49 protein-coding genes, 1 pseudogene and 1 riboswitch (1 of these 51 running past the window's edge) are annotated in these 56747 nt (G+C 68.3%); of the genes and pseudogenes, 21 read left to right on the top strand and 29 right to left on the bottom strand.

The genetic code is table 11. The features are described 5' to 3' along the window. Window positions 1–571, bottom strand: the 5' portion of a protein-coding gene (locus tag ACTWLI_RS13050; protein WP_445154227.1) for a thioesterase family protein. It extends 233 nt beyond the left edge of the window; the window shows 571 of its 804 coding nt (coding positions 1–571); the start codon lies at window positions 569–571; the stop codon falls past the left edge of the window. Between the two features lie 171 nt (window positions 572–742). Between ACTWLI_RS13050 and ACTWLI_RS13045 the strand changes: the two genes are divergently transcribed. Together ACTWLI_RS13045 and ACTWLI_RS13040 are read left to right on the top strand one after the other, a co-directional pair. Then, a complete protein-coding gene (locus ACTWLI_RS13045; protein ID WP_445156185.1) occupies window positions 743–1453 on the top strand; it encodes an endonuclease/exonuclease/phosphatase family protein in 711 nt (236 codons plus the stop codon). Between the two features lie 12 nt (window positions 1454–1465). Then, a complete protein-coding gene (locus ACTWLI_RS13040) occupies window positions 1466–3160 on the top strand; it encodes a SulP family inorganic anion transporter (protein WP_445154226.1) in 1695 nt (564 codons plus the stop codon). 36 nt (window positions 3161–3196) lie between these two features. Here the strand turns inward: ACTWLI_RS13040 and ACTWLI_RS13035 are convergent, their stop codons facing one another. From ACTWLI_RS13035 to ACTWLI_RS13020, 4 genes and pseudogenes are all read right to left on the bottom strand, one after another. Next, the gene (locus ACTWLI_RS13035) at window positions 3197–4954 is read right to left on the bottom strand and encodes a DUF5671 domain-containing protein (protein ID WP_445154225.1); all 1758 of its coding nucleotides are present in this window, start codon (window positions 4952–4954) and stop codon (window positions 3197–3199) included. An 11-nt stretch (window positions 4955–4965) separates the two neighbouring features. Continuing rightward, window positions 4966–5568, bottom strand: coding sequence for a hypothetical protein (locus ACTWLI_RS13030; protein WP_445154224.1), 603 nt, complete (start codon window positions 5566–5568; stop codon window positions 4966–4968). A gap of 135 nt (window positions 5569–5703) precedes the next feature. Further along, a pseudogene (locus ACTWLI_RS13025) lies at window positions 5704–5895 on the bottom strand (DUF5671 domain-containing protein); the annotation flags it as partial. Window positions 5896–6127: 232 nt separating this feature from the next. Next, the gene (locus ACTWLI_RS13020) at window positions 6128–7177 is read right to left on the bottom strand and encodes a hypothetical protein (RefSeq protein WP_445154223.1); all 1050 of its coding nucleotides are present in this window, start codon (window positions 7175–7177) and stop codon (window positions 6128–6130) included. A gap of 544 nt (window positions 7178–7721) precedes the next feature. Between ACTWLI_RS13020 and ACTWLI_RS13015 the strand changes: the two genes are divergently transcribed. Continuing rightward, complete coding sequence (locus ACTWLI_RS13015; protein ID WP_445154222.1) at window positions 7722–9215, top strand: DUF5129 domain-containing protein; 1494 nt, start codon at window positions 7722–7724, stop codon at window positions 9213–9215. Window positions 9216–9370: 155 nt separating this feature from the next. After that, complete coding sequence (locus ACTWLI_RS13010; protein ID WP_445154221.1) at window positions 9371–9748, top strand: cupin domain-containing protein; 378 nt, start codon at window positions 9371–9373, stop codon at window positions 9746–9748. A gap of 20 nt (window positions 9749–9768) precedes the next feature. On the opposite strand, the gene ACTWLI_RS13005 is transcribed toward ACTWLI_RS13010, so the two are convergent. Both ACTWLI_RS13005 and ACTWLI_RS13000 read right to left on the bottom strand, forming a co-directional pair. Continuing rightward, a complete protein-coding gene (locus ACTWLI_RS13005; RefSeq protein WP_445154220.1) occupies window positions 9769–10959 on the bottom strand; it encodes a type II toxin-antitoxin system HipA family toxin in 1191 nt (396 codons plus the stop codon). Further along, on the bottom strand, window positions 10959–11156 hold the full coding sequence (locus ACTWLI_RS13000) for a helix-turn-helix transcriptional regulator (RefSeq protein WP_445154219.1): 198 nt from the start codon (window positions 11154–11156) through the stop codon (window positions 10959–10961). The genes ACTWLI_RS13005 and ACTWLI_RS13000 overlap by 1 nt, the downstream gene beginning before the upstream one ends. Window positions 11157–11387: 231 nt before the next feature. Here ACTWLI_RS13000 and ACTWLI_RS12995 point away from each other — a divergent pair, with 231 nt between their 5' ends. Beyond that, window positions 11388–11945: a dihydrofolate reductase family protein gene (locus ACTWLI_RS12995; protein ID WP_445154218.1), complete on the top strand. Its 558-nt coding sequence runs from the start codon at window positions 11388–11390 to the stop codon at window positions 11943–11945. Between the two features lie 140 nt (window positions 11946–12085). Here ACTWLI_RS12995 and ACTWLI_RS12990 read toward each other — a convergent pair whose 3' ends face one another. Further along, entirely contained in the window at window positions 12086–12850 is a 765-nt protein-coding gene (locus ACTWLI_RS12990) for a hypothetical protein (protein ID WP_445154217.1), read from the bottom strand. Between the two features lie 4 nt (window positions 12851–12854). After that, window positions 12855–13047: riboswitch (cyclic di-AMP (ydaO/yuaA leader) on the bottom strand. A gap of 192 nt (window positions 13048–13239) precedes the next feature. On the opposite strand from ACTWLI_RS12990, the gene ACTWLI_RS12985 reads away from it, so the two are divergent. Further along, the gene (locus tag ACTWLI_RS12985; protein ID WP_445154216.1) at window positions 13240–13494 is read left to right on the top strand and encodes a hypothetical protein; all 255 of its coding nucleotides are present in this window, start codon (window positions 13240–13242) and stop codon (window positions 13492–13494) included. A gap of 24 nt (window positions 13495–13518) precedes the next feature. Here ACTWLI_RS12985 and ACTWLI_RS12980 read toward each other — a convergent pair whose 3' ends face one another. Both ACTWLI_RS12980 and ACTWLI_RS12975 read right to left on the bottom strand, forming a co-directional pair. Continuing rightward, window positions 13519–14244, bottom strand: coding sequence for a DNA alkylation repair protein (locus ACTWLI_RS12980; RefSeq protein ID WP_445154215.1), 726 nt, complete (start codon window positions 14242–14244; stop codon window positions 13519–13521). Between the two features lie 32 nt (window positions 14245–14276). Further along, on the bottom strand, window positions 14277–17537 hold the full coding sequence (locus tag ACTWLI_RS12975) for a choice-of-anchor D domain-containing protein (RefSeq protein WP_445154214.1): 3261 nt from the start codon (window positions 17535–17537) through the stop codon (window positions 14277–14279). Window positions 17538–18062: 525 nt separating this feature from the next. Between ACTWLI_RS12975 and ACTWLI_RS12970 the strand changes: the two genes are divergently transcribed. Then, window positions 18063–19097, top strand: a complete 1035-nt coding sequence (locus ACTWLI_RS12970; protein WP_445154213.1) for a Gfo/Idh/MocA family protein — start codon at window positions 18063–18065, stop codon at window positions 19095–19097. Between the two features lie 61 nt (window positions 19098–19158). Beyond that, window positions 19159–20556 (top strand): AAA family ATPase, encoded by a 1398-nt coding sequence (locus ACTWLI_RS12965; protein ID WP_445154212.1) that lies wholly within the window; start codon window positions 19159–19161, stop codon window positions 20554–20556. On the opposite strand, the gene ACTWLI_RS12960 is transcribed toward ACTWLI_RS12965, so the two are convergent. After that, a complete protein-coding gene (locus ACTWLI_RS12960) occupies window positions 20547–21239 on the bottom strand; it encodes a hypothetical protein (RefSeq protein WP_445154211.1) in 693 nt (230 codons plus the stop codon). The two genes, ACTWLI_RS12965 and ACTWLI_RS12960, sit on opposite strands and share 10 nt — an antisense overlap. Window positions 21240–21375: 136 nt before the next feature. Between ACTWLI_RS12960 and ACTWLI_RS12955 the strand changes: the two genes are divergently transcribed. Further along, on the top strand, window positions 21376–21795 hold the full coding sequence (locus tag ACTWLI_RS12955; RefSeq protein WP_445154210.1) for a VOC family protein: 420 nt from the start codon (window positions 21376–21378) through the stop codon (window positions 21793–21795). A gap of 43 nt (window positions 21796–21838) precedes the next feature. Continuing rightward, window positions 21839–22600 carry an SDR family NAD(P)-dependent oxidoreductase gene (locus ACTWLI_RS12950; RefSeq protein WP_445154209.1) on the top strand — a complete coding sequence of 254 codons (762 nt, stop codon included), beginning with the start codon at window positions 21839–21841 and terminating at the stop codon, window positions 22598–22600. Window positions 22601–22640: 40 nt separating this feature from the next. Here ACTWLI_RS12950 and ACTWLI_RS12945 read toward each other — a convergent pair whose 3' ends face one another. The 3 genes from ACTWLI_RS12945 to ACTWLI_RS12935 all read right to left on the bottom strand — a co-directional run bounded on the left by ACTWLI_RS12945 (window position 22641) and on the right by ACTWLI_RS12935 (window position 25155). Next, the gene (locus tag ACTWLI_RS12945; protein WP_445154208.1) at window positions 22641–23666 is read right to left on the bottom strand and encodes an LLM class flavin-dependent oxidoreductase; all 1026 of its coding nucleotides are present in this window, start codon (window positions 23664–23666) and stop codon (window positions 22641–22643) included. A 7-nt stretch (window positions 23667–23673) separates the two neighbouring features. Next, entirely contained in the window at window positions 23674–24600 is a 927-nt protein-coding gene (locus tag ACTWLI_RS12940; protein WP_445156184.1) for a DMT family transporter, read from the bottom strand. A 135-nt stretch (window positions 24601–24735) separates the two neighbouring features. Beyond that, window positions 24736–25155: a hypothetical protein gene (locus ACTWLI_RS12935; RefSeq protein WP_445154207.1), complete on the bottom strand. Its 420-nt coding sequence runs from the start codon at window positions 25153–25155 to the stop codon at window positions 24736–24738. Between the two features lie 153 nt (window positions 25156–25308). Here ACTWLI_RS12935 and ACTWLI_RS12930 point away from each other — a divergent pair, with 153 nt between their 5' ends. From ACTWLI_RS12930 to ACTWLI_RS12910, 5 genes are all read left to right on the top strand, one after another. Beyond that, the gene (locus ACTWLI_RS12930; protein ID WP_445154206.1) at window positions 25309–26025 is read left to right on the top strand and encodes a GAF and ANTAR domain-containing protein; all 717 of its coding nucleotides are present in this window, start codon (window positions 25309–25311) and stop codon (window positions 26023–26025) included. Between the two features lie 72 nt (window positions 26026–26097). After that, window positions 26098–27171, top strand: a complete 1074-nt coding sequence (locus ACTWLI_RS12925; protein ID WP_445154205.1) for a DNA polymerase IV — start codon at window positions 26098–26100, stop codon at window positions 27169–27171. A 121-nt stretch (window positions 27172–27292) separates the two neighbouring features. Continuing rightward, window positions 27293–28267 (top strand): aldo/keto reductase, encoded by a 975-nt coding sequence (locus tag ACTWLI_RS12920; protein WP_445154204.1) that lies wholly within the window; start codon window positions 27293–27295, stop codon window positions 28265–28267. 118 nt (window positions 28268–28385) lie between these two features. After that, complete coding sequence (gene rlmN / locus ACTWLI_RS12915; protein WP_445154203.1) at window positions 28386–29630, top strand: 23S rRNA (adenine(2503)-C(2))-methyltransferase RlmN; 1245 nt, start codon at window positions 28386–28388, stop codon at window positions 29628–29630. Window positions 29631–29666: 36 nt separating this feature from the next. Then, a complete protein-coding gene (locus ACTWLI_RS12910; protein WP_445154202.1) occupies window positions 29667–30731 on the top strand; it encodes a spore photoproduct lyase family protein in 1065 nt (354 codons plus the stop codon). A gap of 36 nt (window positions 30732–30767) precedes the next feature. Here ACTWLI_RS12910 and ACTWLI_RS12905 read toward each other — a convergent pair whose 3' ends face one another. After that, window positions 30768–31244: a hypothetical protein gene (locus tag ACTWLI_RS12905; RefSeq protein WP_445154201.1), complete on the bottom strand. Its 477-nt coding sequence runs from the start codon at window positions 31242–31244 to the stop codon at window positions 30768–30770. A 562-nt stretch (window positions 31245–31806) separates the two neighbouring features. On the opposite strand from ACTWLI_RS12905, the gene ACTWLI_RS12900 reads away from it, so the two are divergent. Both ACTWLI_RS12900 and ACTWLI_RS12895 read left to right on the top strand, forming a co-directional pair. Continuing rightward, complete coding sequence (locus tag ACTWLI_RS12900) at window positions 31807–33294, top strand: DUF222 domain-containing protein (protein ID WP_445154200.1); 1488 nt, start codon at window positions 31807–31809, stop codon at window positions 33292–33294. 89 nt (window positions 33295–33383) lie between these two features. Further along, window positions 33384–33896, top strand: coding sequence for a hypothetical protein (locus ACTWLI_RS12895; protein ID WP_445154199.1), 513 nt, complete (start codon window positions 33384–33386; stop codon window positions 33894–33896). Window positions 33897–34008: 112 nt separating this feature from the next. On the opposite strand, the gene nrdF is transcribed toward ACTWLI_RS12895, so the two are convergent. The 7 genes from nrdF to ACTWLI_RS12860 form a co-directional block, all read right to left on the bottom strand. After that, the gene (nrdF, locus tag ACTWLI_RS12890; protein WP_018761532.1) at window positions 34009–34983 is read right to left on the bottom strand and encodes a class 1b ribonucleoside-diphosphate reductase subunit beta; all 975 of its coding nucleotides are present in this window, start codon (window positions 34981–34983) and stop codon (window positions 34009–34011) included. Between the two features lie 91 nt (window positions 34984–35074). Beyond that, entirely contained in the window at window positions 35075–37195 is a 2121-nt protein-coding gene (gene nrdE, locus ACTWLI_RS12885; RefSeq protein WP_445156183.1) for a class 1b ribonucleoside-diphosphate reductase subunit alpha, read from the bottom strand. Window positions 37196–37263: 68 nt separating this feature from the next. Next, window positions 37264–37767: a class Ib ribonucleoside-diphosphate reductase assembly flavoprotein NrdI gene (gene nrdI / locus ACTWLI_RS12880; protein ID WP_445154198.1), complete on the bottom strand. Its 504-nt coding sequence runs from the start codon at window positions 37765–37767 to the stop codon at window positions 37264–37266. A gap of 39 nt (window positions 37768–37806) precedes the next feature. Continuing rightward, on the bottom strand, window positions 37807–38052 hold the full coding sequence (gene nrdH, locus ACTWLI_RS12875; RefSeq protein ID WP_018773329.1) for a glutaredoxin-like protein NrdH: 246 nt from the start codon (window positions 38050–38052) through the stop codon (window positions 37807–37809). Between the two features lie 457 nt (window positions 38053–38509). Next, entirely contained in the window at window positions 38510–39211 is a 702-nt protein-coding gene (locus ACTWLI_RS12870; RefSeq protein WP_445154197.1) for a hypothetical protein, read from the bottom strand. Between the two features lie 220 nt (window positions 39212–39431). Further along, complete coding sequence (locus ACTWLI_RS12865; protein ID WP_445154196.1) at window positions 39432–40367, bottom strand: hypothetical protein; 936 nt, start codon at window positions 40365–40367, stop codon at window positions 39432–39434. A 315-nt stretch (window positions 40368–40682) separates the two neighbouring features. After that, window positions 40683–41312 carry a hypothetical protein gene (locus ACTWLI_RS12860; protein WP_445154195.1) on the bottom strand — a complete coding sequence of 210 codons (630 nt, stop codon included), beginning with the start codon at window positions 41310–41312 and terminating at the stop codon, window positions 40683–40685. A 462-nt stretch (window positions 41313–41774) separates the two neighbouring features. Between ACTWLI_RS12860 and ACTWLI_RS12855 the strand changes: the two genes are divergently transcribed. Continuing rightward, window positions 41775–44111 carry a bifunctional polysaccharide deacetylase/glycosyltransferase family 2 protein gene (locus tag ACTWLI_RS12855; RefSeq protein WP_445154194.1) on the top strand — a complete coding sequence of 779 codons (2337 nt, stop codon included), beginning with the start codon at window positions 41775–41777 and terminating at the stop codon, window positions 44109–44111. A gap of 21 nt (window positions 44112–44132) precedes the next feature. Beyond that, window positions 44133–45254, top strand: coding sequence for a chitinase (locus ACTWLI_RS12850; RefSeq protein ID WP_445154193.1), 1122 nt, complete (start codon window positions 44133–44135; stop codon window positions 45252–45254). Between the two features lie 73 nt (window positions 45255–45327). Here the strand turns inward: ACTWLI_RS12850 and ACTWLI_RS12845 are convergent, their stop codons facing one another. The 4 genes from ACTWLI_RS12845 to ACTWLI_RS12830 are packed head-to-tail and all read right to left on the bottom strand — an operon-like array spanning window position 45328 to window position 50121. Next, window positions 45328–46557 carry a class I SAM-dependent methyltransferase gene (locus ACTWLI_RS12845; protein WP_445154192.1) on the bottom strand — a complete coding sequence of 410 codons (1230 nt, stop codon included), beginning with the start codon at window positions 46555–46557 and terminating at the stop codon, window positions 45328–45330. Then, window positions 46554–47990 (bottom strand): class I SAM-dependent methyltransferase, encoded by a 1437-nt coding sequence (locus ACTWLI_RS12840; RefSeq protein WP_445156182.1) that lies wholly within the window; start codon window positions 47988–47990, stop codon window positions 46554–46556. Before ACTWLI_RS12840 ends, ACTWLI_RS12845 begins: the two co-directional genes overlap by 4 nt. 2 nt (window positions 47991–47992) lie before the next feature. Further along, the gene (locus ACTWLI_RS12835) at window positions 47993–48724 is read right to left on the bottom strand and encodes a DUF1365 domain-containing protein (protein WP_445154191.1); all 732 of its coding nucleotides are present in this window, start codon (window positions 48722–48724) and stop codon (window positions 47993–47995) included. Next, on the bottom strand, window positions 48721–50121 hold the full coding sequence (locus tag ACTWLI_RS12830; protein ID WP_445154190.1) for an NAD(P)/FAD-dependent oxidoreductase: 1401 nt from the start codon (window positions 50119–50121) through the stop codon (window positions 48721–48723). The genes ACTWLI_RS12835 and ACTWLI_RS12830 overlap by 4 nt, the downstream gene beginning before the upstream one ends. A 183-nt stretch (window positions 50122–50304) precedes the next feature. Between ACTWLI_RS12830 and ACTWLI_RS12825 the strand changes: the two genes are divergently transcribed. Then, complete coding sequence (locus ACTWLI_RS12825) at window positions 50305–51225, top strand: LysR family transcriptional regulator (protein WP_445154189.1); 921 nt, start codon at window positions 50305–50307, stop codon at window positions 51223–51225. Between the two features lie 40 nt (window positions 51226–51265). Here ACTWLI_RS12825 and ACTWLI_RS12820 read toward each other — a convergent pair whose 3' ends face one another. Then, complete coding sequence (locus tag ACTWLI_RS12820) at window positions 51266–52663, bottom strand: aldehyde dehydrogenase family protein (protein ID WP_445154188.1); 1398 nt, start codon at window positions 52661–52663, stop codon at window positions 51266–51268. 99 nt (window positions 52664–52762) lie between these two features. On the opposite strand from ACTWLI_RS12820, the gene ACTWLI_RS12815 reads away from it, so the two are divergent. Beyond that, window positions 52763–53269 (top strand): DUF2004 domain-containing protein, encoded by a 507-nt coding sequence (locus tag ACTWLI_RS12815; RefSeq protein WP_056738714.1) that lies wholly within the window; start codon window positions 52763–52765, stop codon window positions 53267–53269. Between the two features lie 91 nt (window positions 53270–53360). On the opposite strand, the gene metE is transcribed toward ACTWLI_RS12815, so the two are convergent. Continuing rightward, window positions 53361–55694, bottom strand: coding sequence for a 5-methyltetrahydropteroyltriglutamate--homocysteine S-methyltransferase (gene metE / locus ACTWLI_RS12810; protein ID WP_445154187.1), 2334 nt, complete (start codon window positions 55692–55694; stop codon window positions 53361–53363). Between the two features lie 28 nt (window positions 55695–55722). Then, window positions 55723–56703 carry a methylenetetrahydrofolate reductase gene (locus tag ACTWLI_RS12805; RefSeq protein WP_445154186.1) on the bottom strand — a complete coding sequence of 327 codons (981 nt, stop codon included), beginning with the start codon at window positions 56701–56703 and terminating at the stop codon, window positions 55723–55725. Between the last annotated feature and the right edge of the window lie 44 nt (window positions 56704–56747).

The following is a 56747-nucleotide window of genomic DNA, read 5'->3' as shown; positions in this document are numbered from 1 at the left end:
CCAGGCCAACCAGCCGGGCCAGGTCGCTGCTGTCGGCCCGGTCCGTCAGCGGATGCTCGGTGTGCAGCCAGACGGTGCCGGAACCGGCCCGGTGCCCTTCCGCGAGGCGCATCTGCAGCGAGGCGATGTACCCGCCGGGCCAGACCTGCGAGGCGTCGTACGGCTCGCAGTCCTCAGGCGCCGGGATCCGCGGATCCTCGATGGCGGCGACGGCGGACGTGTCGGAGGTGATCATCCGCCAGGCCGTGGCCCGGATCGCCACCCGGCCGCCGGCAACGAGCTCCGCCTGCAGCAGTTCGATGGTCCGGCCGGGGCGCAGCGTGGTGGTGGTGACCTCGAATTCCCCGCCCGGGATCAGGCCCAGGATTTCATAGCTGATCCGGGCCATCCGCATGTCGTCGCGCGGTTCGTGCCGGGCCAGGCAGTCTGCCATGATGCCCGACGCCGGTGCCATGTGCTGTTCGTGCGCATTCCAGGCGCCCTGGGCGTGGATGGTGGAGCGGAAGCGCCCGTCCCCCAGCACCTCATAGTAGAAGTCGCCCTCGGCGAGCACCGGTAGTTCAGCAGTCAACGTCGACCCTTTCGCCGCATCAATCAGAGAATCTTCACCACCCTACCGCCCCCCGGGACGGCGCCCCGGAACCGCGGCGCAGCAAGGCACCGTTCCCTCCGGGCGGGCGGGACTGGGTAGACTCGGAGGCAGGTTTACCCCCGACTATGCTGCGAAGAGGTGCTCCCCCTGATCCGAGTCATCAGCTACAACCTCCGCAAACACAAGGCCAGCGGCGAACTTGAGGCGCTGGCCAGCGATTACGACATCGATGCCCTGTGTCTGCAGGAGTGCGACACCGAAGACCTGCCCGAGAGCATCGCCGGCCTGCACCTTGCCGACGCCACGCGCGGCAACCGGCTGGGCCTGGCCATCTACTACCGCAAGGAACGTTTCACCGCCGGTGAGACCAAGACGTTCGCGCTGAAGAAGTCGCTCCACGACCGTGTGCTGGCACCGGCCCACGAGCGGCTCATCGGCACCCGGGTGGTGGACAACGAGACGGACCACGACCTGGTCATCGCCTCCTTCCACGCGGCACCGCTCACGGCGTCGAACTCGTTGCGCCGCAACCAGATCCACGCCGCACACGCGGAGCTGCTGAGCATGGGCGGCGGGCTCATGACGCTCATGGTGGGCGACTTCAACTACCCGTTTTTCACCAAATACCTCACGGAGCAGATGAAGGACGCCGGCTACGAGCTCTCGCTCAGCGACCGCCGGACCTACACCCGCTACAAGGTGTTCAAGGGCCACTTCGACTTCGCGACGTCCCAGGGCCTCATGATTGAAAGTGTCGAGACGCTGCCGCGCGGCGCGTCCGACCACCTCCCCATCCTCATTTCGGCGGAGTACGGCCAGGACGCGCCCGGCACGGTCAGCGGGCCGGAAACCGGCACCTAACCCGGTGCCGCCGTGCCGCGCCGCTGGACCCTGAAGGCACCGCCCGGGCTCAGGATTGTCCTGGACTACCGGAGGGCATGGCTGCCGGCCGACCTCGCCGCGGGGGCCGCCCTGAGCGCCGCGCTGATTCCCGCAGGCATGGCCTACGCCGAAGCGGCCGGGCTGCCGGCCGTGTCGGGCCTCTACGCGTCGGTGGTTCCGTTGCTGGTGTACGCGGTCTTCGGCCCCTCCCGGGTCCTGATCGTGGGGCCCGATTCATCCCTGGTACCGATGATCGCGGCGGCGGTCCTGCCCCTGGCCGCGGGCAGTCCGGGCCATGCCGTGGCGCTGGCCGGGGTGCTCTCGATGCTGATCGGCCTGATCCTCGTCGCCGGCCGGTTCCTCAGGCTGGGGTTTGTCACCGGCCTGCTGTCCAAGCCCATCCGTGTGGGCTACCTGAACGGCATCGCGCTGGTGGTCATCGCCAGCCAGGTGCCGCGGCTCTTCGGGCTCCCGGCCGACGGCGGCAGCCCCGCCGACGCCGTCGCGGCCACCGCCCGGGGACTGGCCCAGGGCGCGGCCCACCCGGTCGCGCTGCTGTTCGGCGCCGGCAGCATCGCCGTCATCCTGGCCTGCCGGGCCCTGCCCTGGAAGGTCCCCGGCATGCTGCTCGCCGTGCTGGCGGCCCTGGCGGCTACCGCAGCGGTCGGCCCCGACGCCGTCGGGCCCGTGGTGGGCGCGCTGCCGCCGGGTCCTCCGGCGCCGGAGCTGGGCAGCGTCCGGGCCTCCGACGTGCTGGCGCTCCTCGGCCCGGCCGCCGGGATCGCGCTGATCGCCTTCGCTGACACGTCCGTGCTCTCCAAGTCGCTGGCGCGGCGGGACGGCATCCACGTGGACGGCAACCAGGAAATGGGTGCCCTTGGCCTGGCCAATGCCGCCTGCGGGCTGGTGGGCGGCTTCCCCGTTTCCGGCAGCGCGTCCCGCACCCCGGTGGCCCTGCAGGCGGGAGCGAGGACCCCGGTAAGCGGGCTGACCGCTGCGGCGCTCGTGGTGCTGTTCATGGTGGCCGCGCCCGGAGTCACTGCTTACCTGCCCTCCAGCACGCTCGCCGCCGTCGTGATCGTTGCGGCCGCATCGATCATCGATGTCCGGACCCTGGTGCGGCTGGTCAGGATGAGCCGCACCGAGACGGCGCTGCTGCTGGCGACGTTCCTGGGCGTCGCGTTCGTCGGCGTCCTGGAGGGCGTGGTGGTGGCGATCGCCTTGTCGCTGATGGTTTTCGTCCTGCGCGCCTGGGATCCGTACCGCACCGAACTGGGCAGCGTCCGCGGCAGGCCCGGCTACCACGACCTGAGCCGGCACCCGGAGGGCAGCCGCGTGCCCGGCCTGGTGATCGCGCGTTTCGATGCCCCGCTGTTCTTCGCCAACGGCGCCGTCTTTGCCGAGCACATCCGGAACCTCGTGGCGCAGGCCCCCGGCCCGGTCCGGTGGGTGCTGGTGGCCTCGGAGGCCATTACCGACCTGGACACCACCGCCCTCGATGACCTCGTGGAACTCGACGACGAACTCGCCCGGCAGGGCATCAGCCTGGTCTTCGCGGAGATGAAGGGGCCGATCAAGGACCGGCTGCTCCGGTTCGGCGTCAGCGGCCGGTTCGGTCCGGACCATTTCTACCCCACCGTGCACAGCGCGGTACGGGCCTACCGGCGCCGGTTCGGCCTTCCGTGACAGGTACTTCGGTGGCCGGTACTTCGGTGACCGGTGTCAGCTCCGGAGCGGAATGACTTCCACCCGGTCGCCCGGGCCGGCGACGACAAGCACCCGCTTGGCGCTCACGCCGGCCAGCGCGTCCGCCACGCGGCCGGCGTCGACACCCGGCCCTGCGGCACCCGGCCCTGCGGCACCCGGCCCGGCCTCAGCTGGCACGGGGACGGCAGGGCCGGCACCGGGCACTCCGGGAGTTCCGCCGTCGGCCCGGTTCCAGACCGTCACCGCCGCCCCGGTGCGTTCCTCGATGCTGCGGCGCAACGGTCCGGCGTCCCCGCCCGCCACCAGGATCACGTGGCCGATCGTGCGCCTGCGCCCGGCCGCGGCGGATGTCAGCCGGGACCTGTCGTGGCGCCAGACGGCGAAGTGGTAACCGGCGGCCAGACCGGTGGCCACCAGCAGCCCCAGCGGCGCGCGGATCCGGTCCACCAGGCTGCCGCCCGTCACATCGCCGAGGAAGAACTCGAAGATCCGGTAGCCGATCACCAGCAGGGCCACCAGGGCCACCATGGCGCTGAGGCCAAAGACCGCGACCAGGTAGACACGCCGGCCCGCCGGCACCGCGGTGTCCGTCCGGTGCTGCCTCGCGGGCCGCCACGCCAGCCACCAGACGCAGCCGCCCACCGCGAGGGAGCTCAGGCCGCCCAGCAGCAGCGTCCGGGCGTTCCCGCCGGCCAGCGGCGAGACCGCGATGGACAGGGCGGCGTTCACCACCACCCCGATGCCGGTCGCGGCCACCGCCAGTGCGACGCCGGAGGTCACCAGTGCCCCGGCCTGCCGGGTGCGTTCGGAACGGCCGGCCGCCTGGGTGCGGTAGTAGCGCCAGACCAGGGCTCCGACGGCGGCGCCGGCAATGGCGAGGCCCAGGGGTTCCAGCAGGACCATGAGGGAATCCCGCCGGTCGAACGCGAGCCGCAGGAGCACGAAGAGAATGGTCCCGGCGCCGGCCAGCGCCAGCACACCCGTCGCCATCACCCCCACGACCACCAGCCCGACGTCGGCGAACCCGCCCCTAAGGCGCCTCGCCCCGCCGCGGAACCAGTGCCACCACCAGACCAGGGCACCGCCGGCCGACCAGATCAGGTCGCGGAGGGTGCTGTGCCACCAGGGGTCGACGGTTGAGGTCAGCTCCATCGAGCCGCGGACCGCCACATCCAGCAGGCCGCCCAGGGCGGTGACCGCGGCCCCCATGCCGAGGGCCAGGCCGAAGTACGTGCCGACCACGGCAGGGACGGTCGTGAGTTCGAGTGGGCCGCGGGCCGGATGGCGCCACATCCAGCGGTGCCACCACCAGACCAGGGCCCAGACCACCCCGACGGACAAGGAGGAACGCCATTCCGGGGTCCGGTCGCCGACAAACGAGGCAGCCGTCGCCAGCAGGGCCGTGACGGTCATGATCAGGGAGTACGAGTAGACCGCCGCGACGTAGAGGCCCCACGACGGCGCCGCCCGCTCCCCCTCCTCGTCCAGCCGGCGCCAGATGAACCACCAGAGCAGTGCCGCCAGCGGACCGCCGATCAGGGTGAACGCCAGGGACAGGGCCAGCCCCTCGATGCCTTCCCCGGCGAGGACCTGCCCCGCGCGCAGGATCCGCTCCAGGAGGCCGCTGAGGCCGTTGGCGGCAATCATCACCAGGGCAAAGAGCAGGACAAAGACAACCAGGCGCCGGACCTTCGCCTGGGCGGAGCCCGGCACCGGGACGGGGTGCATTTTGACGGTACCTGCCTTTTCGGCGCTCACTTTTTCGGCACTCACTTTTTCGGCACTCATTTTTTCGGGACCAGGGACGTGCAGGTTTGCAGGCTGTAGGGCAGGTCGTTGATCAGCCAGGTGCCTCCGCTTTTGACCAGGCCGATGGCGGCCTCCTCGGCGTATTCGTCCGGGCCGAACGGTCCTCCGCCCGTGCCGCGGACAATGGAAACCTTGACGGTCGCTGTTTCCCTGCGGTCCGTCGTCGAGATCAGGACCACGCTGCTGACCTGGGCCACACCGTAATAGTTATCGCACCGGGAGCGGGCGTCGGCGCTCAGGTAGGCACCGGCGGCGGCAGTGTCGCCCTCGATCACCGCCTTGCTGTAGCGCTGCACCACCCCGGCCGGCGACCCCGGATCCAGCTCAGGCGCCTCCCCCCGGAGGAACACGACCGCAAGGGCGACGAGGACCAGGACAGCGATGGCCGCGACGATGCCGAGCAGGACCTTGTCCGGCCGGCGGCGGGACTCTCCCGGTTCTGCGGATCCCGGCGCGTCCGGTTCCGGCGCTCCCGGCTGGGAGGTGCCCGTCTCAGCCTCTCCGTGTCCCCGAGGCACCGGCCCCTGGCCGGACGCTGCCCCGGCGGCGGGTGCGGGGTCCGGAGGAGGGTGACTCATGCCGTCAGTATGAAGGGCCGCTGGCGCCCCGTCACGGTGTCTTTCGGCCCGTCTCAGCACCCCCGGGGCATCGACGGCATGGGTCGCCGACGGCGGGGGCGGCAGCCACTCCGGGGTCCGGTCGCCGACGAACGAGGCAGCCGTCGCCAGCAGGGCCGTGACGGTCATGATCAGGGAGTACGAGTAGAACGCCGCGACGTAGAGGCCCCACGACGGCGCCGCCCGCTCCCCCTCCTCGTCCAGCCGGCGCCAGATGAACCACCAGAGCAGTGCTGCCAGCGGACCGCCGATCAGGGTGAACGTTAGGGACAGGGCCAGCCCCTCGATGCCTTCCCGGCGAGGACCTGCCCCGCGCGCAGGATCCGCTCCAGGAGGCCGCTGAGGCCGCTGGCGGCAATAATCCCCAGTACAAGAAATAAAGTCGAGCTAAAAAAAGATATAACAACGGCAAGTAACGCGACAGGCGCCGATAAACCCATAGATACTTGTTGTGTTACATGAGACATCTTGCTTATAGTTATACCATAACCAAGATGTCTTTATTATGGCTACGTCAGGGTTAGTAGTCGTAGCCGTCAGCCGGAGATCGTACACCGTCAATAACATAGCCAAGTGCGTAGTAAATAAATTCCCCACCATCAAGAAGCGTTACATCTGTACGAATTGCTTGACCGGTTTTTACGTCTGTCACCGAGTCAATAGTGCTCGAGAAACCTTGTTTATAAGTGATATTCATGAAGTCAATTGGTTTGCTGTCGCGGTCAATACCATGCTGTACTTTACCGTTAGATACGTATTCAAACACAAAGTCACCAGATACACCTTCGCGACCATTACGAACGACAGTGTCAGCCGCGGCCTGGTATGACGAACTAATTTGTCCATCCTGCTTGTCAGTTGTGTAATAAGAGTAAGTTCCTGCTAGTTTTGCACGCGTATCAGGATCTTCATGATTAAATGCAAGGTTGGCAAGTGACTGCCATGATGATGATGGAATTGTCCATGCGTTCCCATCGAAGTCATCATTACCAACTGGTAGGTATGGCGAGGTTAACTCTTGACCTGGCTTAAAGAAGGTAAGCACAGCAAAGGCGATTCGGTCACCGTATGGTAGCTGTGCAAATTCTTCAACACTCATCTTGTTCATTTCTTCAAGTGTTTTCGTTTGCTCAAGGTGTTCACCAATAAACTCGCCTGAATCAATAAACTCAGAAGTAGTGTTTTCAGGGATTTGAACTTCAACGCCATCCTTTACACTTGCGATACCTGGTGTGTAGTCAGGGTTAGTAGCTGGTGTTTCGCTTGATGAAGGGGTTGAGCTTACCGATGGCCCAGGAGATGGTTCGGCGCTAATTGTAGCGGTAGGCGCAGGTCCTTCGGCGCGTGCGTTTGAGCCACAGCCCGCAAGTGTAATAGTAAGTGCACCGGCAGCAAGCACTGCCATTACTTTGTTCCTATTGTCCCCTAAGAAATTTCCGGTTCCGTCCAAGATACGGCGCGCTGCACTAACTTCCGAATTATTGTTGTTAGAATTCGTTGTACCTGTTGGTTCGTCTCGATCCATAGTGGTGTTGTTTCCTTCTATTGTGGTGGTGATAAATTCAGTCAAAATTGATATTCCGGGCTGCTTGTACCATAAATACCACAAAAGTTATAAAAAGTAAAGAGCTTATGATGTGTTTAAGCGTAACGTCGTATGGAGCTGTTCTCGACACCTTTACTGGTGGCAACCCCGAACAGGTAAAAGAGCTCGTACAATTATTAGTAACGTGATTATAGGCGCAATTGCATTTGGACTAATGTTTACGCTTCCGAACTTTATTGTCCCTGGAGGGGAATTTAATGCGTAATATGAAAACGCGATGCCGGGCAGGACCTAGTCCGGCCGGCGGGGGACTTTCCCGGTTCTGCGGATCCCGGCGCTGCCGGTTCGGACATGCCCGGCCCGGGCTCCCCGGCTCCGGGCTGCACCCGACCCGGGCCACGCGCCGCCCCGGGATCGGATCCGGGGGCAGGGGCGGGTGACTTATGCCGTCAGTATGAAGGGCCGCTGGCGCCCCGTCACGGTGTCTTTCGGCCCGTCTCAGCACCCCCGGGGCATCGACGGCATGGGTCGTCGACGGCGGGGGCGGCAGCCACTACTCTGGGGACCCATGGGGACGCACCGGCATCTGGGAAACACGCAGCACCACATTGGCACCACAGCGGCGCGGCTGCTGCTGTCCCTGGCCGGCCTGGCGGCACTGCTGCTCGGCCCGGCGCACGCGGCGCTCGCGGTTCCGCCCACCGACGTCGTCGTCGAAGACCGGGCCGGGGTCCTGGACCGCAACAGCCTGCTGCCGGCAGTGCGGAGCATCGAGTTCTACGAACCCACGAAGGTGGCCGTGTACACCTATAACGGCACGGCGGCGGACAACCTCAACGAAGAAGTCCTGCGGTTTGCCCGGGCCCAGCACCCGGAGTGGATCAGCGCCGACGGGCAGAAGTGGGCGGACGGGCTCTTCATCTTCGCCCTCGATCCGGTGGGCCGGCATGTCGGCACCTACATGGGCGAGGACCGGAAGGTGTCGCTGGAGCAGCGCAGCGACATCCAGGACGCCTCGAAGGAGTTGCTCCGGGACGCCCAATGGACCGACGGGACGATTGCCGGCATCCGGCGGGGGGCGGAACTGATCAACCAGCCGTGGTACCGCTCGACCGCGTTCCTGGCCACGGCCGGGACCGGGGCCGGAGTCACGGCGGCGGGTGCCGGCACGTGGCTGCTGGTGCGCTGGCGGACACGGGTGGGCGCACGCCGGGAGATCGCCCGCGGGGACGAGGACTACGCCGACGTCAGCATGGACCTGCAGGTCACCGAGCTGAACGCCGGCACCATCCCGGACTCCTCCCGCTACGGCAGCACCGTCCTGGAGAAGCACCGCACCTTCCTCAGCCGCTACAACGCTGCCACGGGGCTCTCCAACCAGGTCCACGCGCTGACGAAGCGCCAGCTCGGCCGGCAGTCCAGCCTGGCGCTGGCCCGCCGGTTCGCCGACGCGGCGGCCGAACTTGATGCCCTCGACGATGTCATCGCCGACACCAACGCCCTGCTGAACCGGGCCTCCGGCTGGGCTGCGGCCTGGGACCGGCAGCTCGCGCCGTTCCGCAACGACCTGGCCGGCATCGAGGGCATGCTCGCCAAGAGCCACGGCGAGGGCAGCTCCGCCACGGCCGCTGCCCTGCGGTCGTTCCGCGACCGCAGCCAGCGCGAGATGGAACGCTGGACCGCGGACTTGTCCGAGGGGGCCATCAGCCCCGAAACGGCCCTCGACCGGCTGCGTGACGCCAGGACCGAACTCTCGGAACTGCTCAAGAGCCATGCGGACACGGTGATCGCCGGCTACGCCAAGAACGGGCGGGAGGCCGAGCTCATGCGCAAGAAGATGGAGGAGGCGCAGGCCGGCACCGCCAGGCGGCAACGGCGCAGCTACGAGCCCAGCATCCTGGGCACCGTCTACCCCTCCTACTACTTCTTCTCGGTCCCCAACTTCACGACCGGGGTCAGCTCCGGGGTTTCCAGTGTCAGCTCGGCCCGCGGCGGCAGCACCACCGGTTACGGCGGCAGCGGCGGCAGCTTCTCGGGCTCCGGGAGCTCGTCAAGCTTCTGAGAAAATCCGCCTCGACAAGGAGCCTGCGGGCGAGGATCGTTGGCTCCGTAGGCAGTCCTGTTCCGGGTCCACGATGTGCCGGACGCCGTCCGCCGTCGTGCGCCAGGGTCTCAATATCCCAATCCGCAATGCATGGTTCGAAAAGAGGGAGTGCAATGTCCGCAAACGTTGTCACCCAGCTGCAGGTTAAGTCCCACAACTCCCCCGACGAGAAGCGCCGGCCCGACAAGACCGAGGTGGACATCGTGTCGGTCGGCGACTACACGATCGGACGGCTGAGCTTCGAGCCGGGCTGGCGCTGGTCCGACTGCATCAAACCCGTGGTGAACACGGATGCGTGCCAGAACAGCCACGTGGGGTTCTGCGTGTCCGGACAACTGACGGTGGAAACCACCGACGGCGGCCGCATCAGCATTGCCGCCGGCGATTCGTACACCATTCCGCCGGGCCACGATGCCTGGGTGGAGGGCTCGGAGGGCTTCGTGGGGATCGAGTTCCTCAGTGCCGCCGACTTCGCGAAATCCGCGGAGTGACGAGGGCGCATCCGGAACAATCAGCCAAGTTCCCGGCGCCTGAACCGCAGTTCGCGTTGCGCCCCCCGCAGGGGCGAGCCGGCGAACGGCAACTGGTCCAACCGGACACCCTCCGCTGCCGCCAGCGCCGTCCGGTTGGCGGCCGCGGCAGCCCGCTCCGGCAGGCCCAGGCTGTCCGCGAACTCCGCCCAGTGCCGTGCCTTCAGATTCCTGGTCTTTCCTGCCACCGGCAGGGCCAGGGTCTCGTCGCCGTAGAGCAGGGTGCACGGGACGTCGTAGACCGGGGCCATGACGAACCCGGCGGGGCTGCCGAGGACGGCCAGGTTCTTGGCGTGCAGGTCACCGTTGCCGGTCAACCAGGCAAAGACGAACTGCAGGTACAGGTTCCGGCTGGCCACGACCGGCGCCCGGCACACCCGGGCCAGGGCCGCGGCAACCGCTTCCGCGTCCACCCCGTACTTGGCCGCGGGCGGCAGGCCGAGCACTTGGCTGCCGTCCTCGAGCGGCAGCCGGCGCCAGGTCCCGTCGGCACCTTTGACCCGGTCGAACCGTTCGACGAGGAGTCCGGCCAAGCCGTTCCGGTCCGCGATCACGGAGCTCTTTGCCACCGGGATCTTCAACGCCCTGGCGCCGGCCAGGTGGGCGGCCTCGTTCTCCACCAGGTGCGGATGTTCCGGCGGGTCAAGCTTGAGCAGGTAGCGGTGCCCCCGCAGGGCCAGCGGGGTGGTCAGCATGGAGGCGCTGGTCTTGCGCTGCACCCCGGGGATGCCGTGCAGGTCCACAGTGTTGGCCAGGAAGGAAAAATCCAGCTCTTCGGGGCGGGACGTGTCGGCCAGCGCTGCCGGTTCCGACGGCGGCTCGCCGGCCGGGACGACCTGGACGTCGCCGGGAACGTCGGCGCCGACGGCGAGGAGCAGGGTGAGCTCGTCGTCGAAGCTGGTCTTGGTCGCATTTTTCAGGACGGTGAGCCGGTGCCCCTCGGGGAGCAGGCCGGCGAAGAACGCCGGCAGGGCGCCGGCGGGGGCTTCGACCGCGGCGTCGGTAAGCGGCAGGGAAAACGCGACGGCGGGGTCTCCGCCGGAGCCGTAGTCCTCGCGGTAGGAGAACCGCACTCCCCCGGTGCCGGTCCGAGCCAGGTGGCCGGCCAGCACGCCGTTCTTGTAGACGTCCGCCGCACGGACGAACCTGAGGTCGCGAAGCTCTGCGGCCATCAGGACACCGTCAGGGCCAGGCCCAGGACGTTAGCAACGGCCACGACGGCGTGCAGTGACGGGTTGCCGGTGCCGGTTTCGATGGCGCGCACGGTGCGTTCGGACGTGCCGGCCAGGTGGGCCAGGTCTTCCTGCGTCAGGCCCGCCTCCCTGCGGGTCCGGCGAATCGCCCCGGCGATTCCGGCAATGTCGTCCACGCTCATTTCCTTTCGTTCCCGCTCCCGCCAGCTGTCTCCGGCATGATTCTGCCGGTTTCGGCCGGTAGTTCCTCCATCATGGCCCGAAACAGCCAATTCGGCAAGATTCTGCCGAAAACACGAACAAGTCCTGCCGCCGGATCCCCAAGGAGCTCAAACGGCATGATCCTGCCGGTTCGTTTTCACCGCGTTCCCCTACCGGGAGGCCCCGTCCGGGCGTACGCTCGGCCCATGCGGAAGATCATTGTGGCCGTGCAGGTCTCCCTTGATGGGTTCTTCGAGGGCCCCGGCCGCGATATTGGCTGGCACCGGGTCGATGAGGAGCTGCACAACCACTTCAACGAGCAGTTGCGGACGATGGGGGCCTTCCTGGACGGTCGGGTCACCTATGAACTGATGGCCGGCTACTGGCCGACGGCCGACCTGGATCCGGCGAGCACGCCGGCGGAGGCGGAGTTCGCCCGGATCTGGCGGGACATGCCCAAGTACGTGTACTCCCGGACCCTGCAGGCGGCCGGGTGGAACACCACGGTGGTGCGCGACGTCGTCGCCGGCGATGTCCTGGAGTTGAAGCGGAGCCCCGGCGGGGACCTGGCGCTCGGCGGGGCGGAGCTGGCCGACAGCTTCCGCCGCCTCGGGCTGATCGATGAATACTGGATTTACGTCCATCCGGTCCTGCTGGGGCGCGGCCGGCCGCTGTTTAGGACTGCCGCGGACAGGACGGAGCTGGCGCTGGCGGACACCAGGGCGTTCGGCAACGGGGTGGTTTTACTCCGCTACACCAGCTGAGCGGCACCCCGACGGCGGCCATGCGGCTGAACCCGCACGCAGGCAAGCGAAAGCCGGTGGCCGGCTGCCCAGGGCAGCCGGCCACCGGCTTTGAAAGAGGCGCGTGCGCCGCCGCTCTGCGCGGTGCTTAAGCGCGGTGGTTAGGCGCCGGCGCGGACGAAGGTCACGCCGCCGGTGGCGGTCAACCAGGACAGCGGGTGCTTGATCGTCTGGTTCGAGCCGTTCATGCCGCCGCTGATGACCTGGCCGTCGCCGGCGTAGATGGCAACGTGGCCGGACTGGACGATCATGTCGCCGGGCTGCGGGGTGCCCACAACCTTGCCGTAGTTCATGAACTGCTGCGGACCGAGGTCACCCACCGGGATACCGGCAGCGCCGAGGGCTTTCTCCACCATGGCGGTGCAGTCCTGGGTGATGCCGATCTGGCTGTAGGCGGCCGCCAGCATGGCGGCGTTCACGCCGCCGGCCTTCGGTGCAGGCGCTGCGGTTGCCTTCGCCTGGACGGTGATCGCCGGCGCCGCCGGAGCGGCAACGGGGGCAGCAGCCGGAACGGCCGGCGCGGGAGCAGCTGCGGGGGCCGCGGCCACCGGCTTCGGCTGCTCGATCACGGGTGCCGGCGTGGTGGCCACTGCCGGGCGGTCGAAGCTGATCTGCACCGCGGAATCAGCGGTGACGGGCGTCGAGACCTTGCTGTCGACGTCGACCTTGGAAGCCGGGGCGGAGTCGCGCTCGGCCGGGGCCGCGGTGGCCGCGTGGGCCGCCATGCCGCTGGTCAGGACGAGGCCGGACGCGGCGAAGAGTACGGCGGCCTGGCGGCCGATGGTGCCTGGTTTGACCGAAAACGCTGCGGTCCGTCCGGCGGTGGCGTCGGTACGATGGCGCGCAGAAGTAGTGCTTGAAGACATGAATGTAGCCTCTCCCAATGCCTGCGAGGTGAGCTGTCGGATTCGGATGGGAGGCACCCGGCCGCTGGCCCGTCAGAACGAGCACTGCGCGGCTTCACCCCAAGGCCGGCATAACGCCAGGCCAAAAGTGGTTTCCCCGTCTCTGCCAGATGGTTGCATTCGGATCCCGGGCCGCGGCAGAGTTAGGCAATCGGCTCAGGAGCGCCCGTATCGGATACAAACAGGCACTCATCCACGGTAACGTGATCAGGCCGTAATGTCACATTCAGATAACGAGGCCCGTGTCCTGCGCATTTTCCGGCCGGGGGCTGGGCCGAAAACCCCTGGGGGCGCCGGCGCTCCTGCGCCTAGGATGGCAGCACCCAGCATTTCCGGAGCGGAGGCCCGAGATGTCCAGCCCGTGCGTTGCGATCTGCCAGTTGAGCGACCCGGCCCAGCCGGACCTAGACGTCAACACCGAACTGCTTGTCCTAGAGGACAATGAGACCCACGTCTTGACGTGGGATGCCGAGCCGCGCGATGGCGGCTTCGACGTCCATGTCCTCAATGACCGTGTGGACGCGCTCGGGTTCATGGTCGTCACCGACTGGCAGTTCCTCGACGGAAAGGCCTACGCCGTGGTGGAGCGCCGGCCGGACCGGTAGCGGTTCAGCCGCCCGCCGGCCGGCTCAGGCGCGGCCGCGCCCGGGCTCCGCGCCGCCGTGCCGGCTGAATGCGCTGCGGATGGCGGACACCGCCTCCGCCACAGGGTCGTCGGGCGCCGGCACTGACGTTGCGGGCGCTCCGGACTCTGCGGAGCGGTGCCCCGGTTCCGCCGCAGCAGGACGGCGCGCGGCCGCCGTCGCCGTCCCCGTCTGCGCAAGGTGCGCCTGCCGGCGGAAGCGTTCCCAGTCGCCGCGGCCGGCCCGCACCTCGCGCAGCGGAGCGAGCAGGGCGGCGCGCCGGAGCCAGGCGTCCGGGTCCTGCAGCCAGCGCCCGAGGACGGCCTCGGCCCGGGCCCGGGGCGGGCCCTGCAGCCCCGCGACCAGCGGCCCGACGACGTCGACGGCGAGCGCGTCGGCCAGTTCGCGCAGGTGGGCGCCGCGGACGAAACCCTCGATCCGGGTCAGGTCCGTGTTGTCCAGCACAGCGAGGCGGGACTGCAGCAGCACGACGGCGGCGAGCCGGCGCTCGAAAACGGGCACTGCCCACAGTTCGGAGCTGAGCGCGGTGACGCCGTCGTGGTCCAGGTCCCGGTAGCGGCGGAGCGCGTCGCGGACCGTGCCGCGGACGGCACCCACGGAGGCGCCGTAAACCCGCAGCTCGGGGGCGTAGCGGGCCTGGCCTTCCTCCGCCCGCTGCCAGGAGCTTTCCCGTTGCAGCGCCGCGTCAATGAACTCCCCGGGCTCGCTCATGGCTCCATTCTGCCCGGTGGAGCGCGCCGGGCTTAGCCGGTGACGGCGCCGGTGGCCGAGTACCAGGTCAATTTGCCGCGCTGGAAGTTCGAGGCCCGGCCGACGGGGACCCAGTACTCGTCCGAGACCGGATAGCCCAGCCGTCCCCGTTCCCAGCCCAGGGCAGCCCAGCGGGACCTGATAGCGCCCATCACCGAATGCGCGCCGCTGGCCGGTGACCAGTAGATCGAGCTGCCACTGCCTCCGCCGCCGGCGAAGTGGTTGTACCGGCCCACCTTGTCCGGAGTTACCATCTCATCCGTGACGGGGTATCCAAGCTTGCCCTGCTCCCAGCCCTGCGCGGCCCACGCCGTCCTGATCCCGCCCATTACGGCGTGCGCCCCCGTCTTCGGTGACCAGTAGATCGAACTGCCGCTGCCCCCGCCGCCGGCGAAGTGGTTGTACCGGCCCACCCTGTCCGGGGTGGCCAACTCGTCCGTGACGGGGTAGCCGAGCCGGCTCTGTTCCCAGCCCAGGGCGGCCCAGCGGGACCGGATGGCCCCCATGACCGCGTGCGCCCCTGTCGCCGGCGACCAGTAAATCGAGCTGCCGCTGGCGCCGCCGCCGGAGAAGTGGTTGTACCGGCCCACCTTGTCCGGGGTCGCTTTCTCGTCCGTTGTCGGGAAGCGCAGGACGCCGGCGGCCCCGCCCATCGCCTTGTAGCGGGCGTAGATCGCTCCGGTCAGCACGTGTGCGCCGGTCGCCGGCGACCAACAGATCACGCCCCGGGCATAGTCCTGGCACTTGCCGCCCGCGACCGGGTATTCGAGGGTCAGGGACCGCCCGAGGATCGACCGGGGGTCACCGGCGTTGAGCTGGTAGGCCTTGAGCCCGATCGGATCGTCGACGCCCGTTCCTGTAAGCATCACCTTCAGGGCGCCCTGCCCGTCGTTGCCGGTCAAGAGGTAGAACGTGTCCACGGTTCCTGCCTGGCCCGGCGCCGTCGGTTTGAAGGTGACGCTCTGGTAGGCGGATTCACCCGGCGGGATGACCAGGCCTTCGGCGATCGGGGTGGTGGTCGAGAAGACGCCCTGCGGCGCCTTGGCCTTGGTGATGGTCAGCGGGATGTTTCCGGTGTTGACGACCGTGAAGTCCCGGGTGGCGGCTGCACCGACGGCCACGTCGCCGAAGTCCAGCGACGGCGGGAGCTGCAAGTGCGCCGCGCCGGAGACCGCCGTCGCCGACAGCGGGACGGTGAGTGATCCGCGGTCGCTGGCGACCACCAGTTTGTCAGCCACGGCGCCCGCCGCCGTCGGGCTAAAGGTGATGGACACCGGCACGGAGGTAAGCGGCTGGATCTTTTGCCCAAGGACCGGCGCCGTGCCCGGGTCCACCTTGAGGGCTGCGTTGGCCGGAGGGGTCATCCCGGTGACCGTGGCGACGGTGGTGCCGGTATTGACGACATTGACGGTCTGCCGGCTGCTCGTCTGGGTCGGCACATCGGTGTAGGCCAGCGCTGCCGGGGTGGCACCCAGCCCCTCCTTCGTGCCCACGGCGTGGATGCCGAGGAGGTCTGTTTCGCCGTCGGCGGTCTTGACCGTCAGCGCTCCATCGACCTGGCCGACGGCGGTCGGCGCGAACGTCACGGGAACCGCCAGGCTGGCGCCTTTGGCCAGCGCGCGGGGCAGCGGCAGGGCGCCGATCGCGAACGGCGCGGCGGTGGACACGGCGTTGATGGTGACGGCCCTGGTGGCGGTGACGGTCACGGTGCCGGTCTTCGCCGAACCCACCGCGGCCAGGCCGAGGTCGGTGTTCGTTGCCCCGACGGCGGAGGTCGTGGGGGCGCCGAACGCCAGCAGCCGCCCGTCCCTGGTGCCGACGTAGACCCGGCCGTTGTCGGTGGCCACCGACGAGAACTTGGAGGCCGTGCCGAGCGGTCCGGCAAACACCTGCTGAAGCTTTCCGTTGCTGTCCGGCAGCGCGCGGTAGGCCCGCAGTTCGGCACCGGCCCCGGTGGGTCCGGTCGAGTACACCACCCACACGAGCGCCGAGGCGGGATCCGTGCCGTTCGAGGTGACCGACGGCGCGCCGGAGGTGTATCCGAACGTGCCCACCGACGTGCCCACCGAGGCCAGCTGCACGCCGCCGGTGCTGGTCGGCACAAGCTTGTGGGCCCGGAGATAGCCCTTGTTTTCGACGGTGTAGACGTACCCGCCGTCGGGGGTGCCCAGGAACGCGGGCCTGCCCCAGACCCCGCTGTACGGACCGGCCTCGTCCAGGACCGCGTCTCCGCCGCCGGGGCCTTGGCCCATGCCGCCGAGGTTCGTCCGGTCCATCAGGTACACACGCCCGTCCTTGCCCGCGTGGACCAGCAGCCGCGGGTGCGCCGCAGTCCCATAGCCGTCGGGGATGGCGATCGGCGCCCCGGAGCCGAGGTCGGCGTCGTCCTGGTCGAGCTTGGCGTTGTTGGCGGGGCTGAAGAAGTCGGTGGGCTTGAGGGTGCCGTCCGCGCCCACGGCCAGCCGGACCACGGATTCGGCGAGGGTGGCCGGCGGGGTTTTGCCGGGTCCGGGCTTAGGCGAGATGCCGTTACCGGTGGCGAAGAGGATCTGGCCCGGCCCGTCGGAGACCAGGCCGCCGCCGGACTGCCAGATGCCGCCCTCGGCGTTGCTGTTGCCGGATTCGGTGGCCCACATGGTGGTCTGGCGCCCGGCGGTGGAGACGCTGACGACGTAGCCGACGAACGGGGCGTAGTCGCAGTGGCTGGCGAACCCCGCGTACACCACACCGTTCATCAGCAGGAGCCCGGGCCGCTGCATGGCCGTCATCGGGTTGAACGGCCGGGACGGGTCGTTGGTCGGGGCGCCGCTGATGAGGACCGGGAAGCCGGGCCGTTCCGCGCCGGTGGTGCGGTCGAGGGAGTGCATGTACCAGTGCGGCAACAGTGCGCTTGTTCCGTCGTTGGTTTTCGCCAGCAGGAAAACGCTGTTCGTCGCGGAGTCGTAGACGGGGGTGGAGGTGACGCCGATGTTGGGCGTGAGGTCTCCGCAGCTGACCGTGGATGCCGGCCAGGCCGGGCCGAGGTTGCGCTGCCAGGTCACTGCGCCGGTGGCGCCGTTCACCCCGTAAACGTTGTTGTTCTCAGTGGCGGTAATGACGGTGCCGCCCACCACGAGCGGCTGGGCGTAGACCTGGCCGTCCACGGGGGTGGAGAAGAGTTTGCCGAAGTTTGAGGAGGCCACCGACGACGGCGTCAGGATCGTCTCGTTGCTGTCCCACCCCGTCCGGAAGACGTCGTGGGCGATGGTCCCCACATCGGCGGCGGCGAGGCTTCCCGCGGACAGCCCGGCGGCGGCGAGTGCGGTCGAGAGGAGAAGTGCCCATGCGCTCCGGAGCCGTCGTCGTGGACGGCCCGCGGGGTTTGCCGCGCCGCTGCTCCGCCTGCGCCGCCCTCGCGGAGCCCCCGGTGCTTGGCCGTACCCCGTGGCCCTGAAGCTGTCTGTTAAATTGCCGGATGAGACCGATCCTGCTGTTCCTTCGCGCATGGTTTGAGACCCATTTCTAACCGCAAAAAGCGTTTCCCTGCCCAGTAGTCAGGAGCCTAGGAGCGGCGCCGATCCAGGAGACGAGTGGGCCTTACCCGTCTTCTGGCCGGCATTTCGTGCTTTTCGCCGGGTCCTACTTGCTTTTGCCAAACGCCTACCTGTCCGGCTACCTGGCTGCCGGTGGTCCCCTGCCGTCGGCGCCGCCCGGCAAGTGTGGGCTAGCATGCTGACACGGCCAGCCCGATGCCGCGGCTGCCGCCTGCACCCGCCGACCTGCCTTAGGGGACCCCGACCATGACAGCCACCTCGCCCGCGCCCGAGTCTTCAACCGTGTCCTCCCCCGCTGCCGGCCTCCGCTGGGGCATCCTCGGAACCGGCTTTATCGCGGGCCTGCAGACCTCCGATCTGGTCAACCACGGCTTCACGGTGCCGGCTGTGGGATCGCGGAGCCTGGCGACGGCCCGTGATTTTGCCGGCACTTACCAGGTGCCGAACGCGCACGGCAGCTACGAGGCGCTGGCCAACGACCCCGGGGTCGACGTCGTCTATATCTCCACGCCGCACCCGTTCCACTACGAGAACGCCCTGCTCGCGCTCAACGCCGGCAAGCACGTCCTGGTGGAGAAGCCGTTCGCCATGAACGCACGGCAGGCCCAGGACATCGTTGACCTCGCGGCCGCGAAGGGGCTGGTGGCCCTTGAAGCCATGTGGACACGCTTCCTGCCGCACATGGTCCGAATCCGGGAGCTGGTCCGCTCGGGCGCGCTCGGCGAGGTCCGGACGGTTATCGCGGACCACAACCAGAACCTGCCCAAGGACCCCGGGCACCGGCTTAGCGATCCCGCCCTGGGTGGCGGAGCACTGCTGGATCTGGGGATCTACCCTGCGTCCTTCGCCTTCGATGTCTTCGGCGCGCCCGCCCGCATTCAGGCGGCGGCCAGCATGACCGCCACCGGCGTCGACCGCCAGACGGCGATGATCTTCGAATATGCGGACGGCCAGCAGGCGGTGCTGCATTGTGCCCTGGATACCGCCGGTCCCAACCGGGCGGCTGTCATTGGAACCGCAGGGAGCATCGAGATCGATCCTGTCTGGTACACCCCGACCGGTTTCACCCGGTACGACGACGGCGGGAACGTCGTCGAGCGCTTCGACGAACCGGTGACCGGCCGCGGCATGCAGTACCAGGCGTGGGAGCTCGAACGGCTCGTTGCCGCCGGCGCAACCGCCGGCGATGTGCTCGCCCCCGCGGAGACTGTCCAGGTCATGGCGGGGCTGGACGCGGTCCGCGGCCAGATCGGGCTCAGCTACGCCAGCGACGAACGGTAACGGGGCCCCAGGCCTTCCCGGCGGCGGCCGGGACCCCCGCAGCCGCTGGTAGGGTCTGCGCATGGATGAAAATTTGGGGAAGTTCATCGATGACTTCGCGCAGCTCGTGCAGCTGGCCCAGGCGGGCCAGCGCCGGGTACCGGCCGGGGAGCAGCTGCTGGCGACGCTGGCCGGGCATTTGGGCGTCGCGGTCGACACCTTGTCCGTGGTCGCGGAGGACATTCCGCCGCACCGTTTCGCCGACGCCGACATCCAGCTGGCCGAACTGGCGGGCAGGGATCCGGAATTCCGGCTGGTGGGCATCGGCGGCGGCGACCAGCGCCACCACCATTCGCTCAGCGACATGCTGCAGCAGGCCCAGCTCTTTCCCCAGTTTCCGCTCGCCCAGCCGGACTACACCAACCTTGCGGTGGGGCCGGAGGAGCAGCGGCAGGCCGTGGCGCTGGGTCTCTGGCTGTTCCGGTTCGACGGCCAGCCGATCGCCGTGCTGCAACGGGACGCCAACCCCCGGTACGGCCGCCAGGCGGCCTCCCTTGAGGTCCTGGCCGGCCGTCCGGACACGGCCGCGGCTTTCCTGGCCGAATTCCGCCGGCGGATGCAGCACCACAGCATCCTGAAGGGGCAGGTCATTTCCCTCGTCCTGGGCGAATACGGCGCCAGCTCGGGGGGTGTGACGTTCCACGAACGGCCGGCCCTCGCCGCGGACGAGGTCATCCTGCCGGACGGGCTGCTGCGGAAGGTGGCGGACCATACCCTGGGCATCGCCGAGCACCGGGACGCGCTTCACGGTTACGGCCAACACCTCAAACGCGGCGTCCTGCTCTACGGCCCACCCGGCACCGGGAAGACCCACACGGTCCGGCACCTGCTCAGCGGCAGCGGCGGATCCACCGCAATCCTGCTCTCCGGCGGTTCGCTGGCCCGGATCTCCGAGGCAGCGGCCATGGCGCGCGCGTTGCAGCCGTCCCTGATTGTGCTCGAGGACTGCGACCTGATCGCGGAGGACCGAAGCTTCGGGCATGGGCCACAGCCGCTGCTGTTCGAGGTGCTCGATGCCATGGACGGGCTTGCCAGCGATGCGGACGTTGCCTTCGTGCTGACCACCAACCGGGTGGACATGCTCGAACGCGCCCTGGCCCAGCGCCCCGGCCGGGTGGACCTCGCCGTGGAGATACCGCTGCCTGCCCGGCCGCAGCGGATGGCCCTGCTCGAGCTGTACTCACGGGACATTCCGTTCAGCGCGGCCGCCCTGGGCGAGGCCGCGGACCGGACGGCCGGAACCACTGCCTCCTTCGCCCGCGAACTGGTCCGGCGCGCCGTCGTGGCAGCGGCCCTGGCCGGCGTTCCCGCCGCAGATGCCCATCTCCGTGCCGCCACCGAGGAGCTGATGGCCGACGGCGAGGCGCTCACCCGCAGCCTGCTGGGCAGCGCGGGTGACCGCCCCAGTCCCTACGCGTAGGCCAGGCTCACCAGGAGTGCCTTGAGCTGGGCGTACCGTTCCGTGGCCATCCATGCCCTGGCTTCACCCCGGTTGGCAAAGGCGGGCTCGCCGAAGTGGACCCGCGTAAACAGCCCGCCGTTTTCCGTCGGCACGAGGTTGCACCAGGACGTGACGCCGTCACCTTGCTCCAGGGACCGGGGGTCAGCCAGTCCCATGTTGTAGTAATCTTTCCCGGCGATGGATTCCACGGCGAACCCGAACGCGGGGACCGTGCCGTCCGGGCCGGTCATGGCCGGAACCGCGGCCCGGTCGAGGACATGCCGCGAGGCGGGACCGCCCGCGCACCCGGATCCCACGCCGTTGGCCAGCGACACCACCTCCCGGCCCGCCTCATCTGCGACCACCGCTTCGACGCCCGGCAGGCCGGCCGGCGGATACTGCGTGCGGACCGTCCACGTTTCGGGGTAGCTGAAGGAGATATGGCCGTCAGGGAAGGTGAACGTTTTCAGGTCGCGGGGTGAATCCGACGGCTGAGTACGTTGCCCGGCGACCGTCGTCACCCCGGACACCGTAACTGCCGAGGCTGCGGCCTCCGACGCCGCCGGACCCCCGGGCTGCCCTCCGCAGCCGGACAGGACTAGGCCGGCAGCCAGGCCCGCCGCCGACAGGGTCAGGAAACGTCCCGTGTGCGTGGTCTTCATGGTGTACCCCCAAGATGCTGTAACGGCGGGCGAGGTACCCGCCTACCATCAAAGTTTCCTGAACACCGCCAAGGGTTACATTCGGGCCCGAAGATTCTCTTGCCGGCACAGGGTACGCGGCGGTTATCGTGGTGCCATGCCCAGCCAATTAGCCTCCGTTGCCATTGACGCTGTCGACCCGAAGGTGGTGGCCGATTTCTGGTGTGCCGTCCTCAGCTGGACCATCATCGAGGAGGCCGCCGACGAAGATGGGGAACTCATCAGCATTGGCCCCCGCGACAACTCCGCCCCGTCCATCGACGTCATCGCGGTGCCCGGGGCGAAAACAGTCAAAAACCGGCTGCACTTTGACCTCCGCGCCGACGGCGTCTCCACGGCCGAGGAGCTGGAGCGGCTCCTGGCCCTCGGGGCCCGGCGGACCGACGTCGGGCAGGGGCCGGATGTCAGCTGGGTGGTGCTGGCCGATCCGGAGGGCAATGAATTCTGCCTGCTGTCCCGCTCCGTCCAGGATGTTGAAGCGGAGGAAGCCCGCCCGGCGGGGCCCGGCCAGGCTTAGGATCAACGGCGGCTGCGGAGCAGGCTGACGAAAGGGGTCTCCGGTGGCACGTATCTTCATCACCGGCTCAGCTGCCGGCTTGGGCCTCGACGCCGCCCGGACCCTGCTCGGTGAGGGCCACGACGTCGTCCTGCACGCCCGCAACCCGGCGCGCGCCGGAACGCTCCGGGCGTTGTCCGGCGCAGCGGTAGTCGTCGGCGATCTCAGCAGCGCAGCGGAAACCCGGTCCGTCGCCGAGCAGGTGAACAGCCTGGGCCGGATGGATGCCGTCATCCACAACGCCGGCACCTATCTTGAGCCGGACCGCGGCACCACCCCCGAAGGGCACGCCCGCACACTGGCCATCAACACCCTGGCGCCGTACCTGCTGACGGCCCTGCTTGACCGTCCGGACCGGCTGGTTTTCCTCAGCAGCGGCCTCCACCGCGGCGGCGGCACCTCGCTGGCGGACATCGACTGGACCGGGCGGCGCTGGAACGCCGGGCAGGCCTATGCCGAGAGCAAGCTGTACCTCACGGCGCTGGCGCTCGCGGCCGCCCGCCGCTGGCCGTCGGTGCTGAGCAACGCCGTCGACCCCGGCTGGGTCCCCACCCGGATGGGCGGCCCCGGGGCACCTGACGATTTGGAACTGGGGCACCAGACCCAGACCTGGCTGGCGGCCAGCAACGACCCCGCAGCCCTCACCAGCGGCGGCTACTGGCTCCACCGGACACTGCGAGCCCCCGCCCCCGAGGCCGCCGATCCCGGTTTCCAGGACCGGCTGCTCGCCCGGCTCGCCGAGCTGACCGGCGTACGGCTGCCTTGACGGTGCCCTGCGCCTGCCCGTGTTCCCGCTCAGCCCCGGCTTAGTCCCAGCCCAGGGCCGGGCGCAGGCCGGTGGAAATCGCCTCGAGCAGCCGGAGGTTGAAGTCCACGCCCAGCTGGTTCGGGACGGTCACCAGGACGGTATCCGCCGCGGCAACGGCGGCGTCGCGGGACAGTTCGTCCGCCAGTTGCTCGGGTTCGCCGATGTAGCTGCGACCGAACCGGGCCAGGCCGCCGTCGAGGTAGCCCACCTGGTCCCGTGCGTCCGCCTGGGCGCGGACGCCGAAGTACCGCCGCGATTCGTCGTCAATCAGCGGGATGATGCTCCGCGAGACGGACACCCGCGGCGCGCGCTGGTGCCCGGCCGCGGCCCACGCCTCCCGGTAGCCGGCAATCTGCTCAGCCTGCAACTGGTCGAACGGAACGCCGGTGTCCTCGGTCAGCAGGGTCGAGGACATCAGGTTGAGGCCCTGCTCCGCCGCCCACCGCGCCGTGGCCCGGCTCCCGGCACCCCACCAGATCCGCTGGGGCAGTGTGGCGGACCGCGGCTGGATGGGAACGCTGGCGCCACCCGCGCCGAACCGCGGGTTGGGCCGGGCCAGGCCGGCTCCGGAGATGGCGCTGCGAAAGCGGTCCGTGTGCCGTCGGGCCAGGTCCGCGTCGGTCTCCCCCGGGGCGGGCACGTGCCCGAAGGCCTCGTAGCCGGCCAGCACGGATTCCGGTGAGCCCCGGCTGATGCCCAGCTGCAGCCGCCCGCCACTAATCAGGTCGACGGCGGCGGCCTCCTCGGCGAGGTGCAGCGGGTTTTCGTAGCGCATGTCGATGACGCCGGTGCCGATTTCGATCCGGGACGTGCGGGCGGCGATTGCGGCCAGCAGCGGCAGTGGCGCCGCCTGCTGCTCGGCGAAGTGGTGGACGCGGAAGTAGGCGCCGTCAACGCCGACTTCCTCCGCGGCCACGGACAGCTCGATTGCCTGCAGCAGCGCGTCCCGGGCCGAGCGCACGCGTGAGCCCGGGACATCACCCCAGTGGCCGAAGGACAGGAAGCCGATCCGTTTCATCGTCATCACCCTCTCACAGGCGTTCGGGCTGCCGGAACCAGGCATGGGGCCCCGGGGGCGGGGGCCCCTCCGCGTTGGCCGGCGCGACGGCCAGGACGAGCAGGGCCAGCGCGATGATGCCCAGCCCCGTCCAGCCGGCCGCGCTGAGGCGCTCGCCCACGACGGCGACGGCCAGGACGGCGGCGACCGCCGGCTCGGTCAGGGTGATCGTGGTCGCCGTGCTGGCAGGAACGCGGGCCAGTCCGTAGCCGAAGAGCACGTACCCGGCGAACATCGGGACCAGGGCCATGTAGGCGGCGACGGTGAACGCCCGGCTACTCGAGAGCAGCGGCGCACCGGTCAACAGAAGGACGGGCACCAGCAGCAGGCCGCCGGCACCGAAGACCGCGCCCATCGACGCGGCGCGGCCGACGCCGTCGTTAATAAGCCGCCGGGCGCACCAGGAGTAGCTGGCGTAGGTGGCGCCTGCGACCAGTCCCAGCCCGAGGCCGGCGAGCGCGGAACCTCCCCCTGCTGGGTCGCCGGACATCTTGGCCAAGCACAAAAGGACGCTGCCGGTGACTCCGAGCCCCGCCGCCATCAACCACCACCGGCTCAGTGGGGCGCGGCGGGTCACCCGTTCCAGTACCCCCGAGGCCAGCGGCGCCGAGGCGAGGGAGACGACGGTGCCGAGCGCGACACCGGCCAGGTGCATCGAGCTGTAAAAGGCCAGCGGATAGATCGCCACCGCGGCGGCCCCGATGGCCACCAGAGGCAGCCTGGCACGAAGCTGCCCGGCGGCGGCACGGAGCGCGGGAAGGGCGATGAGGGCCTGCAGGATGCCGCCTACGGCCAGGGCAGCCGATCCGATCGCCAGCGGACCCGCCCCCGGGGCGAAGGTGGCGGCGGTGCCGGTGGTCCCCCACAGGATGGATGTCAGGGTGATGGCGCCTAGGGCGATCAGGTGCTGCCGCCGTGCACTCCCGCCCGGGCCGGCGGCCGGCAGCACCTCAGCGTCATTCTTGAGTTCCCGCACCGGCGCCGCCCTTTTCCAGAAGTAGGTAGCCCAGTCTAGCTACTTCGTCGTGGACAGCGACTAGCTGTCGAGCGGCCTCCGGGGCCCGGTCCCGGGCAGTTCGCTTTTCGATTCCCGGTTCTGCGTCGAGGCGGCCTGCAGGAAGAGTTCCCGAGAAGCGATGTTGATACCCAGGGCGGTCGCGGCGATATCCTCCAGCGCATGCTGTATCCACAGCACAGCGGTCTCGCTGGCGGGATCCTCCACAAGGGCGGAGGGTTGGGCCGCCCGTAACGATGCGTACCGGGCGACCTTTTTCCTCAGCGTTTCAGCGAGGTCCTCGACCTCGGCCAGCAGTGCATCCCGCCAGGCCTCCGGATCGTGGGTGTCGGCCGAATAAAGGTGGTCGAGTCCGGGCTCTTGCCGCTTCCAGAGGAAGTCCGCCAAGGCGTTCGCTTGCGAAGGGGTCGACGCAGCCTGGGGTTTTGGGTTGCCTGACATGAAAGGTCCTCTGGGTAGTTCGCCGAAAGATGGGGCGCTACCAGGGTCCGGGGCAACAATGCCACTCTACGTGGGTTTGCCCGAAGAGGCTAGAGCACGGAGCGGGCCCTAGGGCACAGGCGGACGGGCCGGTCGCTGGAGTAAAATTCCGGCATGGCTGAACGTAGCCGTGCCGAACGCATCGGCTCCGCTTTCGTGAAGATGGCGGACACCCTCGTTGTCGACTATGACGTGTTCGACCTCCTCCACACCCTCGTGGACGAAGCTGCCGCCGTTCTCGACGCCGCTGCTGCGGGGCTGCTGCTCGTAGATCCCGACGGCAGCCTGCAGGTGATGGCGACGACAAGCGCGGAGTGCCAGGTGGTGGAAGAACTCCAGGTCGAATCCGGGGCGGGTCCGTGCGTGGACAGCTACCGGACGGGGACGCCCGTGGCCGTCGATGACATTGCCGCGACGACCAGCCGCTGGCCCGCATTCGCGGCCTGCGCCCTCTCCCAGGGTTTCGGGTCCCTGCTTGCCGTTCCCATGCGGCTGCGCAGTCGAACCGTCGGTTCCCTGGCATTGTTCAGCCATGGGACGGGGCCCTTCCCCGCGGAGGACGCCGCTATCACCCAGGCCTTTGCCGACATGGCAACTATCGCCCTCCTGCAGGAACGCGCTGCGAAGGAGAGCGTCCTGATTAACGAACAGCTCCAGCGCGCCCTGAACGGCCGAATCCTGATCGAACAGGCCAAGGGCATGATCGCGCACACGTCCAATGTCGACATGGGCGCGGCTTTCGCGCTGCTGCGCGACTACGCCCGTTCCCACAACCAGACGGTCTACGAGACGGCGGACAGGATCATCAACAACCGCAAGTTCTCGGTCTAGTCCGGATGATGGGACGTCGGCTTGCTGTCTGCTCCCCTGCCCGGGTGGAGGGGTTTAGTGCACACTGGTGCCGTGAGCGGATTCCCGTGGGTGCTGCATGTTGACTTGGACCAGTTCATAGCGGCCGTGGAAGTGCTGCGGCGGCCTGAACTGGCGGGCCGGCCCGTCATTGTCGGCGGCCGCGGCGATCCTGCGGAACGTGCCGTGGTCTCCACCGCGTCCTACGAGGCCAGGGCTTTCGGCGTCGGATCCGGAATGCCCCTGCGCGTTGCCGCCCGGAAAGTGCCCGACGCCGTCATCCTGCCGGTCGATCAGGAGGCCTACCTCGCCGCCTCCGAAACGGTGATGGCCACCCTCCGCGCGCAACCCGGCGCCACCGTGCAGGTGCTCGGCTGGGATGAGGCCTTTGTCGGGGTCGAGACGGAGGACCCGGAGGCCTACGCGCGTCAGCTCCAGGCCGCCGTCCGGGAGCGGACCCGGCTGCACTGCAGCGTCGGCATCGGCGACACCCTGGTCCGGGCCAAGGTCGCGACCGGTTTCGGCAAGCCCGCCGGCGTCTTCCGCCTTACCGCCGCCAACTGGCTTGAGGTCATGGGCGGCAGGCCTACCAAGGAGCTCTGGGGCGTCGGAACGAAAGTCTCGGCGAGGCTGGCGAAGCTCGGCATCACCACGGTTGCCCAGCTCGCCGCGGCTGATCCCCAGGCCCTGGCCCCGGAGTTCGGCCCCCGGATGGGGCCCTGGTACGCGGAACTGGGGCGCGGGGACGGCGCCGGCGTGGTGGATGACACCCCCTGGGTTGCCCGCGGGCACAGCCGGGAGACCACGTTCCAGCAGGACCTGATCGATCCCGCCCAGGTGGATGAGGCTTTGCGGGAGCTGACGTCGCAGGTGCTCAAGGACGTTGCGGCCGAAGGCCGGCCCGTCGTCGGCCTTTCCCTGAAGGTCCGCTACGCACCGTTTGTGACCAAGACGCACGCACGGAAGATTCCCGAGACGTTCGACCGCGCCGATGTCTTTGCCCGGGCTTTGGAGCTCGGGGCCGGCATCGAACCGGGCCGCCCCATCAGGCTCCTGGGCCTGCGCGCGGAGATGGCCATGCCGGACGACGCCCGGAAGGGGCACACGCCCACGCGCGGCGGCTGGTGACGCCGTCGTCGTCGGCCGCCGACCACGCCGGAGCGCCGCTAAGGCGGAAACGCACGCCCTTCATCACCTAACGTTGGCAGGGGCCGCGGCCGCGGCTACCGGTTTTCGACGGAGGACAATCGTGGACTACATCAAACTCGGCAACACCGGCCTGGACATCTCACCGCTGGCCCTGGGGTGCATGACCTACGGGGACCCGGACCGGGGACCGCACCCGTGGACGCTGCCCGAAGACCAGAGCCGGCCGCTGATCCGCCAGGCCGTGGAGGCGGGGATCAACTTCTTCGACACCGCCAACGTGTATTCCAACGGCTCAAGCGAGGAAATCGTGGGCCGCGCGCTCGCCGAGTTCACCCGCCGGGACGAAACCGTCATCGCCACCAAGGTGCACGGCGTGATGCGCCCAGGCCCCAACGGGCGCGGGCTCTCGCGCAAGGCCATCTTCGCCGAACTCGACGCCAGCCTCACCCGGCTGGGGACCGACTACGTGGATCTGTACCAGATTCACCGGTGGGACCCGGCGACGCCCATCGAGGAGACGCTCGAGGCCCTGCACGACGTCGTCAAGGCCGGCAAGGTGCGCTATATCGGTGCGTCGTCGATGGCGGCCTGGCAGTTCAGCAAGGCGCTCTACCTGCAGCAGCTCAACGGCTGGACCCGGTTCGTCACGATGCAGGACCACTACAACCTGGTCTACCGCGAGGAGGAGCGCGAGATGTTCCCGCTCTGCGCCGACCAGAAGATCGGTGTCCTGCCATGGAGCCCGCTGGCCCGCGGCAAGCTCACCCGCGGGTGGGACGAGAAGACCAACCGGTCCGAAAAGGATGAGTTCGGCAAGACGCTGTACAGCGCCGAGGACAGCGACCGGGCCGTGGCGGATGCCGTGCGGGTCATCGCCGAGCGCCGAGGCGTGCCCCGCGCCCAGGTGGCCCTGGCATGGGTCCGCTCCAACAGCGTGGTCAGTGCACCGATCGTCGGCGCGAGCAAGCCCGCCCATCTGGAGGACGCCCTCGCTTCGCTGGAACTGACGCTGACGCCGGAGGAAGAGGCGGAGCTGGAGAGCCCGTACGTCCCGCACGAGGTCGCCGGGTACTGAGACGACGAAGGGGCGGGCGCGGGCGGGGCCCGGGGCGCCTGCGGGCGACCCTACGGCGTCGGGTGCGGGGGCGCGGCGACCGGCCCGCGCTTAGTGCCCGCTACCCGGGCGTGGGACAATGGGAAGGATGACTTCCTCAACTTCCTCCTCCGACGCCCCCGACCGTACCCGCGCAAAGGACGCCGGCGCCGCCGCACGCCCGCAGGTCCGCCCGACGGCGGAAGGCTGGGAGCAGGCGCGCACCGTCGAGGGCCGGCCGGTCCTCCAGTTCGCCTCGCCGCGGGTCAAGCAGCCGCCGGCGCACCTTGCCGACATGACCCTGGCCGAGCGTGCCGCGAAGCTCAAGGAGCTCGGCGTCCCCGCTTTCCGGGCGAAGCAGCTCTCCACGCACTATTTCCAGCACTGGACCACGGATCCGGAAGCGATGAGCGACCTGCCGAAGGCCGGCCGCGAAGAGCTCGTCGCGGAGATGTTCCCCCCGCTGCTGACCGAGGTCCGCCGCCTCCGTACGGACAACGGGGACACCATCAAGTTCCTGTGGCGGCTGTTCGACGGCGCCCTGGTCGAGTCGGTCCTGATGCGCTACCCCGGCCGGATCACGCTGTGCGTGTCCTCGCAGGCCGGCTGCGGGATGAACTGCCCGTTCTGCGCAACCGGCCAGGCCGGGCTGACCCGCAACATGTCGACCGCGGAGATCGTGGACCAGGTGGTCGCCGCGAACCGTGCGATCGCCGCGGGCGAGCTGGGCCCGAAGGAGCACGACGACGAGCGCGTCACCAACATCGTTTTCATGGGCATGGGCGAGCCGCTGGCCAACTACAAGCGCGTGATGGCGGCCCTGCACCGTTTCGTGGACCCGGCGCCCGAGGGCCTGGGCATGTCGGCCCGGAACATCACGGTCTCCACCGTCGGCCTGGTACCGGCCATCCGCAAACTGGCCGACGAGGACCTGCCGGTCACCTTCGCGCTGTCCCTGCACGCGCCCGACGACGAACTCCGCGACGAGTTGATCCCGGTCAATAACCGGTGGAAGGTCGACGAAGCGATCGACGCCGCCTACGAGTACTACCGCAAGACCGGCCGGCGCGTCAGCATCGAGTACGCACTGATCAAGGACATGAACGACCACGCCTGGCGTGCGGACCTGCTGGCGAAGAAGCTGAACCAGCGCGGCCGAGGCTGGGTGCACGTGAACCCGATCCCGCTGAACCCCACCCCCGGTTCCATCTGGACGTCTTCGGAGAAGCCGGTGGCCCAGGAGTTCATCGCACGGCTCCGCGCCGCCGGGGTGCCCTGCACCCTGCGCGATACCCGCGGCAAGGAGATCGACGGCGCCTGCGGCCAGCTGGCCGCCGCGGACTAGGAGCACCGTCTCCGGCCAGTTGCGGGGAACGGAAACATGGAGTTCAACCGCCTGCTACAGATCCGGCGCATCTATGCCCAGCCTGCGGCACTGGAGCTTCCCCGGGGCAAAGAAATTGCCGCACGCTGGCCGGACGCCGACGTCGTCCTTGTCGATAGCCACTGGAACATCCCAGAAGTCCACGGAGATGAAACGAATGTGCCGCGCTGGTCCCGGATCAAGACGGAGGCGCTGGTGCTCGGCGTCAAGAAGGCACTGACCGTCAAGCCCAACGGCCGGTCGGCGGACTTCATTGCGCCCTCGACCGCTAATGGCTGCGCCATGGCGTGCGCGTATTGCTACGTACCCCGGCACAAGGGGTACAGCAACCCGGTGACGGTGTTCGCGAACATCGACCAGATTGCCCGGTCGATCGAACGGCATGCCACGCGCCAGGGCATCAAGCTGGAGCCCAACCAGTGCGACCCGGAGCTCTGGGTGTACGACATCGGCGAGAACAGCGACTGCTCCGTCGATGCCCTGATCAGCGACAACGTGGAGGATCTGGTCACGCTCTTCCGCGACCTGCCCACCGCGAAGCTGTCCTTTGCCACCAAGTACGTGAATCCGGCAATGCTGGCCTGGGACCACGGCGGGCACACCAGGATCCGTTTCTCCCTGATGCCCGCGGCCCTGGCGAAGTCGATTGACGTCCGGACCTCACCGGTGGCTGAACGGATGGCTGCCATGAACGACTTCGTCGACGCCGGGTATGAGGTCCACGTCAACTTCTCCCCCGTCATCATCACCGACACCTGGCTCAGCGACTGGGAACAGCTGCTCCGCCAGCTCGATGACACCCTGACCGCCGCGGCGAAGGACCAGCTCGCGGCTGAGGTCATCTTCCTCACCCACAATGAACGGCTCCACGAAGTCAACCTGGGGTGGCACCCGCAGGCCGAGAATGTGCTGTGGCGTCCGGACCTGCAGGAGCCGAAGGTCTCGTCGAACGGCTTCACGAACGTCCGCTACCGGTCGGGAAGAAAGGCTGGCTATGTGCGGCAACTGACGCAGCTCATTGCCGAAATCGCGCCTTATTGCCGGGTCCGCTACGCGTTTTGAGGGAGGCTTGCGGGGCTGGCTGACAGCCCCGCAACCTTACGACCAAGAGTGCTCCAGCCGGATGTCCTCGGTGATCTGTTCGATGCTGTCCGGACGCCCGGCTTCCCTCGTGAAAAGGGACACGGTCGCCGTCGCGCAGCCCGGCATGAAGCGGCCGCTCCCTGCCGGGACAGTGAGGACCACTTCATCCGGCTCGCCTGTGCAAGTCAGTGGCCCGGACCCGGCGCCACCAAAGGGAGCGCGTCCATGGTGTTCGGCCTGGGTGAGGAAGATTCCCACTCCCGCCGTCTGCCCGACCGGGCATTCATAGGTTACGTACACCTGGACCCGGGAGCCGTGTCTGGACAACTCCCCGTCGTCAACGCCCAGCGCTGCTCCGGCGTCGGCTCCGGCGGGTGCCACCGCAGCCAGCAGGACGAAGGCGACAGCTGCAACGCTGCCAGCCAAGGTGGAGGCCCAGCGCCGCGAGGGCCTGCCATGGCGCCGGCGGCGGAGTTGTTGATCCATGCTCACGATTCCCGCCTCCCTGGGCCTATCCATCTCCGCGGGACAAGCGGACTGCAATCAGGGAAGAAGGTCCCGGCAGGGGTTTCAGCGTCGGCGTGCATCAGGTGCCGTTCCAGGCTGTCCAGGACCTGCCCCAGCGACCGCCGCTGCTGCTCGCTGGTCAGGGCGGCACCGTCCTGCAATTGCTCGAGCAGCCAGGCGCCGGCCGTCTCTACTTCCTCAAAGGTGCGCAGTGCCGGCTGCAATAAAGGACCGACCCACGTCCGTTCATGATTCATTTTCGACCCGTCCCCTCGGCCGAGCCTCTCCCCCGCCTTCGAGCCTAGCCGTCCGCCGCCGCAAGAAAAAGCTACCCGCCGGTACCGCGCGAGTCCGATAATTCCGCTGAGAACCCCGGGCCACTCTCGCGGGTAGAGAACCTCATGCGGGACGCGCTCCGCATGAGGAATATCACCGACTAGAGGGAACCATCCAAACTTTTCCACGTAACCAACGGCCTCAACGTCCCGGACGTGGAGGAGGCCTGCGTCCGGGTATAAATGTCGGTGGTCCGCCGTAGTGTGAAGACATGGAGAGCAGAGATGCTTTCACAGCGGAGATCAGGGCGGCAGCGGCGGCCCTGAGGCAGTCCGCCGCCGCTTTGGAGGCTCTCCTTGATGGTCCCGACCGCGCAACCCACTCCAACGACGACGCCGATCCGGTGCGGCTGCTTGCCGACGCCTGCCTGGACGGCTTGTCCGAGGCGGCACGGGTGGAGTCACGGGTCGCGGCGCTCAATGTCCGCCTGGCTGCCGGGTACGTCCATCTGGCTGAGGTTCTCGCGGGGCCGGCTGCCACGCCTCGGGACTGTACGGCCCGGGAGATGAGCGCTGTGGCGGAGGTCGCGGGTGTGCTGACCGTCAGTGAGCGCTCCGCCTCTGCGCTGATTTCCGATGCGCTGGCCCTGACAACCTGGCTGCCGCTGACACTCGAGGCGTTGGGTTCCGGGAGGGTGTCCTGGCAGCACGCCCGCATCATGGTCAATGAGGCCGCGGGCCTCCCGCCTGCCGCGGCGGGATGTCTGGAGGCCCATTTCCTTGACCCGAACGCTTCTTCGCCGGCCCGTGCCTGTTTCGCGGGAGAGCTGGCACCGGGACGCTTCCGGGCCAAGGCCCGGACCTGGCGTGAGCGCCACCACCCGGACAGTATTGAGGCCCGGCACACCCGCAGCGCCGCCGACCGGCGGGTCGAGTTCGTCCCGGACCGGGACGGGATGGCGTGGTTGAACACGTACCTGCCGGCGGCGACGGCCGCGGGGATTTTCGACAGGCTGACAGCCGCGTCGCGGGCGTTGCAGGGCCCGGCCGAGGCGCGGACCCTGGCCCAGCTACGGGCGGACGTGGCGGCGACCGTACTCCTTAGGGGCGGCTCCGGCCGCTCTGCTGGCATTGCGGCCGGCGGCGCGGACGCCCACGCATCGCAGACCGTGGCCGGCAATACAGCGGCCGGGGTCCCGGTGCCGCGGGCGCAGGTTTTGGTCACCGTCCCGGTCCTGTCACTGCTGGGGATAACGGAGGAACCGGCCATGCTGGACGGCTACGGCCCGATCCCGCCGTCGATGGCCCGGGCGTTGGTGGCGGGCGGGGCGGATTCGTTCTATCGTGTGCTGATCGATCCGCGGGACGGGGCTCCGTTGGAAATCGGCCGCACCAGCTACCGGATCCCGAAAGCGATGCGGTACTGGCTCCGGCTGCGGGACGCCAAATGCACCTTCCCCGCCTGCAACAACCCCTCGCTGGACACCGATGCCGACCACCTGCTCGCGTGGGCCGACGGCGGGACCACCGGGATCAACAACCTGGGCCAGCCCTGCCGCAAACACCACCGCCTCAAACACACCACTGCCTGGCAACCGACGCCGGCCACGCCACAGAAACCGCCGGACTGGATCTCCCCCACCGGCCGCCACTACCGGAGCGAGCAGCAGGATTGGGAACCGCCGGCTTGGCCTGAGTCCCTCCCGCCACTGGCCGCCGCCTCCGGCCCGCCGCTCCTCGAGCACGCTGCCGGCGTCTGAACATTTTGGCTATTCCCTTCCCTCCGCTACGGGAGCAAACTTCCACTGCGCGGACCTGCGCCTCAAACAGCAATCAGGAGGGCACTCCAATGTCCAGCATCGAATCCTTCAGCGGAATCGGCGTCTACGAGATGCAAAGCGCGGCGGCCAGGGAGGTGAAGCGCATCATGGCCGAGGCCAAAGGCGATCGGCTGAAAGCGGACAAGATCGTGCTCAGCAAACTCCAGGAGCTGGACTTCATCAACGAGTCAGAGTTGCCAGTGCTGAACCATATCTGCGAGCTCGGCCACGCGGCCACTGGAGGGAAGCATGACGCCGCCAAGGCGTACCACGAGGTGAAGAAGGCGTATGAGGAACTCATGATGAAAGGCAACGCCAGCCCGGTCGCTCTGGCCTACGCCTCCGGCGCCGTCGGATCCTACGTGGCCACCGAGGAAGGCGGCGGATCGACCACGGTGGTCTACAAGAAGTCGGGAGGCAATTGGCAGGGCACCCTGGCCGGCGCGGGTGGAGTCATCGGCGGCTACTTCGGTGGCGCCGGAGGCGCTGCCCTGGGCGCCGCAATCGGCAGCGTGGTCGGCAAGATCATCGACGAATGCTGATCCGACGCGGATATCCATCAATAATTCGCCACCAACAGAAACGGCCCCGCACGCACGTGCGGGGCCGTTCTCATGTTCGGTACTTCCCGAGGGAAGGCAGGAATAAGAAGAACTAGAAGTCCCAGTCCTCATCCTCGGTGTTAACAGCCTTGCCAATCACATACGACGAACCCGACCCCGAGAAGAAGTCGTGGTTCTCGTCCGCGTTCGGCGACAGGGCAGACAGGATCGCCGGGTTCACGTCGGTGACGGAGGCCGGGAACATGGCCTCGTAGCCGAGGTTCATCAGGGCCTTGTTGGCGTTGTAGTGCAGGAACTTCTTGACGTCCTCGGCCAGGCCGACGCCGTCGTACAGGTCGTGCGTGTACTGGACTTCGTTCTCGTACAGCTCGAAGAGCAGTTCGAAGGTGTAGTCCTTGATTTCCTGGCGCTTCTCCTCGGAGACCTTCTCCAGGCCCTTCTGGAACTTGTAGCCGATGTAGTAGCCGTGCACGGCCTCATCGCGGATGATCAGGCGGATCAGGTCGGCCGTGTTCGTCAGCTTGGCCCGCGATGACCAGTACATCGGCAGGTAGAAGCCCGAGTAGAACAGGAAGCTCTCCAGCAGCGTGGAGGCCACCTTCCGCTTCAGCGGGTCGTCGCCCTGGTAGTAGTCCATGACGATCTGGGCCTTCTTCTGAAGGTTCTCGTTCTCGGTGGACCAGCGGAACGCCTCGTCGATCTCCTTGGTGGAGGCCAGCGTGGAGAAGATCGAGGAGTAGCTCTTGGCGTGCACCGACTCCATGAACGCGATGTTCGTGTAGACGGCCTCCTCGTGCGGGGTGAGGGCGTCCGGGATGAGCGAGACGGCGCCGACGGTACCCTGGATGGTGTCCAGCAGGGTCAGGCCGGTGAACACGCGCATGGTGAGCTGCTGCTCGGCCGGCGTCAGGGTGTTCCACGACTGGACGTCGTTGGACAGCGGCACCTTCTCCGGCAGCCAGAAGTTGTTGACCAGGCGGTTCCAGACGTCCACGTCCTTGTCGTCCTGGATGCGGTTCCAGTTGATCGCCTCGACGTGGCTCAACAGCTTGACCTTCTCGGTCATGTCATCCCCTCAATGTTGGGTTGGTTCTCTAAGTTAAAGCGTACGACGGCGGGCGGGCGCCCGCCGTCGTGCTCAAGCCTTCAGCGGCTGATTACAGCATGCAGCTGACGCAGCCCTCTACCTCGGTCCCTTCCAGCGCGAGCTGGCGGAGACGGATGTAGTAGATGGTCTTGATGCCCTTCTTCCAGGCGTAGATCTGGGCCTTGTTGATGTCACGCGTGGTCGCGGTGTCCTTGAAGAACAGCGTCAGCGACAAGCCCTGGTCCACGTGCTGCGTGGCCGCGGCGTACGTGTCGATGACCTTCTCGTAGCCGATCTCGTACGCGTCCTGGTAGTACTCCAGGTTGTCGTTCGTCAGGTACGGCGCCGGGTAGTACACGCGGCCCAGCTTGCCTTCCTTGCGGATCTCGATCTTGGACGCCACCGGGTGGATCGAGGAGGTGGAGTTGTTGATGTAGGAGATCGAGCCGGTCGGCGGGACAGCCTGCAGGTTCTGGTTGTAGATGCCGTGCTCCATGACGGAAGCCTTCAGCTCGCGCCAGTCATCCTGGGTGGGGATGTGGATGTTCTGGAACAGCTCGGCAACCTTCGCAGTCTGCGGGACCCATTCACGGTTGATGTACTTGTCGAAGAACTCCCCGGAGGCGTACTTAGACTTCTCGAAGCCGCCGAACGTCTGGCCGGTCTGGATGGCCAGCTTGTTGGAGGCACGGACCGCGTGGAACAGCACCGAGTAGAAGTAGATGTTCGTGAAGTCCAGGCCCTCTTCGGAGCCGTAGTGGACCCGCTCGCGGGCCAGGTAGCCGTGCAGGTTCATCTGGCCGAGGCCGATTGCGTGGCTCTGGTCGTTGCCGCGGGCGATCGAGGGCACCGAGGTGATGTTGGACATGTCCGAGACCGCGGAGAGGGACCGGATGGCCGTCTCGATGGTCAGCCCGAAGTCCGGCGAGTCCATGGTCTTCGCGATGTTCAGCGAACCCAGGTTGCAGGAGATGTCCTTGCCGGTCTGGTCGTAGGACAGGTCATCGTGGTACGTCGTGGGCTGCGAGACCTGGAGGATCTCCGAGCACAGGTTCGACATGATGATCTTGCCGTCGATCGGGTTTTCCCGGTTCACGGTGTCCTCGAACATGATGTACGGGTAGCCGGATTCGAACTGGATCTCGGCGAGGGTCTGGAAGAACTCGCGGGCCTTGATCTTGGTCTTCTTGATCCGGGAATCGTCGACCATCTCGTAGTACTTCTCGGTGACCGAGACGTCGGAGAACGGCATGCCGTAGACCTTTTCGACGTCGTACGGGGAGAACAGGTACATGTCCTCGTCCCGCTTGGCCAGCTCGAAGGTGATGTCCGGGATCACGACGCCGAGCGAGAGGGTCTTGATGCGGATCTTCTCGTCTGCGTTCTCCCGCTTGGTGTCGAGGAAGCGGTAGATGTCCGGGTGGTGCGCGTGCAGGTACACGGCACCGGCGCCCTGGCGGGCACCGAGCTGGTTGGCGTAGGAGAAGCTGTCTTCGAGGAGCTTCATCACGGGGATGACGCCGGAGGACTGGTTCTCGATCTGCTTGATCGGCGCGCCGACTTCACGGATGTTGGTCAGCGCGAACGCCACGCCGCCGCCGCGCTTGGACAGCTGCAGCGCGGAGTTGATGGACCGGCCGATCGACTCCATGTTGTCTTCGATGCGGAGCAGGAAGCAGGAGACCAGCTCGCCGCGCTGCTTCTTGCCGGCGTTCAGGAACGTCGGGGTGGCCGGCTGGAAGCGGCCTTCGATGATTTCGTCGACCATTGCGGTCGCGAGCTTCTCGTCGCCGCGGGCCAGGTGCAGGGCCACCATGCAGACGCGGTCCTCGTAGCGCTCCAGGAAGCGCTTACCGTCGAAGGTCTTCAGCGTGTACGAGGTGTAGAACTTGAACGCGCCGAGGAAGGTCTCGAAGCGGAACTTCTTCTTGTACGCGCGGTTGAAGAGCTCGCGGATGAAGTTCATCGTGTACTGGTCGAGGGTTTCGCGCTCGTAGTACTCGTTCTTGACCAGGTAGTCGAGCTTTTCCTCGAGGTCGTGGAAGAACACGGTGTTGTTGTTCACGTGCTGCAGGAAATACTGGTGCGCGGCCTCGCGGTCGGCTTCGAACTGGATCTCGCCGTTCGGGCCGTAGAGGTTCAGCATGGCGTTGAGCTCGTGGTAGCCCAGGCCCTGGTAGGCGGCCGGCAGGGCCGGCTTCTCCCCGGGGACGGTGTGCTTCTCGACGGCGGTGTCCGCGGCGGAGCCGGAGCCGGTGGCTACTTCTGTGTCTGCGACAGTCGTGTCCAAAATTCTTCCAATCCTTGTTGTACTCGGCTGACGTCTTCCGGCGTCCCCATGAGTTCGAAACGATATAGGTGCGGGACCTTGCACTTGGCGGCGACGATGTCCCCGGCCATGCAGTAGTTGTCCCCAAAGTTCGTGTTGCCCGCCCCGATCACTCCACGGAGCTGCTGCCGGTTCCTCGGATCGTTCAGGAAGCGGATGACCTGCTTCGGAACGGATCCCTCTCCCCCGGTTCCTCCGTAGGTGGGAAGCACCAGGACGTAGGGCTTGGTGGCCAGCAGTGCCGGTTCCCTCGGATGGAGGGGGATGCGGGCCGCCTCGATACCCAGCTTCTCGACGAAGCGCTTGGTGTTCTCGGAGGTGGAGGAGAAGTAGATGAGGTGGCTGCCGGTGGTGCGGACCGCATCGGAGCCTACCGTGGCTGAGTCCACGGTGTCCGCTGCCAGCGGCGGGCCGGCGGGTGCCGGTGCAGCCATGCGAGTCACCTCATCCGTCGTGGTGCTGTGTGCCGGCTTTCAGGCAACCGCGACGGCGGCAGCCTGTGCCAGTTCTTCGATCTTGTCCGGGCGGAAGCCGGACCAGTGGTCCTGGTCGGTGACGACGACCGGAGCCTGCATGTAGCCCAGGGACTTGAGGCGCTCCAGGGCTTCGGCATCCTGGGAGATGTCAACGCTCTGGTAGGCGATGCCCTTCTTGTCCAGAGCACGGTAGGTGGCGTTGCACTGTACGCAAGCCGGCTTGGTGTAAACCGTAACGGTCATGTCCTGGTCCCCTTTGTTGAAGTCTGTGGTTCGTGTCCGGTGGGGCCCGACGGGAACAGGAATCCTTATCCGTTACTGGCCTCGCCCTGCGGTCTGCAACCGCTCCGCTCGAACTGTATGTCGATACTACATGTAGTGCAAGAGCCCGATGTGGACCCCAAGATGATGTATTACAAGTATGTCATTTAACCCACTTTTAATCCACAGCCGGGGACCGTCAAAATGTCCGGATTCCAGCCGTTTTCGAGGACGAAATCCACATCCTGTGGAGTAGTTAGGCACAATTAACAGCCCGGCGTGTCGCTATCCGACGGCGTGTCGCAGCTAGTGGCGCACAGCGCCTGCGGCAGGGCACTACGCAGCCCCGGTTGTGCCCGCCGCGCTGGTCTCCGGGCACCTGGAGCTCCGGGCCCGCCGGGTTGCCCGGTTGGCGCTCTGGGCCCGCCGGGCTGCCCGGTCAGTCGGCCGGGCGCAGGGACGTGATGGTTTGGCGCACCTCGTCGTACTCCTCCGTGGCCGTGTAGGCCTCGGGGGTGTCGACGTCGGGGGTGTCGCCCGGCGCCGCGACCACCGGGTTGTAAACGCCGCTGAAGGCAGCGAGCCCCGAGCCCCAGTCGAAGAACTGGAAGATGGGGCACGCGCTGGGCCCGACGGGCGGCGCGGCCGAGGTGATTCCGTACGCCAGCGAGGCCGGCCGGGTGGGATACGACCCATGGTCGTCCCTGCCCTCGAAGATGAACCGGGGAGCCGCGCCGTCCTGCTTCAGGGCCGGCAGGACCTGGGAGTCCATCAGGGCATAGGGGTATTTCGCCGGACAGTCCGGCTTGGTTTGGATGTTCGTGCGCAGCGTGGCCATCGACTTCCCGGCCCCGCTGAGGACCTCCACGAACACTCCCCCGGGTGCTGCCTCGCGGGCACGGTCCTTGACGCTCCAGTCCGGCGGATAGTCGAACGCCAACTGGCCGTCCGGCGTCGTGTAGGTCTTCCATTCCGCCTGGGCTGACGGGCGGGGAGTCGCCCGGACTGCCGGCGTCAGGGCCGCCTTGGACAGCGAGGGTGTCGCCGACGCCGAAACGACGGGCGGCCCGGTCGGAGCAGAGCAGGCGGTCATCAGCACCGCAGCGCAGGAAAGCGCGAGGACTGCTTTTCGGGTTGGCATGGACCGCCGCATGGCGCCCTCCCCTTGTGGGTGCAAAAGTACTGCCAACAATTCTGCCCGCTTCCGCGGCGGATAACAGGGCCTTACGGCCCCGCGGCCGCAGCCCGGCAGGATGCTTCAACGGCTCCGGCAGCACAGAGGGGTGCCGGCGGACCTCGCCGGCACCCCTCTGTCCAACCCGGATTCCCCCGGCTGCCGCCGGCGGGAGTCCTGTTGCGCCTTAGCGCTTCAGCAGCGTGTTGCCGTAGCCGGCGTCGCACTTGCCGTCGTGGATCACGCCGGCACCGGGTGCCACAGCGTAGTCACTGGCCGGGTTGAAGACCGCGGTGCGGACATTGGTGACCTTGCTCGCGCAGGCGTCGGCGCCGTCGGAACTCATGCTCTGGCCGCCGATCCACATGTCGATCCAGATCGTGGAGTTGGTGCCGTTGACGTTAGTCCCCTGGTGGCACGGGCCGCCCTGGGGCTCGTCGCCGTCGCCGCAGCTGTCCTCAACGATGAAGTAGCGGCGCACGTCCGGCAGGTAGATCCGGGTGCCGGCCGGAACGTCCAGGACGTCCTTACCGGTAGCGGTGGAGTGGCCCACGGCGATCGTGATCGGGTCCTGGTAGGTGCCGGTGCCGCCCGCGGTCTTGTGCAGGATGGGGTGGCTGATCGTGGCCGACCCGGCGGGGGTGTTGTCGTACCAGGTGTACGCCGTCGTGTACGTGGTGTGGACGACCCGCTCGGAGGACGCCGGAACGACCGGAGCCGGCTTCGGCGCGGCGGGAGCGGCGGGAACGGCGGCGGGGGTCGACGGGACAACTGCGGGCACCTTGGCCGCGGCCTGCGCCTGGGCAGCTGCCTTCTGTGCCGCTGCGGTTGCCGCTGCCTTAGCGGCCTTCGCCTTCGCAGCCGCGGCCGCCTTGGCGTCCGCCTTGGCCTTGGCAGCAGCCTTGGCCTTCGCCTCGGACTGCGCCTTGGCGGTGGCCTTGACCTTCTCGGCCGCGGCCCGCTGCGAGGTACCGATCTCGGCGGAGCTGTCGGTTGCGGAGTCGAAGCCGGCACTGGCCGAGCCCGTGGACTGTGCGGATGGGTTCTGGGCACCGGCCCCGCACGCCGAGGTGGCGAGCAGGACGGAGAGCATGCCGGCGGCAAGCAGACTATTTCTGCGCATGGAAAATAAAGCCTCTTCGTGGAAATGCGGAAACAGGCAGGCGCCAGGGGGTAGCCCTGCCCGGGAATGGTCACGGTTTGCGGAGCGCGAGACGACGCCGCCACGGGACTTACCACACGCAACGGCGTTCGGAACGCCGTGTCGGGGCGTGTGCGCCAACCGGTGACCTAAACGTTACCGGAGCGTCAACTAAAAGGCCCAATCCTCGGCGCGCCGCGAATAAAGCCGCAGGCCAGAGGCTTTCGGCCCGGATTCATCCGGAGCCCGGGCGCCCCTGGCGGGGTCCCAGCGGGCCCTGCCTGACCTCGCCAGCCCTCAGCGCGGCGGGGTTGATCCCGGCGAGACCGTCACGAGCTGGTTGCCGTAGCCGCTGTCGCAGATGCCGTCGTGGATCACGCCGTCCCCGGGGGCGACGACGAAATTGTCGGCCGGATGGAAGACCGCCGCGCGCACTCCCGTGACCTGCTCCGCGCAGCGCTGGGCAAACGATTCACCCTCCCCCTCGCCGCCGATCCAGGCGTCGAGCCAGGTGCTGGCCCCGCCGTGCCTGGCCGCGTCCGCGTGGCATGGGCCCTCCTCCGGCGCCGGCCCGTCCCCGCAGGTGTCCTCCACGATGAAGTAGCGCCGCACGTCGGGTAGGTAGATCCGGGTGCCCGCCGGAAAATCCAGGACGTCCTGTCCGGTCTCCAGGGAATGCCCGACGGCGATCGTCACCGGGTCCGCGTAGGTCCCCCGGCCGCCGGCCCTCTTGTGCAGCACAGGGTGGCTGATGTCCGGGGAGCCCTCGGGGGTGTTGTCGTACCACGTGTACGCCGTGATGTAGGTGTCTGCGGGCGCCGTCACCGCAGTCACCGGAGGGGGCCGCGGGGGCGGTTCCGCGTCGCACGCGGCGGCGGCAAGCAGTACCGCCAGCACGCCGGCTGCCGCTCCGACTCCCCTGCGCATGCCGCACCTGCCTCCACTGACTCCCGGCCCGTATCCCGTACGCTACCCGGCCCCCGCCCAGCGCGGTAGCCACCGCCGACGCCGTGTTGCGCCGCCCGGCGCGGCCCTCCCCGGGGCCGCGGACGGCTGCTGCCGGGCAGACCGCGGCCGCGCCGGCTTACTCACAAAACACCCGGTCGGTACTCGGTAATCGGGACCGAAAACCAAGTAGCACCATCGCGAAAACGCGCGTGTTTTCTACGCGTGTGCCCCGTTCCGGAGCGCTCCAGACTCGAAAGCAGAAAGCGATACGCCGCAATCCGGCGGCTCGAGAAAGTTCAGGGAGAAGTCACATGAGCGCCAATTTCTCCCGTCGCGAAATGGTCGCCCGTTCCGGGTTGAATCCCCGTCGAACAGCGGCGGCGCTCGCGCCCTGGTCTCCGTCAGGGCTTCTGCACCATCGATTCTCCGGCGAGGCAATCCATGACGAAAAAATCTCCCATTTCCGGCACGGCACCCGTCTTCTTTGATCCCAGTGGCAAGCGCTGGCGTCGCATCCTTATTGCGTTCGTCGCCAGCGCCCTGCTGATCGTCTTCTCGGTCGTGTGGATTCTGCCCGCGGCCAGCGCCCCGGTCTGGAAAGGGCAGGAAAACCAGAACGTGGAATATCCACGGAAGCTGCTTTCCAGCCAGGACCTGCGTAACATCCCCCGGATCGGCCCGGAGGGTGGTTTCGCTTTTGACCGGATTGCGCTGATCGAACGCCGGAACGGCAAGGTCTTCCTCAAGGACCCCTTCAGCTCGACAATTTGGCGTGAAGCCACCGCCGAAGAGATTGAACTGATCGGCAACAGTCCGTACGCCATGGAAACTTTCGGCAAGCCGGCGGACCACACCCTCATGCTGACTTTTGATGACGGACCGGACCCGAGGAATACGCCGCAAATCCTGGACTTGTTGTCCAAGGAAGGCGTCCCGGCAACCTTCTTCACCGTGGGGGACAACATCGTCAAATACCCCGACATCTTCCGGCGGATGACGCAGGAAGGCCACATGGTCGGGAACCACACCATGTCGCACATCGATTTCTGGGCCCACGATGACCTCTTCAACCGGCAGCAGGTCATCGGTGCGGATCGGATCATGCGGGCTTCGGATAATTACGCCAGCCGGCTCTTCCGGATCCCGACCGGCGATCCCGGCAACAATTCACTGGCGTTGCTGCAGTCCCAGCAGCTGGGATTCCTGCACATCAATATGGACTTTGATACCCGTGACTGGTCGTACGCCCCCGGGGTTCCGATCAAAGCGCAGAAACTCGACGGCCAGGGACACATTGTCCTGGTCCATGACGGCGGCGGTGACCGGAGCGCCACGATTGAAATGCTGAAGTCCTTTATCCCGATGGCCAAGGCGCAGGGCTACACCTTTACCACCGTGGAGCCGCTGCTGCCGCCGGAATTCGTCCCGGCGAAGAATGTTCCCGGTGCCATCGAGGACAACGCCACCCTTGCCGCCATGACTACCTACCTGGTGACCCCTAACGTCATCCTGACCTGGCTGTTCTGGTTCGGCATTGGCTCCCTGACGCTGCTGACCTTCCTCTACGTCGTGCTGGCAGTCATCAACAACCGGCGCCAGAAAAAGCGGCTCTGGGCGGAGATCAAGGAAGAGGACTGGCCGTTTGTCAGCGTCGTCCTGCCGGTATTCAACGAGGAACTCGTGGTGGCCAAAACATTGGACGCACTGCGGGCCAGCGACTATCCACAATTGGAAGTCGTGGCGGTCAATGACGGCTCCACCGACGGCACACTGAAGGTATTGTCCGAATACGCGGAAAAGTGGCCCCAGTTGCGCGTCATTGACCAGCCCAACGGCGGCAAATCGGCCGCCAGCAACCATGGAATTGCCCAGTCCCGCGGCGAAGTGGTGGTCACGCTGGATGGCGACACCATGTTTGAGCCGCAGACGATCAAGATGTTCGCCCGGCATTTCCTGGCCCCGCGCAACGGCAAGGTCGTCGGCGCGGTGGCCGGGCATGTGAAGGTGGGCAACCGGCGGAACCTGCTGACGGCCTGGCAGAGCCTGGAATACCTCTCCGGCATTTGCGTCACCCGCATGGCAGAAGGGCTGATGGGCGCGATTTCCATCGTTCCCGGCGCCTGTGCCGCCTGGCGGCGCGAAGCGCTCCTGGCCGCCGGCGGCTATTCCCACGACACCCTCGCCGAGGATGCAGACCTGACCTTGTCCTTGCAGCAGTTGGGGTACAGCATCGTCCAGGAAAACAACGCCGTGGCCTGGACCGAGGCGCCCATGACGCTCCGGGGGCTGTTCAAGCAGCGGCTGCGCTGGACCTACGGCAACATCCAGACGCTGTACAAGCACCGGTCCATGCTCTTCAATCCCCGCTTCGGGGCCCTGGGCATGCTGACCATGCCCTACGCCTTGATCTCCGTGCTTGTCCCGCTGGTGTTCATGCCACTGACCGTCATCGTGGCGATCAGCAGCCTGGCCCACGGCGAATGGCAGGCCGTCGCACTGTTCTCGGCATTCGTCGCCGGGACCCACATGATCATTTCCGTCGTGGCGGTGGTGATGGTCAAGGAGAGCCCGATGCACCTGCTGATGGTTCCGATCTACCGGCTCATCTACGAACCGCTCCGGGCCTACGTGGTCTTCGGCTCGGCCATCCTCGCGCTGCGGGGCACGGCGGTCGGCTGGTACCGGCCCGAACGCACCAACAGCGTCGCAATCCCCGCCGGCCACGGCGCACTGGGGGCGCTGGCTCCGGTACCCGCGGACCAACTGGCCCACTCCTAGCCGGCAGACGGGGAAGGAACGGTGCCGGACCGGCGGAGGCGGCGCGGCTTCAAGCCACGCCGCTCCCCCGCGCCCCGCGGCTGGGGCGCGGCCCTGGCAGTGTGCGCCGTCGTCCTGGCAACCGTCGCCTGCACCCCCATCCCGCCCGGGAACTACGGCCAGGAAGAAGGCAGGAGCCGGCCGCCGTTGAGTCCGCCGTGGTTCGGGGGGTACCTGGATGTCACGCTCACGCCCAACCTCCGGCTCCAGGACCTCCCCCCGAACGGCACGGTCACCACGGTGCTGTCGTTTATCGGTGCGCATCCGAAGAAACCCTGCGAGCCATCTTGGGACGGCTTTTACACCCTGGATGAAGCCAGCAGCCGGATCGACCTGGCCGGACAGCTGAAGGCCTCCCGGGCCGCGGGCAACAGCGCCGCTATCTCCTTCGGCGGGCAGCTCGGTAAGGAGCTGGCGGGAGCGTGCGCCACCGAGGATGCCCTGGTGGCGGCGTACTCGACGGTGATCTCAAAATACGGTGTGGACACGGTCGACTTCGACGTCGAGGGGGACGGCCTGAAAGACGCGGCGGCCGCGGCCCGGCGGGGCGCTGCGGTCGCCAGGCTGCAAGCCGGACGCCCGGCGGACCGTCCGTTGAAGGTGTGGCTGACGCTGCCGGTGTCCTCCGCGGGCCTGACCTCCGACGGCGAGAAGACGGTCGCGGCCATGCTCGACGCCGGGGTCGACCTCGCCGGCGTCAACATCATGGTCATGGACTTCGAACCCCTCGACCCGGGCCGGACGATGCTCGACGCCGCCGTCAGCGCCGCGGAGGCCACGCACCGGAGCCTGGCCAGGCTGTACGGGGCCGCCGGCGAGCAGCTGGATTCCGGCCAGGTGTGGCACCGGATCGGACTCACCCCGATGATCGGTGAGAACGATGTAAAGGGCCAGGTCTTCAGCCTCGCCGATGCCGAACGGCTGAACAGCTTCGCGGTCGAACGCGGCATCGGCCGGATCTCCATGTGGTCCCTGAACCGCGATGCTTCCTGTGCCGCCGGGGCGCAGCGGCAGGCGGGCAGCGCCGCCGCGAACAACTGCAGCGGGGTGAAACAGGAGGCCGGCCAGTACGCGAAGCTGCTCGGCAAGACCCTGACGGTCTGATGCCGGGGCCAGCCGGTCCCGGCTCCCCGGCCGGCCCGGCGTAGGCCCCGGTCAGCCCGGCCGGCCGCCCCTGTCAGCCGGGCCGGCTGCAGAGGATCTGTTCCACTCCCATCCGCCCCTCGGCGAAACTGCGGAGCGCGCCGACCAGGTACAGCCTCCAGACGCGGGCGATTTCCTCACCCATCATCGCCACGGCCGTGTCGTGGTTCTCTTCGAACCGGGCGTACCAGGCCTCCAGGGTGCGGACGTAGTCCCGCCGCATGGCCTGCACGCCTTCGACTTCGAAGCCTGCGTCTTCCAGGAAGCCCAGGGTCTCGCCGACCGGGCGCATGTGCATGTCCGGGGCGATGAACGACTCGATGAACGGCCCTCCGCCGGGGTGCTTGCCGCGCCGGGACATTTGCTGGACGAGGACCTTGCCGCCGGGCACCACGTTGCTGAACAGCGCCGAGGCGTAGACCGGGTAGTTGCGCTGCCCCACGTGCTCGCCCATTTCAAGGGAAGCGACCGCGTCGAACGGTCCGTCCGGTATCTCGCGGTAATCCTGCACCCGGATTTCGACACGGCCCTCGAGCCCGCGTTCCTTGATCCGCGCGTCGATGAAGGCTTTCTGCTCCACGGACAGGGTGACCCCCACGACGTCGGCGCCGTAGTACTGCGCCGCGTGCAGGCTCAGTGAGCCCCAGCCGCAGCCCACGTCGAGCAGCCGCATCCCGGGTTTCAGGCCGATCTTGCGGCACACGAGATCCAGTTTGTCCCGCTGGGCGTCCTCGAGCCCGTACCCCTCGGAGGAATCGGTCCAGTATCCGCTGGAGTATGCCATCTGCGGGTCGAGGATCAGGGCGTAGAAGTCGTTGCTGAGGTCGTAGTGGTGGCTGATCGCCGCCCGGTCGCGCAGCAGGCTGTGCAGCCGTCCGGTCACGCGGGCCTGGCTGGCGGGCGGGGCGGGCGGGGCGCCCAGGGCTCCCGCGGCCCGGGCGATCCGCGCCACGCCGGCGAGCACCGACGGCGTCGGCCGGACGCCCGAGAGTCCGCGGTCCCGCACCACCTTCCAAAGGTGCTCGAGCGCGGCGTTGAGGTCGCCGTCGACGTCGAGCTCCCCGGTCACGTAGGCCTGCGCCGCGCCGAGCTCCCCGGGCGCCCACAGCAGCCGGCGGATGGCGTCCGGGGAGTTCAGCCGGACCACGGGTGCGCCCGCCGGGCCTGCTTCGCTGCCGTCCCACACCACCAGCCGGACGGGGAGTTCCCCGCCGGCCACCGGCCGCAGGACCTCCGCGATGGTTTCCGCCAGCCCCGCCGTCACTGACCGCTCCGGCCGGCCGTGGCGGTGCGGGCCGGCACCTTGTCCAGCACGATTTGCTGGACGTCGAGGTACCCGGTTTCGAACCCGGCGCGGGAGTAGCACAGGTAGAAGAGCCACATGCGCTGGAAGACTTCGTCGAAGCCCAGTCCGCGCACCTCAGCGGCCCGGGACATGAAGCGTTCCTCCCACAGCCGCAGCGTCTGGGCGTAGTGCTCGCCCATGGCCAGCCGCTCGCGGACCCGAAGTCCGGTCTGCTTCTCGGTGACCTCCTCGATGGCCCGGACCGAGGGGATGACCCCGCCCGGGAAGATGTACTTGTGCACCCAGGTGTAGCTGGTCCGGGTGGCGATGAGCCGGTCGTGGCCGATCGTGATCGCCTGGATGGCCACCCTTCCGCCGGGGGCCAGCACGCGTTCGATGGTCTGGAAGTAGGTGGCCCAGTACTCGTAACCGACTGCTTCGATCATCTCGACCGAGACGACGGCGTCGAACTCGCCCTCGACGGCACGGTAATCCTTGAGCTCGATCGTGACGGCGTCGGCGTAGCCAGCCTCGGCCACGCGTTGCCGGGCAAGTTCCTGCTGTTCGCTGGAGAGGGTCACCGAGTACACGCTTGCCCCGCGGGCGGCGGCACGGAGGGCGAGTTCGCCCCAGCCGGTGCCGATTTCCAGCACGCGGGTTCCTTCCGTGACGCCGGCCTTGTCCAGCAGGCGGTCGATCTTGGCCTGCTGGGCGGCGGCGAGGCCGTCCCAGGCGACGTGCCGCAGCGCCTCGCCGCGTTCCGGGAACAGTGCGCTGGAGTAGGTCATCGTGCTGTCCAGGAACGTCGCGAAGAGTTCGTTGGACAGGTCGTAGTGCCGGGAGATGTTGGACCGGGTGTTCTGTTCGGTGTTGCGTTCGGTCCGCGGGGTGCGGGGCAGGTAGAGCCCGCGCAGTTTCTGCAGCGGCTCCGGCACGAGGGAACCGACCCGGGCCGCGAAGACCTCCATCACGGCGGTGAGGTTGTCCGCGTCCCAGTCCCCGGCCATGTAGGACTCGCCCAGGCCGATCAGCCCGCCGTCGCCCAGCCGCCGGGCGAAGTCTTCGGGCCGGTGCATCGTCATGACGGGGTACGCGGCGCCCTGGCTGGAGCCTGAACCGGCGCCGAGACCCAGCTCGGCGCCGTCGGGGTAGCGGACGGTCAGGGGCAGGCGGCGGACCGCGGCGCGGAAGATCGTGTCGGCGACCTTCCCCGCGACCTTGGCCTTGGTGCTGGCCGGAACGGCGGCGACGCTGGGCCAGATCGCGGCGTCAATGACCGCCGGCGGCTGCGGAACGGTGTACGGGACGGCGTACGGCGTGGCCGGGTTCCCGGAAGTCGGGCTGTCCGGGGTGTTAGTTTCCGGCGTGTGGTCGGTCGGCGGCGCCGGGTAGGCTCCGCCCGCTTCGGTCATGGTCACTGGACTGCCTCCTGTGAGGGGTGGTGTGGTCTTTTGATGACGGGCAGGCGGCGTGCCCACAGCTTGATGCCCTGCCAGCGGATCTGCGCCGCGACCCGCAGCGGCGCCAGCGGGACGGCGAGCGCCGCGGCGAGGATGTTCGGCACGGTGGCTTCGCGGCGGACCCCGTCCATGGTGGCGACGAAGGGCTGCTGGCCCTCCCGCTCCAGGATGATCGATACGGCCAGCCGCTCCCCCGGTTCGGGCAACTTCATCCGGTACCGGCCGTCGACGTCGTTGAACGGGGAGACGTAGAACGCCTTGGGGACGGTGGCGCGGCCGGCGGGGTCGGTCTGCAGCAGGTAGCAGTGCCGTTCGCCGTAGGTGTTGTGCACTTCGGCGACGACGCACCGCAGCTGTCCGTCGGGGCCGTGGCACCAGAACAGGCTGAGCGGGTTGAAGACGTGTCCGAAGACGCGGGCGCTGGCCAGCATGGTGATGCGGCCGCCGTCGAGCGTGATGTCGTGGGTGGCGAGGTAGCGTTCGACGTTGCCGCGCAGGCTCCCGGCCGGGTCACCCAGGTGGTCGGCGGCGGAGAACCCCGCCAGCGGCGCGATCCAGCGCGGCAGCGCCGGGAGGGCGTCGACGTCGACGTACCAGCTGTAACTGCAATAGGTGAACGCGTTGCGCAGCGGTGTCCGCCGCACGTGCGCGATCGAGGTGCGGTAGATGGCTGCGCGGCCGCTCATGCGCCCTCCAGCGCGGGGGTCAGCGTTCCGGGGCCCATCGTATCGGCGTCCAACGTGCCGGCGGGGGCCGCCGGTTCCCAGGACCGCCCCAGGGCCGCCGCGGCGCGGACGCCGGAGAGCGCCCCGTCCTCGTGGAAGCCCCAGCCGTGGTAGGCGCCGGCGAAGGCCAGCCGCTCGTCGCCAAGGCCCTGGATCTGTTCCTGGGCGCGCAGCGAGTCCGGGGTGTACTGCGGGTGTTCGTAGACCATGCGCTCCAGGACGGCGCCGTCGCCGATCAGCCCGGATTCGCCGAGGCTGACGATGTAGCGCCCGCCGTCGACCGGGTTCAGCCGCTGCAGCCGGGTCATGTCGTAGCTGACCAGCACCCGGTCGGGTCGGGCGTCGCAGGACGGCAGGCGGTAGTTCCAGGAGGCCTGGGCGTTGCTGCTCTTCGGGAGCACGGCCATGTCGCGGTGGAAGACGGTGTGGTTGACCGAGTAGGGCATGCCCGCCAGGGCGTCCCGTTCGGCGGGCGAGGCGTCGGTGAGCAGGCGCAGCGCCTGCGCCGGGTGGGTGGCGACGACGACGGCGTCGAAGGTCTCCGTGTGCTCGGGGCCGGTGGCGGGTTTGGAGGTGACGTCGACGCCGCCCTCGTGCCGGCGGATCCCGGTGACCGGCGAGGAAAGCCGGATGTCCGTCAGGCCGGCGGCGATCTTGTCCACGTAGCTGCGGGAACCGCCGGTGACGGTGCGCCACTGCGGGGACCCCTTGATCCCGAGCAGGCCGTGGTGGCCGAGGAAGGTGAACAGGTAGCGGGCCGGGTAAGCCAGGGCGGTGGTCGGGTCGCAGGACCAGACGGCGCTGACCACGGGCGTCATGAAGTGGACGATGAAGTAGCTGCTGAACTTTTCCCGATCCAGGAATTCTCCGAGCGTCAGTTCGCTGTCGCCGTCCGCTGCGCCGTCCGTGCCGGCGGCCAGCAGGGCCCTGGCCCGGCGGTAGAACCGCGTGACCTCGAGCAGCATCAGCAGGTAGCGGCCACGCAGCAGGGTGGAGGGCGTGGGGATGATGCCGCGGGCGCCGGCCCGGGCCCCGGCATATTCGAGTCCGCAGCCGTCGCAGCGGATGGACATGCTCATCTCGGACGGCTGGGTCTGGACGCCGAGTTCCTTGAACAGCCGCAGGAGAGTGGGGTAGGTCCGGTTGTTGTGCACGATGAAGCCGGTGTCGATGCCCAGCGCCGTGCCGTCGGGCTGGCGGACATCATGCGTGTGGGCGTGGCCGCCGAGCCGTCCGTCGGCTTCGAAGACACTCACCCGGTCCCGCCGGTTCAGCACGTAGGCGGCGGTCAGGCCGGCCACCCCGCTGCCGATCACGGCGATGCGCCGACCGTCCGGGATGCTCTCTGCTTGCTGCACTGTCTGCTCCTGTTGCCTTGCCTGAATTGTCCTGATGGACCGTCGTATGGGCAATTCGTCGCTGCGGGGCGGCCGGATGAGTGTGAATTTTCGGCGGCCGCTTGAAACCCAATGTGCCAGAATGAAGCCGGATTCCGCTTCCGCCCCACCGAAGCACTGACGCACAACCCCGAAGGACGGCCCGTGATCAACCCCGTGCACCTGCGAACGCTGGTGGAAGTGGTCCGGCTCGGTTCCTTCACGGCGGCCGCGTCCCGGCTCGGTTACACGGCCTCGGCGGTGTCACAGCAGATGTCCGCCCTGGAGCGGGACACCGGGGTGGAGCTGTTCCAGCGCTCGGCCCGCAGCATCCAGCCCACGGAAGCCGCCGTCGTCATGACCCGGCACGCCGCCAAGGTCCTGACCGATATCGACGCCCTGATGGCGGCGGCCGCGCGGACCCACGACAGCGCCAGCCAGGAGCTGCGGCTGGGCATCTTCCCGTCCCTGGCCACGTATGTGCTGCCCCGGATCCTGCAGAATCCGGCGTGGAAGAAACTCGGCATCGAACTGCGGGTCTCCGTGGCGGAGCCCGGACAGACCATCCAGGGGCTGCGCACCGGCGGCGAGCTCGACGTCGCCCTGGTCTACCAGGTGGGCCAGTCGGGCCTGGCGTGGCCGCACACCATCAACCGGCAGTGGATCGGCGACGACGACTTCCGGGTGGTGCTGCCAGCGGCGTGGGGTATCGGCGCGGACGCCCGGGTCGCCGCCGACCACCTCTCCGACATGCCCTGGATCATGCACCACCCCGGCACCTCCGACGCCACCGTGATCGAGCGGCTCTTCGTCGGCTGCAACCTGCACCCGCGGGTGGTGGCGTACAGCGATGACTTCCACGCCAGCCTGGAGATGGCCGCCGCGGGGCTCGGCGCGGCTCTGGTCCCGGAGCTGGCACTGCTGCACCGGCCTGAGGGCGTCGTGGTGCTGGACGTCCCGGAGATCCGGCTGGCCCGCAATGTCTTTGCGCTGCTGCCGAAGGAGAAGCAGACCGCGCAGGTGCAGTTGTTCGTGGAGCTGCTGGCCGACACGTTGCAAAAGCTGGGAACGACGCGCCGGGACTAGGCGCCAGGCCGGGGTCAGCCCTCGGTGTCAGGGCCGGACGTCAGGAGCGGCGCCGCAACTTCCCGGCGGGCGCGACGAGGGCGCTGATGAGCCGGTGCTTGGCCTTCGTGTACGGCGGATAGATCAGTTCCAGGGTGTCCGGCCAGGACGGTTTGGACAGGGTGGAGCGTTCGTGGGAGAAGGTCCGTACCGAATGTTCCCCGTGGTAGGCGCCCATGCCGCTGTTGCCCACCCCGCCGAACGGCAGCCCCGGAACGCTCAGGTGCGCCGCCGGAACGTCGAAGCAGAGCGCCCCGGACGAGGTCTCCTCGGAGAACGCCTGGCGGGTGCCGGCGTCGTTGCTGAAAACGTAGAGGGCCAGCGGCTTGGCGCCGGCGTTGATCATCCGGATCGCCTCCGCGCGCCCGCTGACCGGAACCAGCGGCAGCAGCGGCCCGAAGATCTCCTCCCCCATCACCGCGTCGCCCGGCGCGGGCCGCAGCAGGCTCGGGGCGAAGTAGCGGCTGGCGGCATTCCGTCCGCCGCCGTGGACCACCGTGCTGCCGTCCGCGAGCGCCGCGACCCGGTCGAAGTGCCGGTCGTTGACGATCCGGCCGTAAGAGTCGCTCCGCGCCGGGTCGCTGCCGAACAGCGTGGTGATCGCTTTGACCAGTTCGCGCTGCAACGGCTCCAGCACCTCTTCGGTGGCCAGGACGTAGTCCGGTGCCACGCAGGTCTGGCCCGCGTTCATGAACCGGCCCCAGGCCAGCCGCTTTGCCGTCTTGGCCAGGTCCGCGGTGGAGTCCACGTACGCCGGGGACTTGCCGCCCAGTTCCAGGGTGACCGGCGTCAGGTGCTCGGCCGCGGCCCGCAGCACCACCTTCGCGGCGGCTTCCCCGCCGGTGAAGAAGATGTGGTCGAAGCGCATCCCGAGCAGGGCCGTGGTTTCGGGGATGCCGCCCTCGATGACTTCGGCTGCGCCGGGAAGGTACTCCGGGATCCAGCGGGCCAGGGCGGCGGACGTGGCGGGAGCGTGTTCGCTGGGTTTGAGCACCGCCGTGTTGCCGGCGGCAAGGGCGCCGGCCAGCGGCGCCAGCAGCAGCTGCAACGGGTAGTTCCACGGCCCGATCACCAGCACCACGCCCAGCGGGGTCAGCTCGGTCCAGGCCTTGGCCGGCTGTACGGCCAGCGGGACGGAGACCGGCCTTGGCTTCAGCCACGCGGCCAGGTGCTTCTCCAGGTGCGCGGCCTCGGCGGTGACGAAGCCGATTTCGGTCAGCTGGGCCTCGGTCTCATGCTTGCCCAGGTCGCCGGCGAGGGCGGCGGCGAACTCGCCGCGGCGCTCGACCAGCATCCGGCGCAGGTTGCCGAGCTGCTCGAGGCGCCAGGCGAGCGGGCGGGTGGTTCCGCTGTCAAAGACTTCGCGGGCGCGGGCGACGGCGGCGGCTACGGTGTGCATCCGTTCAATGTACCTGCCGGGAGACCCGCTCCGGCGGCGGCGCCGCGCAATTGCCGCCGGATGGTGGAACGGGGCGGGTTTGAGGACTATGTTGAAGTCATGAGCAAGGTAGCAAGCCGGCACTTTGGAGAGATCGAGCTCAACCACGGTCGTGACCATAATTTCGCTGCGAAGCACGAACTTGACGGCCAGCCCCTGGAGCTTGACCTCAATGTCAACGCCCATGACCACTTCGACGAGGCGGCCCTGCACAAGGTCGACTACCGGCTGCGGTTCCTGCCGGAGCTGGTGGACCAGGTCCGCGAGATGATCGCCGAGGAGCTGGACCAGGAGGGCACCAGTCCGCAGGAGTACCTTCGCTTCCACTGCAACGCTCTCAAGCCCGAGCACCTGAAGCAGGTCTTCGGCGTCGAGGACAAGGCGCAGCTGACCAACCAGGTCTTCCTCAAGGCGTTGAAGCTGGGCCACGTGGGCATCTTCCCGGGCCAGCCGGAGCGCTACTTCGTCCTGGACTTCACCTTGGGCGCACACTTCACCGATGAGGTGCTGGTGGCTTCCGCGGACGAGGACGGCGTCGTCGACGACGAGATCCTCTGGGAGTCCTAAAGCTGAGTGGAACCCACGACGGCGGCCGGTCACCCTGGGAGGTGGCCAGCCGCCGTCGCTGTTTCATCTGGCCGGCTTTCCCGGCCGGGGGCTAGACGGCGGCTTCGAGCAGTCCGGCGCGGACCGTCCGCGCCGCGCCGACCAGGTGCCGCAGCGATTCCTCGGTCTCGGCGTAGCCGCGGGTCTTCAGGCCGCAGTCCGGGTTGACCCACAGCTGGCGGGCCGGGACATGCCTGACCGCGGTGCTGAGCAGTTCGGCGACTTCCTGTTCTGCCGGGACGCGGGGCGAATGGATGTCATAAACGCCCGGGCCCACACCGCGGCCGAAGCCGTGCGCCTCGAGGTCGTGCACCACCTCCATGCGGGAGCGGGCCGCCTCGATGGAGGTCACGTCGGCGTCGAGGCCGTCGATCGCATCGATGATGGCGCCGAACTCGGAGTAGCACAGGTGGGTGTGGATCTGGGTGGCGTCCGCGGCGCCGGCCGTGGCGAGACGGAACGACCTGACGGACCAGTCCAGGTACGCGGCCTGGTCGGCGCGGCGCAGCGGCAGGAGCTCACGCAGCGCCGGCTCGTCGACCTGGATGATGTTGATTCCGGCCGCTTCCAGGTCCGCGATTTCGTCCCGGAGGGCCAGCGCCACCTGGTTGGCGGTCTCCCCCAGGGGCTGGTCGTCGCGGACGAAGGACCAGGCCAGGATGGTGACCGGACCGGTGAGCATGCCCTTCATCGGCTTGCTGGTCAGCGACTGCGCGTACCGGGCCCACTCCACCGTGATCGGGGCGCTGCGGGTGACGTCGCCCCACAGGATGGAGGGCCGGGTGCAGCGCGAGCCGTAGGACTGGACCCAGCCGTGCACGGTGACATCGAAGCCCTCAAGGTTCTCCGCGAAGTACTGCACCATGTCGTTGCGTTCGGGCTCGCCGTGGACCAGGACGTCGAAGCCGAGCTCTTCCTGCAGCTCCACGACGCGCTTGATTTCATCCTTCATGAGCTGCTCGTACTGCGCGCTGCTGAGTTCGCCCTTGGCGGCCCGGGCCCGGGCGGTGCGGATCTCGGCGGTCTGCGGGAAGGAGCCGATCGTGGTGGTGGGCAGCGGGGACAGCTGCAGGGCCGCCGCCTGCGCGACCTCGCGGACGCCGTAGTCGGAGCGGCTGAAGTCGGCCTCGGTCAGCGCCGCCGTGCGTGCCCTGACCTCGGTGCGGCGGACCCCCTCGGCGGCGGCGCGGGAAGCGATGACGGCCTTCGCTTCCTCGATTGCCGGCTGCACGGCGGCCGGATCGGTCAGCAGCCCGGCGAGGGTGACCACCTCCACGGCTTTCTGGTCGGCGAAGGCCAGCCAGCTGCGCAGCTGCGCGGAGAGCTGGGTCTCCTCTTCGACGTCGTGCGGGACGTGCTGCGTGGAGGTGGAGGTGCTCACGGCGAGCCTGGCGGCGGACTGCCGGAGCTCGGCGATTTTGGCCGCCGAGGCCCCAAGGTCGTTGCGCCAGATGTTGTGCCCGTCCACGACGCCGGCGACGAGGGTCGTGTTCCCCAGCGCCGCCAGCGCGGCGGCGGACGGCACCTGGCCCTTGAAGACATCCAGGTGCAGGGCGTCGATGCCGGTCGCGGCGAGGGTGCCGAGCTGGCCGTCGAGTGAGCCGTACGGGGTAGAGACGAAGAGCTGCGGCCGACGGGCCGCGGCGGCGAGGACCTCGTAGGCGCGGGCGGCCGCGGCCTGGACGTGGCCGGCCGGGGCCGCGTGGTCGGCGACGAGGGCGGGTTCGTCGAGCTGGATCCAGGCCGCCCCGGCCGCCGCGAGCTTCTCCAGCAGCGCGGTGTAGACCGGCAGGACATCCTCGAGCCGGGACAGCGGGTCGAAGCCGGCCGGGGCGTCGTCGGAGGCCTTGCTCAGCAGCAGGAACGTGACGGGCCCGACGAGGTACGGGCGGGTCTGCACGCCGTGGGCGAGGGCGTATTCGAACTCGTCGACGATCCGGGAGGAAGCCGGCGTGAAGCGGGTTTCCGGGCCGATCTCCGGGACGAGGTAGTGGTAATTGGTGTCGAACCACTTGGTCATTTCCAGCGGCGGCTGGTCCTTGGTGCCGCGGGCCAGGGTGAAGTAGCCATCGATGCCGAGCTGGCCGTCCGCGTCCAGGAGGGTGCCGAAGCGGGCGGGGACGGCGCCGAGGTGGGCGGCGGCGTCCAGCACCTGGTCGTAGAAGGAGAAGGTGCCGGGGATGGCGGCGGGCTCGGTCAAGCCAAGCTCCTGGAGCCGGCGGGCGGTCCCGAGCTGGATCTGTTTGGCGGCCGCGTCCAGGGCGGCGGCGTCGATCCGGCCGGCCCAGTATGCCTCGACGGCCTTTTTGAGTTCGCGGCGGCGGCCGATCCGGGGGTAGCCGAGGATTGAGGCGGACGGGAAGGGGGTGGTGTGCTGTGCAGTCATGGCAGGTCCTTGGGTGGTGTGGTGGGTGTCAGCTGGCGAGGCGGCGCTCGGTGCCGCGGCGCGGTGCGGAGCTCCGGCGGGCGACGGGCCGGGCGCCAGGCCTGGGCAGCGCGAGCCGGTCCAGCACGTCGAGGGCGCTGGCGTGCTCGTTGAAGGTGTAGAGGTGCAGGCCGGGGGCGCCGGCGTCGAGCGCGGCGTTGGCGAGGTCCACGGTGGCGGCGACCCCGATCCGGTTGCGTTCGGCGTCTGTGTCGGCGGCAGCGAGCCGTCCGAGCAGCTCCGGGGCGGGTTCGACGCCGGTCAGTTCGCCCAGCCGGGTCAGCCGGCGGACGCTGGTCAGCGGCATGACGCCGGGGATGATCGGGATGGTGACGCCGGCCCGGCGGGCCCGGGCCAGCAGCTGCTCGTACTGGCCCGGGTGGAAGAACACCTGCGTGATGGCGAAGTCGGCGCCGGAGCGCTGCTTGGCGAGCAGCACCTCGACGTCGTGCGCCTCGCTGGGCGATTCCGGGTGCCGGGACGGGTAGGCCGCGACGCCGACCGCGACTTTGCCCGCACAGAGCAGGGCCGAGCGGCGCTGTTCGACGCGGCGGATCAGCTCGATCAGGTCCTGGGCGTAGCGCAGGGACCCCGGGGCCGGCTCGGTCCCGTCCTTGGGCTGGTCCCCGCGGAGGGCCAGGATGCCGCGGACGCCGACGTCGAGCAGTTCGCCGATGACGCCGGCCAGTTGCTGCGGGGTGTTGCCGACGCAGGTCAGGTGGGCCAGCGGCCGCAGGGTGGTTTCCTGGACGAGCCGGTTGATCAGTTCGACGGCGGTGCCGCGGTTGGAGCCGCTCGCGCCGTAGGTGACGGACACGTAGTCCGGGTTGGTCGTTTCCAGTTCACCGATGGTGGTCCAGAGCGACTCCGCAGCCGCGGGTGAGCGCGGCGGGAAGAGTTCGTAGGACAAGGCGACAGGCGCGGTGGCGGCCGGATGGGGATGTGCGTCGATAAGGCTGGGAGGTGACATTTGCGTCCTTGGCTGTGGGTCATCGCCGCCAGCTGGGCCGGGAT

It is taken from the genome of Arthrobacter sp. Hor0625 (assembly GCF_052567525.1).
The sequence above is the reverse complement of the archived record's forward strand: the minus strand, read 5'-3'. Positions and strand labels throughout refer to the sequence as shown.

Coding starts and splice junctions, on each gene's coding strand:
- ACTWLI_RS13030 (WP_445154224.1), bottom strand. CDS start 5,568: ATGAGTCACCCTCCTCCGGACCCCGCACCCGCCGCCGGGGCAGCGTCC.
- ACTWLI_RS13015 (WP_445154222.1), top strand. CDS start 7,722: ATGGGGACGCACCGGCATCTGGGAAACACGCAGCACCACATTGGCACC.
- ACTWLI_RS13010 (WP_445154221.1), top strand. CDS start 9,371: ATGTCCGCAAACGTTGTCACCCAGCTGCAGGTTAAGTCCCACAACTCC.
- ACTWLI_RS13005 (WP_445154220.1), bottom strand. CDS start 10,959: ATGGCCGCAGAGCTTCGCGACCTCAGGTTCGTCCGTGCGGCGGACGTC.
- ACTWLI_RS12995 (WP_445154218.1), top strand. CDS start 11,388: ATGCGGAAGATCATTGTGGCCGTGCAGGTCTCCCTTGATGGGTTCTTC.
- ACTWLI_RS12990 (WP_445154217.1), bottom strand. CDS start 12,850: ATGTCTTCAAGCACTACTTCTGCGCGCCATCGTACCGACGCCACCGCC.
- ACTWLI_RS12985 (WP_445154216.1), top strand. CDS start 13,240: ATGTCCAGCCCGTGCGTTGCGATCTGCCAGTTGAGCGACCCGGCCCAG.
- ACTWLI_RS12980 (WP_445154215.1), bottom strand. CDS start 14,244: ATGAGCGAGCCCGGGGAGTTCATTGACGCGGCGCTGCAACGGGAAAGC.
- ACTWLI_RS12970 (WP_445154213.1), top strand. CDS start 18,063: ATGACAGCCACCTCGCCCGCGCCCGAGTCTTCAACCGTGTCCTCCCCC.
- ACTWLI_RS12965 (WP_445154212.1), top strand. CDS start 19,159: ATGGATGAAAATTTGGGGAAGTTCATCGATGACTTCGCGCAGCTCGTG.
- ACTWLI_RS12960 (WP_445154211.1), bottom strand. CDS start 21,239: ATGAAGACCACGCACACGGGACGTTTCCTGACCCTGTCGGCGGCGGGC.
- ACTWLI_RS12955 (WP_445154210.1), top strand. CDS start 21,376: ATGCCCAGCCAATTAGCCTCCGTTGCCATTGACGCTGTCGACCCGAAG.
- ACTWLI_RS12945 (WP_445154208.1), bottom strand. CDS start 23,666: ATGACGATGAAACGGATCGGCTTCCTGTCCTTCGGCCACTGGGGTGAT.
- ACTWLI_RS12935 (WP_445154207.1), bottom strand. CDS start 25,155: ATGTCAGGCAACCCAAAACCCCAGGCTGCGTCGACCCCTTCGCAAGCG.
- ACTWLI_RS12930 (WP_445154206.1), top strand. CDS start 25,309: ATGGCTGAACGTAGCCGTGCCGAACGCATCGGCTCCGCTTTCGTGAAG.
- rlmN (WP_445154203.1), top strand. CDS start 28,386: ATGGGAAGGATGACTTCCTCAACTTCCTCCTCCGACGCCCCCGACCGT.
- ACTWLI_RS12910 (WP_445154202.1), top strand. CDS start 29,667: ATGGAGTTCAACCGCCTGCTACAGATCCGGCGCATCTATGCCCAGCCT.
- ACTWLI_RS12900 (WP_445154200.1), top strand. CDS start 31,807: ATGGAGAGCAGAGATGCTTTCACAGCGGAGATCAGGGCGGCAGCGGCG.
- ACTWLI_RS12895 (WP_445154199.1), top strand. CDS start 33,384: ATGTCCAGCATCGAATCCTTCAGCGGAATCGGCGTCTACGAGATGCAA.
- nrdF (WP_018761532.1), bottom strand. CDS start 34,983: ATGACCGAGAAGGTCAAGCTGTTGAGCCACGTCGAGGCGATCAACTGG.
- nrdI (WP_445154198.1), bottom strand. CDS start 37,767: ATGGCTGCACCGGCACCCGCCGGCCCGCCGCTGGCAGCGGACACCGTG.
- nrdH (WP_018773329.1), bottom strand. CDS start 38,052: ATGACCGTTACGGTTTACACCAAGCCGGCTTGCGTACAGTGCAACGCC.
- ACTWLI_RS12870 (WP_445154197.1), bottom strand. CDS start 39,211: ATGCCAACCCGAAAAGCAGTCCTCGCGCTTTCCTGCGCTGCGGTGCTG.
- ACTWLI_RS12865 (WP_445154196.1), bottom strand. CDS start 40,367: ATGCGCAGAAATAGTCTGCTTGCCGCCGGCATGCTCTCCGTCCTGCTC.
- ACTWLI_RS12860 (WP_445154195.1), bottom strand. CDS start 41,312: ATGCGCAGGGGAGTCGGAGCGGCAGCCGGCGTGCTGGCGGTACTGCTT.
- ACTWLI_RS12855 (WP_445154194.1), top strand. CDS start 41,775: ATGACGAAAAAATCTCCCATTTCCGGCACGGCACCCGTCTTCTTTGAT.
- ACTWLI_RS12840 (WP_445156182.1), bottom strand. CDS start 47,990: ATGACCGAAGCGGGCGGAGCCTACCCGGCGCCGCCGACCGACCACACG.
- ACTWLI_RS12835 (WP_445154191.1), bottom strand. CDS start 48,724: ATGAGCGGCCGCGCAGCCATCTACCGCACCTCGATCGCGCACGTGCGG.
- ACTWLI_RS12820 (WP_445154188.1), bottom strand. CDS start 52,663: ATGCACACCGTAGCCGCCGCCGTCGCCCGCGCCCGCGAAGTCTTTGAC.
- ACTWLI_RS12815 (WP_056738714.1), top strand. CDS start 52,763: ATGAGCAAGGTAGCAAGCCGGCACTTTGGAGAGATCGAGCTCAACCAC.
- metE (WP_445154187.1), bottom strand. CDS start 55,694: ATGACTGCACAGCACACCACCCCCTTCCCGTCCGCCTCAATCCTCGGC.
- ACTWLI_RS12805 (WP_445154186.1), bottom strand. CDS start 56,703: ATGTCACCTCCCAGCCTTATCGACGCACATCCCCATCCGGCCGCCACC.